This window comes from Microlunatus aurantiacus, assembly GCF_039536605.1.
Lineage (GTDB): Bacteria > Actinomycetota > Actinomycetes > Propionibacteriales > Propionibacteriaceae > Microlunatus > Microlunatus aurantiacus.
Genome location: NZ_BAAAYX010000004.1, coordinates 285938 through 341293, shown reverse-complemented (window position 1 = coordinate 341293; position 55356 = coordinate 285938). Strand labels below are relative to the sequence as shown.

54 protein-coding genes (1 of these 54 running past the window's edge) are annotated in these 55356 nt (G+C 72.5%); 31 read left to right on the top strand and 23 right to left on the bottom strand.

Annotation, left to right across the window (positions count from 1 at the left end; all coding sequences use genetic code 11):
• A protein-coding gene (locus ABD714_RS09370; protein WP_344812049.1) for a Gfo/Idh/MocA family protein crosses the window boundary here: on the bottom strand, positions 1–710 show its 5' portion. Its footprint begins 415 nt before the window's first position; 710 of the gene's 1125 nt are visible here — the first part of the coding sequence; its start codon is at positions 708–710; its stop codon lies off the left edge, out of view.
• An 83-nt stretch (positions 711–793) separates the two neighbouring features.
• Here ABD714_RS09370 and ABD714_RS09365 point away from each other — a divergent pair, with 83 nt between their 5' ends.
• Together ABD714_RS09365 and ABD714_RS09360 are read left to right on the top strand one after the other, a co-directional pair.
• Positions 794–1678: a cupin domain-containing protein gene (locus ABD714_RS09365; protein ID WP_344812048.1), complete on the top strand. Its 885-nt coding sequence runs from the start codon at positions 794–796 to the stop codon at positions 1676–1678.
• A gap of 22 nt (positions 1679–1700) precedes the next feature.
• Entirely contained in the window at positions 1701–2567 is an 867-nt protein-coding gene (locus ABD714_RS09360; protein ID WP_344812047.1) for an ROK family protein, read from the top strand.
• Between the two features lie 112 nt (positions 2568–2679).
• Here the strand turns inward: ABD714_RS09360 and ABD714_RS09355 are convergent, their stop codons facing one another.
• On the bottom strand, positions 2680–3399 hold the full coding sequence (locus tag ABD714_RS09355) for a GntR family transcriptional regulator (protein ID WP_344812046.1): 720 nt from the start codon (positions 3397–3399) through the stop codon (positions 2680–2682).
• 104 nt (positions 3400–3503) lie between these two features.
• Between ABD714_RS09355 and ABD714_RS09350 the strand changes: the two genes are divergently transcribed.
• Genes ABD714_RS09350 through ABD714_RS09340 form a run of 3 tightly spaced genes read left to right on the top strand, consistent with a single transcriptional unit; the run spans position 3504 to position 6633 of the window.
• Entirely contained in the window at positions 3504–4313 is an 810-nt protein-coding gene (locus ABD714_RS09350) for a 6-phosphogluconolactonase (protein ID WP_344812045.1), read from the top strand.
• Between the two features lie 20 nt (positions 4314–4333).
• Positions 4334–5635: a family 4 glycosyl hydrolase gene (locus ABD714_RS09345; RefSeq protein ID WP_344812044.1), complete on the top strand. Its 1302-nt coding sequence runs from the start codon at positions 4334–4336 to the stop codon at positions 5633–5635.
• Positions 5632–6633 carry an N-acetylglucosamine kinase gene (locus ABD714_RS09340; protein ID WP_344812043.1) on the top strand — a complete coding sequence of 334 codons (1002 nt, stop codon included), beginning with the start codon at positions 5632–5634 and terminating at the stop codon, positions 6631–6633. The genes ABD714_RS09345 and ABD714_RS09340 overlap by 4 nt, the downstream gene beginning before the upstream one ends.
• A gap of 145 nt (positions 6634–6778) precedes the next feature.
• Here the strand turns inward: ABD714_RS09340 and ABD714_RS09335 are convergent, their stop codons facing one another.
• The 6 genes from ABD714_RS09335 to ABD714_RS09310 all read right to left on the bottom strand — a co-directional run bounded on the left by ABD714_RS09335 (position 6779) and on the right by ABD714_RS09310 (position 12605).
• Positions 6779–7705: a type IV toxin-antitoxin system AbiEi family antitoxin domain-containing protein gene (locus ABD714_RS09335; RefSeq protein ID WP_344812042.1), complete on the bottom strand. Its 927-nt coding sequence runs from the start codon at positions 7703–7705 to the stop codon at positions 6779–6781.
• Positions 7706–7967: 262 nt separating this feature from the next.
• Positions 7968–8156, bottom strand: coding sequence for a DUF5302 domain-containing protein (locus tag ABD714_RS09330; protein ID WP_344812041.1), 189 nt, complete (start codon positions 8154–8156; stop codon positions 7968–7970).
• A gap of 53 nt (positions 8157–8209) precedes the next feature.
• On the bottom strand, positions 8210–9016 hold the full coding sequence (locus tag ABD714_RS09325; RefSeq protein ID WP_344812040.1) for a YbjQ family protein: 807 nt from the start codon (positions 9014–9016) through the stop codon (positions 8210–8212).
• A gap of 45 nt (positions 9017–9061) precedes the next feature.
• On the bottom strand, positions 9062–9916 hold the full coding sequence (locus ABD714_RS09320) for a transglutaminase family protein (RefSeq protein ID WP_344812039.1): 855 nt from the start codon (positions 9914–9916) through the stop codon (positions 9062–9064).
• A complete protein-coding gene (locus ABD714_RS09315) occupies positions 9916–10851 on the bottom strand; it encodes an alpha-E domain-containing protein (RefSeq protein WP_344812038.1) in 936 nt (311 codons plus the stop codon). The genes ABD714_RS09320 and ABD714_RS09315 overlap by 1 nt, the downstream gene beginning before the upstream one ends.
• On the bottom strand, positions 10845–12605 hold the full coding sequence (locus ABD714_RS09310; RefSeq protein WP_425562366.1) for a circularly permuted type 2 ATP-grasp protein: 1761 nt from the start codon (positions 12603–12605) through the stop codon (positions 10845–10847). Before ABD714_RS09310 ends, ABD714_RS09315 begins: the two co-directional genes overlap by 7 nt.
• A gap of 135 nt (positions 12606–12740) precedes the next feature.
• On the opposite strand from ABD714_RS09310, the gene lysS reads away from it, so the two are divergent.
• The gene (lysS, locus tag ABD714_RS09305) at positions 12741–14207 is read left to right on the top strand and encodes a lysine--tRNA ligase (protein WP_344812260.1); all 1467 of its coding nucleotides are present in this window, start codon (positions 12741–12743) and stop codon (positions 14205–14207) included.
• 199 nt (positions 14208–14406) lie between these two features.
• Here lysS and ABD714_RS09300 read toward each other — a convergent pair whose 3' ends face one another.
• Together ABD714_RS09300 and ABD714_RS09295 are read right to left on the bottom strand one after the other, a co-directional pair.
• Positions 14407–15444, bottom strand: a complete 1038-nt coding sequence (locus ABD714_RS09300; RefSeq protein WP_344812037.1) for a zinc-dependent alcohol dehydrogenase family protein — start codon at positions 15442–15444, stop codon at positions 14407–14409.
• A 3-nt stretch (positions 15445–15447) separates the two neighbouring features.
• A complete protein-coding gene (locus ABD714_RS09295) occupies positions 15448–16974 on the bottom strand; it encodes a YibE/F family protein (RefSeq protein WP_344812036.1) in 1527 nt (508 codons plus the stop codon).
• Between the two features lie 22 nt (positions 16975–16996).
• Here ABD714_RS09295 and ABD714_RS09290 point away from each other — a divergent pair, with 22 nt between their 5' ends.
• Genes ABD714_RS09290 through ABD714_RS09275 form a run of 4 tightly spaced genes read left to right on the top strand, consistent with a single transcriptional unit; the run spans position 16997 to position 20023 of the window.
• Complete coding sequence (locus tag ABD714_RS09290) at positions 16997–17962, top strand: DUF3152 domain-containing protein (protein ID WP_344812035.1); 966 nt, start codon at positions 16997–16999, stop codon at positions 17960–17962.
• A 13-nt stretch (positions 17963–17975) separates the two neighbouring features.
• On the top strand, positions 17976–18935 hold the full coding sequence (locus ABD714_RS09285; RefSeq protein ID WP_344812034.1) for a DNA-3-methyladenine glycosylase family protein: 960 nt from the start codon (positions 17976–17978) through the stop codon (positions 18933–18935).
• Positions 18936–18980: 45 nt separating this feature from the next.
• Positions 18981–19190: a hypothetical protein gene (locus ABD714_RS09280; RefSeq protein WP_344812033.1), complete on the top strand. Its 210-nt coding sequence runs from the start codon at positions 18981–18983 to the stop codon at positions 19188–19190.
• On the top strand, positions 19187–20023 hold the full coding sequence (locus ABD714_RS09275) for a 2-keto-4-pentenoate hydratase (RefSeq protein ID WP_344812032.1): 837 nt from the start codon (positions 19187–19189) through the stop codon (positions 20021–20023). Before ABD714_RS09280 ends, ABD714_RS09275 begins: the two co-directional genes overlap by 4 nt.
• An 81-nt stretch (positions 20024–20104) precedes the next feature.
• Here ABD714_RS09275 and ABD714_RS09270 read toward each other — a convergent pair whose 3' ends face one another.
• Both ABD714_RS09270 and ABD714_RS09265 read right to left on the bottom strand, forming a co-directional pair.
• Entirely contained in the window at positions 20105–20797 is a 693-nt protein-coding gene (locus ABD714_RS09270; protein ID WP_344812031.1) for a DUF6994 family protein, read from the bottom strand.
• Between the two features lie 40 nt (positions 20798–20837).
• Positions 20838–21212, bottom strand: coding sequence for an ASCH domain-containing protein (locus ABD714_RS09265; protein ID WP_344812030.1), 375 nt, complete (start codon positions 21210–21212; stop codon positions 20838–20840).
• Between the two features lie 121 nt (positions 21213–21333).
• Between ABD714_RS09265 and ABD714_RS09260 the strand changes: the two genes are divergently transcribed.
• Both ABD714_RS09260 and ABD714_RS09255 read left to right on the top strand, forming a co-directional pair.
• The gene (locus ABD714_RS09260; protein ID WP_344812029.1) at positions 21334–22470 is read left to right on the top strand and encodes a winged helix DNA-binding domain-containing protein; all 1137 of its coding nucleotides are present in this window, start codon (positions 21334–21336) and stop codon (positions 22468–22470) included.
• Complete coding sequence (locus tag ABD714_RS09255) at positions 22467–23465, top strand: prenyltransferase/squalene oxidase repeat-containing protein (RefSeq protein WP_344812028.1); 999 nt, start codon at positions 22467–22469, stop codon at positions 23463–23465. Before ABD714_RS09260 ends, ABD714_RS09255 begins: the two co-directional genes overlap by 4 nt.
• 88 nt (positions 23466–23553) lie before the next feature.
• On the opposite strand, the gene ABD714_RS09250 is transcribed toward ABD714_RS09255, so the two are convergent.
• Positions 23554–24534 (bottom strand): NADPH:quinone reductase, encoded by a 981-nt coding sequence (locus ABD714_RS09250; protein WP_344812027.1) that lies wholly within the window; start codon positions 24532–24534, stop codon positions 23554–23556.
• Between the two features lie 152 nt (positions 24535–24686).
• Between ABD714_RS09250 and ABD714_RS09245 the strand changes: the two genes are divergently transcribed.
• Positions 24687–25235 carry a GNAT family N-acetyltransferase gene (locus tag ABD714_RS09245; protein ID WP_344812259.1) on the top strand — a complete coding sequence of 183 codons (549 nt, stop codon included), beginning with the start codon at positions 24687–24689 and terminating at the stop codon, positions 25233–25235.
• Positions 25236–25315: 80 nt separating this feature from the next.
• Here ABD714_RS09245 and ABD714_RS09240 read toward each other — a convergent pair whose 3' ends face one another.
• The 3 genes from ABD714_RS09240 to ABD714_RS09230 all read right to left on the bottom strand — a co-directional run bounded on the left by ABD714_RS09240 (position 25316) and on the right by ABD714_RS09230 (position 28117).
• Positions 25316–26746: a sensor histidine kinase gene (locus ABD714_RS09240; protein ID WP_425562376.1), complete on the bottom strand. Its 1431-nt coding sequence runs from the start codon at positions 26744–26746 to the stop codon at positions 25316–25318.
• 67 nt (positions 26747–26813) lie between these two features.
• On the bottom strand, positions 26814–27509 hold the full coding sequence (locus tag ABD714_RS09235; RefSeq protein ID WP_344812026.1) for a response regulator transcription factor: 696 nt from the start codon (positions 27507–27509) through the stop codon (positions 26814–26816).
• A gap of 5 nt (positions 27510–27514) precedes the next feature.
• On the bottom strand, positions 27515–28117 hold the full coding sequence (locus ABD714_RS09230) for a TetR family transcriptional regulator (protein ID WP_425562375.1): 603 nt from the start codon (positions 28115–28117) through the stop codon (positions 27515–27517).
• Between the two features lie 184 nt (positions 28118–28301).
• Between ABD714_RS09230 and ABD714_RS09225 the strand changes: the two genes are divergently transcribed.
• From ABD714_RS09225 to ABD714_RS09155, 15 genes are all read left to right on the top strand, one after another.
• Positions 28302–31079 (top strand): MMPL family transporter, encoded by a 2778-nt coding sequence (locus tag ABD714_RS09225; protein WP_344812024.1) that lies wholly within the window; start codon positions 28302–28304, stop codon positions 31077–31079.
• A 28-nt stretch (positions 31080–31107) separates the two neighbouring features.
• Complete coding sequence (locus ABD714_RS09220) at positions 31108–33354, top strand: YhgE/Pip family protein (protein ID WP_344812023.1); 2247 nt, start codon at positions 31108–31110, stop codon at positions 33352–33354.
• Positions 33355–33574: 220 nt separating this feature from the next.
• Positions 33575–34024 (top strand): NUDIX domain-containing protein, encoded by a 450-nt coding sequence (locus tag ABD714_RS09215; RefSeq protein ID WP_344812257.1) that lies wholly within the window; start codon positions 33575–33577, stop codon positions 34022–34024.
• Positions 34021–34566 carry a DinB family protein gene (locus tag ABD714_RS09210; RefSeq protein WP_344812022.1) on the top strand — a complete coding sequence of 182 codons (546 nt, stop codon included), beginning with the start codon at positions 34021–34023 and terminating at the stop codon, positions 34564–34566. The genes ABD714_RS09215 and ABD714_RS09210 overlap by 4 nt, the downstream gene beginning before the upstream one ends.
• A 65-nt stretch (positions 34567–34631) precedes the next feature.
• Positions 34632–35711 (top strand): ABC transporter substrate-binding protein, encoded by a 1080-nt coding sequence (locus tag ABD714_RS09205; RefSeq protein WP_344812021.1) that lies wholly within the window; start codon positions 34632–34634, stop codon positions 35709–35711.
• Positions 35712–35748: 37 nt separating this feature from the next.
• A complete protein-coding gene (locus ABD714_RS09200) occupies positions 35749–36669 on the top strand; it encodes a phosphotransferase family protein (RefSeq protein WP_344812020.1) in 921 nt (306 codons plus the stop codon).
• 60 nt (positions 36670–36729) lie between these two features.
• Positions 36730–37200, top strand: a complete 471-nt coding sequence (locus ABD714_RS09195) for a VanZ family protein (protein ID WP_344812019.1) — start codon at positions 36730–36732, stop codon at positions 37198–37200.
• A gap of 20 nt (positions 37201–37220) precedes the next feature.
• Complete coding sequence (locus ABD714_RS09190; protein ID WP_344812018.1) at positions 37221–37721, top strand: DUF3995 domain-containing protein; 501 nt, start codon at positions 37221–37223, stop codon at positions 37719–37721.
• Between the two features lie 61 nt (positions 37722–37782).
• Complete coding sequence (locus ABD714_RS09185) at positions 37783–38493, top strand: alpha/beta fold hydrolase (RefSeq protein ID WP_344812017.1); 711 nt, start codon at positions 37783–37785, stop codon at positions 38491–38493.
• A 202-nt stretch (positions 38494–38695) separates the two neighbouring features.
• Positions 38696–40018, top strand: a complete 1323-nt coding sequence (locus tag ABD714_RS09180; protein WP_344812016.1) for an NAD(P)/FAD-dependent oxidoreductase — start codon at positions 38696–38698, stop codon at positions 40016–40018.
• A gap of 3 nt (positions 40019–40021) precedes the next feature.
• Entirely contained in the window at positions 40022–41434 is a 1413-nt protein-coding gene (locus tag ABD714_RS09175; RefSeq protein ID WP_344812015.1) for a cytochrome b, read from the top strand.
• Between the two features lie 76 nt (positions 41435–41510).
• Positions 41511–42413 carry an RNA polymerase sigma-70 factor gene (locus ABD714_RS09170; RefSeq protein WP_344812014.1) on the top strand — a complete coding sequence of 301 codons (903 nt, stop codon included), beginning with the start codon at positions 41511–41513 and terminating at the stop codon, positions 42411–42413.
• 84 nt (positions 42414–42497) lie between these two features.
• Positions 42498–43259: an SDR family oxidoreductase gene (locus ABD714_RS09165; RefSeq protein WP_344812013.1), complete on the top strand. Its 762-nt coding sequence runs from the start codon at positions 42498–42500 to the stop codon at positions 43257–43259.
• 141 nt (positions 43260–43400) lie between these two features.
• Positions 43401–43721, top strand: coding sequence for a putative quinol monooxygenase (locus ABD714_RS09160; RefSeq protein ID WP_344812012.1), 321 nt, complete (start codon positions 43401–43403; stop codon positions 43719–43721).
• 31 nt (positions 43722–43752) lie between these two features.
• Positions 43753–44040: a DUF1905 domain-containing protein gene (locus ABD714_RS09155; RefSeq protein ID WP_344812011.1), complete on the top strand. Its 288-nt coding sequence runs from the start codon at positions 43753–43755 to the stop codon at positions 44038–44040.
• A 34-nt stretch (positions 44041–44074) separates the two neighbouring features.
• On the opposite strand, the gene ABD714_RS09150 is transcribed toward ABD714_RS09155, so the two are convergent.
• Positions 44075–45637 carry an amidohydrolase gene (locus ABD714_RS09150; protein WP_344812010.1) on the bottom strand — a complete coding sequence of 521 codons (1563 nt, stop codon included), beginning with the start codon at positions 45635–45637 and terminating at the stop codon, positions 44075–44077.
• A 173-nt stretch (positions 45638–45810) separates the two neighbouring features.
• Between ABD714_RS09150 and ABD714_RS09145 the strand changes: the two genes are divergently transcribed.
• From ABD714_RS09145 to ABD714_RS09135, 3 genes are all read left to right on the top strand, one after another.
• Positions 45811–47067 (top strand): arginine deiminase, encoded by a 1257-nt coding sequence (locus ABD714_RS09145; RefSeq protein WP_344812009.1) that lies wholly within the window; start codon positions 45811–45813, stop codon positions 47065–47067.
• 172 nt (positions 47068–47239) lie between these two features.
• Entirely contained in the window at positions 47240–47914 is a 675-nt protein-coding gene (locus tag ABD714_RS09140) for a response regulator transcription factor (RefSeq protein WP_344812008.1), read from the top strand.
• Positions 47911–49302 carry a HAMP domain-containing sensor histidine kinase gene (locus tag ABD714_RS09135; RefSeq protein ID WP_344812007.1) on the top strand — a complete coding sequence of 464 codons (1392 nt, stop codon included), beginning with the start codon at positions 47911–47913 and terminating at the stop codon, positions 49300–49302. The genes ABD714_RS09140 and ABD714_RS09135 overlap by 4 nt, the downstream gene beginning before the upstream one ends.
• A 75-nt stretch (positions 49303–49377) precedes the next feature.
• Here ABD714_RS09135 and ABD714_RS09130 read toward each other — a convergent pair whose 3' ends face one another.
• From ABD714_RS09130 to ABD714_RS09105, 6 genes are all read right to left on the bottom strand, one after another.
• A complete protein-coding gene (locus ABD714_RS09130; RefSeq protein WP_344812006.1) occupies positions 49378–50679 on the bottom strand; it encodes a DUF1501 domain-containing protein in 1302 nt (433 codons plus the stop codon).
• A 13-nt stretch (positions 50680–50692) separates the two neighbouring features.
• The gene (locus ABD714_RS09125) at positions 50693–52153 is read right to left on the bottom strand and encodes a DUF1800 domain-containing protein (RefSeq protein WP_344812005.1); all 1461 of its coding nucleotides are present in this window, start codon (positions 52151–52153) and stop codon (positions 50693–50695) included.
• A gap of 239 nt (positions 52154–52392) precedes the next feature.
• Positions 52393–52869 (bottom strand): low molecular weight protein-tyrosine-phosphatase, encoded by a 477-nt coding sequence (locus ABD714_RS09120; RefSeq protein ID WP_344812004.1) that lies wholly within the window; start codon positions 52867–52869, stop codon positions 52393–52395.
• The gene (locus tag ABD714_RS09115) at positions 52862–53248 is read right to left on the bottom strand and encodes a phage holin family protein (protein WP_344812003.1); all 387 of its coding nucleotides are present in this window, start codon (positions 53246–53248) and stop codon (positions 52862–52864) included. Before ABD714_RS09115 ends, ABD714_RS09120 begins: the two co-directional genes overlap by 8 nt.
• Before the next feature lie 125 nt (positions 53249–53373).
• Positions 53374–54039 (bottom strand): MBL fold metallo-hydrolase, encoded by a 666-nt coding sequence (locus ABD714_RS09110; RefSeq protein ID WP_425562365.1) that lies wholly within the window; start codon positions 54037–54039, stop codon positions 53374–53376.
• Positions 54036–55121, bottom strand: a complete 1086-nt coding sequence (locus ABD714_RS09105) for an S-(hydroxymethyl)mycothiol dehydrogenase (protein ID WP_344812002.1) — start codon at positions 55119–55121, stop codon at positions 54036–54038. Before ABD714_RS09105 ends, ABD714_RS09110 begins: the two co-directional genes overlap by 4 nt.
• Positions 55122–55356: the final 235 nt, after the last annotated feature.

Genomic DNA, 55356 nt, shown 5'->3' with positions numbered 1-55356 from the left:
ACGCTGCCCCGCTCGTCCCCGAGCTCGAGCAGCAGCTGGAACGTGTCGTCGGTCTGCACCTCGATCTCCTCGCCGTCGACCACCCGGCGGGATCGGGTCAGCGTGGTCATCGCCGTCACCGAGCGGCAGGGGCCGAGCAGACCGGTCAGGGTGGTGACGTTGTAGACCCCGAGATCGAAGAGCGGGCCGCCGCCCGGACCGTAGAACCACTGACCCCAGTCAGGACCGTTCCAGCCGTAGCGGGCGCGCGCCAGCAGCGGTCGACCGATCCGACCGTCGAGCATCATCCGGACCATCCGCTGGTAGTCCGGGCTGAGCAGTACGTGCGGGGCGCACAGCAGGTTCGCCGGCCCGGTGCGGTCCAGCTCGACCAGCCGGGCCGCCTGCTCCAGCGACAGCGACATCGGCTTCTCCACCAGCACGTGGTGGCCGGCGGCCAGTGCCTGCTCGGCGAGGTCGCCGTGCTCGGGCATCGAGGTCAGCACCACCACGAGGTCGATGGTGGGGTCGTCGATGACGTCCTGCGGGTCGAGGGTGCTACCCGAGGTCGGGAACGTCGCCTGCACCTCGGCGACCCGGTCCGCGCGGAGGTCGCAGACGATGGGGGCCGACGCGTGCCCGCGGGCCATCTCGTTGACCAGGAGCGGCATGTAGGCGTGCTGCATCACGCTGCCGCAACCGATGATGCCGACCGAGACCGTCTCCGCCATGACGCTCCTCGAGCTCCGGGAAAGTGGGTGAATCTGCTCGCTCAACGTACCGCTGGCAGACCAGTTATGCCAGATTTGACCACATGACCTCCTCAGTGGTTCGCCGCGCCACTCCGCGGCCCCATTTCCACGAGCCGCACCTGATTCGGCGGGCCGATGCGGCCCACCACGTCTGGGGCGACGCCGAGGGTGGCTACGTGACCGACCGGGTGATCTCGTCGTCGGACCAGCTGCACGTGCTGGAGTTCGAGCTGCCGCCCGGCGGGAGGTTCGGCCACACGGCGAGCAACCCGACGCTGTTCGCCGCCGACGTGGCGTATCTCTGCGTGGCCGGCACCTTGTGCCTCGCGGACCCGGAGTCCGGGGAGGTGGCGCTGGTGCCGGAGGGCAGCGGGGTCTACTTCGGCCGGGACACCTGGCACCACGGTTTCGCCGTCGGTCCGCACACCGCCCGGGTGGTGGAGTTCATGTCCCCGCCCCCGGTGCTCGGCACGGCGTCCACGTACGGGCGGACCCGCCCGCTGCTGGCCGAGACCTGCTACGCCGACGAGCGCTGGCGGGGGCGGTGGCCGCAGGCGCTGACCGAGCAGCGCAGCGGACGTCGGCTGGTGCCGCTGGGAACCGACGACGGTCTGCTGGCCTTCCGGGACGCCTCCCCCGCTCACCTGGTCTGGACGCTGCTGGACACCCCGCTGCTGACCGTCGTCCGCGGGGAGGTCCAGCCGGGCACGGTCGACGCCTTCGCGGTGCAGCAGAAGGAGACGGTGCTCCGCGTGGTGGCGGGGGAGCTGTGGGTGGACGTCCGGGATCCCGCCGCGACCGATGCCGCGTACACCGTCGGGTGCCTGCAGCCCGGCGACGCCTGCTTCGTGCCCGCCGGGCACGAGCTCCGGACCCTGGTGCGGGCGGACCGGCCCGCGTCCTACCTGCAGGGCTCGGCCCGGGTGCCCGACGGATGGCAGCCGTGAGCCGGGACGGCGGGGTGCCCGCGTGCCGGGTCTGACCGTCGCCATCGACGTCGGCGGCACCAAGCTGGTCGGCGCGCTGCTGGACGGCGACGGGATCCGGCACCGGGTCGAGCGGGCGACTCCCGGCTCGCCGGGAGCGGCCGACCCCGGCTCCGCGGCCCTGCGGGATCTCGCGAACGAGCTGGCCGGGTCGGCCGGGACGGGAGAGCCGGTGGCCGCGGTGGGGGTGGGCTGCTGTGAGTACGTGAGCGACGACCGACTCACCAGCCGGGAGGTGCTGGCCTGGACCGAGCAGCCCGCCGCTTGGCTGCCGGCGGTCTTCTCGGGGGCGCGCGTCGTGGTCGAGTCCGACGTCCGCTGCGGGCTGCTGGCCGAGTGCCGGCTCGGGGCGGCCCGCGAGCTGGGTTCGGCGGTGTTCGTCTCCTGGGGCACCGGACTGTCGTCGGCGCTGCTGCTGGACGGTGCGATCTGGTCGGGGTCGCGGGGCCGGGCGATCGCGCTGGGGGAGCTGCCCGGACCGCTGGGGCTCAACCTGGAGCAGTTCGCCTCCGGCGCCGGGATGGCCGCCCGCTGGGGCGCTGCCTCCGGCCGGCCCGGTCGTGGCACCCGGGCCCTGGTGGCCGCCGCCGACCACGGGGAGAGCACCGCCCTGGCCATCGCCGCCACCGCCGGTCAGGCGCTGGCCGATGCGCTCGCCGCCTTGGTGCACCTGCTCGACCCGGAGCGGCTCGTGCTGGGTGGGGGGATGGGCTGCGCGGACACCGCCGCCCGGCGGGCGCTGCTGCGTCACTGGGAGCGGCTGGGGAACCCGGCGGAGCTGGTGGTGGCCGAGCTCGGTCCTGACGGCCCGCTGCTGGGTGCCGGTCTGGCCGCCGGGTGGCGCGGCTGACGGGAGCGGAGCGGGCCAGCGGACGCCGGGACCGGCGGGCGGTCGGCGGTGGGCGGGCGTCGGCGGTGGGCGTGGTCCCGTGGACGTGGTCCCGGAGTCCGGGCCCACCGGTTCAGACGGCGCTGCGGAACAGGTCGGCGGTGAACCGGTAGGCGTCGCCGCGGTAGCGGTTGACCGTGATGATGATCGGGATCCGGTCGACGGTGAAGGTGACGTCCCGGGCCACCAGCACAGCCGCGCCGGCCGGGAGGTCGAGGAGCTCGGACTCCCACTCGCCCGCGTTCATGGCCTGCACCGTGTAGGTGGAGCGGTGCACCCGGATGTCGTGCTGCTCGAGCGCGCCGTAGAGCGACCGGTCGGTCAGGTCCTCCTCGGCCAGCCACTCCACCCGCCGCAACGGCAGCACGGCGCTCTCCACGGTGATCGGCACCCCGTCCATGCCCCGCAACCGGACGATCTCGACCAGCGGGGCCGCCGCGGCGATCTGCAGGTCGGCGGCCTCGTCGAAGGTCGCCGGTCGGGTCTGCCGGGAGAGCACCCGCGACGTCGCCCGGAGACCCCGCTGGGCGGCCAGCTCGGTGAAGGAGACGAGCTGGCTGGGCGGCTCGCCCAGCACCAGCTGGGGGACGAACCAGCCGCGCTGGGCCGACGGCACCAGCCGACCGTCCTCGGCCAGCTGGAGCAGGGCCAGGCGTAGCGTCGAGCGGCTGACCTTGAGCTCGTCGGCCAGGGCGCGCTCGCCCGGCAGCCGCGAGCCCGGGGGGTAGACGCCCCGGTCGAGCAGGGCCACCAGCTGCTGGTGCGCCTGCTCGCGCGCCGGACCTCCCACCATGCCCAGACCATACCAGTTGCCCACACTGGCCCAGTCCTCTCGCGGCAGCTTCTCCAGGTACCGGCGACGCTTGACACTCTGGTCTGACTGGTATCGTCGCCGACGTGCCCGCCATTCCCCGCGTGCTGCCCGGTCCCGACGAGATCGGCGCGGAGGTCGCCGCCCTGATCGTCCACCGTTACCGCCGCCGCGCCCCGGGCCGTCAGTTCCTCCTCGGCTGCCCCGGTGGCCGGAGCCTGGCCAGCACGTACGCGCACCTGGCCCGGCTGTCGGCGGCGGCGGAGCTCGACCTCAGCGACCTGGTCGTGGTGATGATGGACGAGTACGTGGAGCCGACGGACGCCGGGTTCCGGGCCGTCGACCCCATGCTGGCGCACTCCTGTCGACGCTTCGGCCGGAAGGAGATCGTCGAGCCCCTGAACGAGGGTCGCCCTGCGGACCGGCGGATCGGTCCCGACCGGCTCTGGCTGCCCGACCCGGCCGACCCGTCGGCGTACGAGGACCGGATCGCGGCCGCGGGTGGGGTGGACCTGTTCCTGCTCGCCTCCGGGGCCGGGGACGGCCACGTGGCGTTCAACCCGCCCGGCACCGACGCCGCCGCCCGCACCCGGGTGGTCGCGCTGCCGGACTCGACCCGGCGCGACAACCTGGCCACCTTCCCCACCTTCGACGGCCGGCTCGACGCCGTCCCGCGGCACGGGGTGACCGTCGGGGTGGCCACCATCCGCGAGCGCTCCGCCGAGGTGGTCATGGTGCTGCACGGCGTGGACAAGAGGCGCGCGGCCGAGCGTGTGACCGGTGCCACCGCGTACGACCCGGAGTGGCCGGCGACGGTGGTGGTCGAGTGCCGGAAGCCGCACCTGTACCTCGATCGTGCCGCGGCGGCTTGCCCCGCGTCCGCGGTCTCCTCCTGACCAACCCAGAAAGGCAACCCATGGCCTCGATCAAGATCGCGTACGTCGGCGGCGGCTCCTCCCGGGCCGCCGGCACGATGGCTTCCCTGCTGGCGCACGGCAAGGAGTTCGACGGCTCGCACGTGGTGCTCATCGACCAGCGTCAGGACCGGCTGGACCTGGTCGAGCGGATCGCCACCAAGCTGGCCCGCGCGCAGGGTCTGGACATCACGGTGGAGACGACGACCGACCAGCGCGCTGGGCTGACCGACGTCGACGCCGTGCTGTCGAGCTTCCGGCCGGGCGGCTTCGAGCTGCGCCAAGCCGACGAGCTGATCCCGATGCGGCACGGCGTGATCGGCCAGGAGACCCAGGGGCCCGGCGGCATGATGATGTCGTTCCGGTCCATCCAGGTGATCCAGACCATCCTGGACGACCTGGCGGCGGTGGCCCCGCAGGCCGTGATCTTCAACTACACCAACCCGGTCAACATCGTGTCCCAGGCCGTCACCGCTCACAGCGACCGGCTGATCTACTCGATGTGCGAAGGGCCGATGACGTTCTGGCAGCCGGTCCTCACGACCGCCGGCCTCGATCCCGAGCGGGCCGAGGTGATGATGGCCGGGGTCAACCACAACTGCTGGTCGACGGTGCACACCTACGACGGCGAGGACCTGATCCCGCACCTGGCCGCGGGGTACGAGAAGATCGCCGACGACCCGACCGTGCCGGTCTGGGACAAGCGGATGCTGCACCTGGCGGTCGCCATGGGCTCGGTCCCGGCCGACTACTTCCGCTACTACTACTTCGGCGAGGAGTACTTCCGGGAGGCGCAGGCGCACCGGCTCACCCGGGCGGGGGTGCTGCTGGACGCGCTGCCGGGCTACTGGGACCACTACGCCGAGCAGGCCGACGCCGAGGTGCCCGAGCTGGACCCGAACCGGTCGCGCGGCGGCATCCACGAGCTCGAGCTGGCCATCGACGTGATGTCGGCGTACTACAACGACGCTCCTGCGCGGCTGCCGGTGAACCTGCCGAACACCGGCGGCGCCCTGCCCGGCTTCGACTCCGACACCGTCGTCGAGGTGTGGTGCGACGTGGACGCCTCCGGGGCCCGACCGGTGCCGCAGCAGCCCTTGCCGCACGCGGTCCGGGGGATCACCCAGACCCTCGCCGAGTTCCAGCGGCTGGCGGCCGAGGCGGCGTGGGGCGGCACCCGCGCCGACGCCGTACGGGCGCTGACCGCGCACCCGTTCGTGCGCAACCTGCACGTGGCCGAGGAGCTCTACGACGACCTGGCGTACGCCAACCGGGACCATCTGCCGGAGCGTCTGCTGCGATGAGCGACACCCCGGCGCTGGTGCTCGGGGTCGACGCCGGCAACTCCAAGACCGTGGCCGTGGTCGCCGACACCGACGGCCGGGTGCTCGGCTTCGGCCGCTCCGGCAACGGCGACATCTACGGGGCGGTGAGCGAGCAGGCCGCGGTGTCCGCCGTGGTCGCGGCGGCCGAGGCGGCGATGACGGCCGCGTACGGCGCCGCCGACCACACCCGTCTGGGCCACGCCGCCTTCTGCCTGGCCGGGCTGGACTGGGTCTCCGACCACGAGTTCTGGGAGGCGCAGCTCGACCGGCACTGGCCGGGGCTGTCCCGGACCCTGCACAACGACGGCTTCGCGCTGCTGCGGGCGGGGGAGCCCACCGGTCTCGGGGTGGCACTGTCGGTGGGCACCGGCGGCGCCGTGGTCGCGCGCGGCCCGGAGCGCGAGTGGACCGCCTCGTTCTGGCTGACCGACCCGCTGGGCGGTGGCGAGCTGGGCAAGGCCGCCTTCGCCGCCGTCATCCGGGCCGATCTCGGGATCGAACCGGCCACCTGCCTGACCTCGATGCTGCTGGCCCACCTCGGGTACGACGACGTGGCCGCGATGCTGGAGGACGGCACCCGCCGCGGAGGCCGACCGCCGACGTACGCGGCGTTGGCCCGCGACGTGCTGGACGCCGCCCGCCGGGGCGACGCCGTCGCCCAGCGGATCGTCGCCGGTCAGGGTCGCTCCCTGGCCCGCTACGCCCGGGCGGCGTGTGCGCGGGTCGGACTGACGGGCGGCGCCACCTCCGTGGTGCTGGGTGGCTCGGTGCTCAGCAGCGAGAACCCGGCCCTGCGGGACGCCACCGTCGCCGCCCTGGCCGACGAGCTGCCCGACGCGCACGCCGTGCTGAGTCCGCGCTCCCCGGTGGTCGGCGCCGTCGCGGAGGCCATCGCCGAGATCCGCGGGTCCGTGCCCCCGGAGGTGGCGACCCGGTTGGCCGACCACCGCTTCCCGCCGGAGTTCCTGCTCACCTGAACCTACGGCCGGCGCCTGCACCCCCGGCGCGTCCGTGCACCCGCCGGCCGTGCCTGCACCGTCAGCTGGCGGTGCAGCTGCCGCGCAAGGGTGCGGCTGCGAGGAGGGGGTGCAGCGGTGCCGCCGCGAGAGCCGGACGTCACCGTCACCGTGCCAGGGCGAAGGACCGGTTCAGGGTGGCGGCGAACACGGCCGGCCGACGCAGGTCCGACCAGACCCAGCGGGCGACCTGCCAGCCGTACAAGCGGATGGCGTCCTCCCGCCGCTTCTCGGCGATGAGGACCTCGCTGGTGTTCGCCCCGAACTGACCGGTGTACTTCACCAGGCCGTCGAACTCGCCGACCGTCCGCAGCTCCGGCCAGGCGAAGTCACAGCGGGCCACCAGCAGACCGAAGTCGTCGACGATCTCGTGCTGGAGCTGGGGTGGCGGGAGCCCCCGCTCGTGCATGACGACCCGGCTGTACGACTCCCCGGGACTCTCGCTCCGGGGATCGAAGAAGGCCACGGCCCGGCGGGCGGTCGGCACGCCGGGGCGGCGTGTCGCGCGGTCCAGCACCTCCGCCAGCTCGGACCGCAGATCGCGCTCTGGTGCGGTCCGCGCGGTCATCCGGAGCGCGGCGTCGCCGACCGGCACGGACTGGCGCATCGGCAGCTGGCAGGCCAGGTCGACCACCGTGCGGGCGAGCGTGGTGGTCGGCAGCCCGTCCACCACCTCGACGTCTCCGGCGGTGAGCGGCATCCCTCGCACCACGACGTGTCGCCGAGATCGACCGCCGCCGGCGCGATCACGGATCACCTGCACCCGGTCGAGCTGATCGGAGCAGATCGGCAGGCCGTGCAGCACCCCCGCCGACATGTGCGACACGACGTTTCCGTCGCCACTCTGCCCCAGCGTGGCGTGGATCAGCCGACGATGCTGCTCGCGCAGGTCGACCGGTGTCGACGGGGCCGGCCCGGGAAGGTAGGCGCCACGGCGCAACCGTACGAGGTCGCCGTGGCGCACCATCGCCGCGATCTCGGTGCCGTGATAGCCCTGCCGACCCAGATCGTCGGTGAGCAGAATCCGATCCATGACCGGCAACCCACCACAAGCCCGACGGTGACGTCCATCGTCCGGTCTGAGATCTGTGGACAGCTGTGGAGAACTGTGGGCACCGGTCGACGGGCGTGGTCGGGCAGACCGCTCCCGCCGGGGTCCCAGCACCCTTCCAGCACCCTCTATCCGGCCGTGCACCCGCTACTGAGGGTGCAGCTGCCGCGAGAGGGTGCAGCTGCGAGATGAGGTGCAGCTGCGGCGAGAAGGGTGCAGCTGCGAGGGACCCGACCCGGCCGGATCAGCCGCCGCTCTTGCGTCGGAAGACGCGCTTGGTCTCGATCGGACCGTGCGCGTGCACGGGACCGGTGCCGGCGTCGAGGTGGTCCTCGCCCTTGCGGCCCTTCTTGGCCTCCAGCGCCTCCCGGAACTTCCGCTTGGTCGCGTCCTCCGGAGTCTCGGCCTGGTCGGGCGTGTTGTCAGCGGTCATGGCGTCATTCTGCCCGGCAGGCCCGCGGCTGCGCGAGGGGGTTGTGCCGGCGGTCAGCCGTTCGACTGCGTGGGCCAGCGGGTCGTCGAGGGCTCACCCTGCGGCGGGCCCCACTCCGGCCGGGGCGCCGACGCCTCCGGCGGGCCCGGATCGGCCGGTCGGTCGGTGGCGGACGCGGCGCTCACCGGGGTGGCGGCGGACGCGGCCGCGGCCTCGGAGCCCTGCCCCGGCAGCGGAACCAGCTTCACCGCGGTGCCGTACGCGACGACCTCGCTCATGTTCTGGGTGATCTCGCTGCAGTCGAACCGCAGACCCAGGACGGCGTCGGCGCCGGCCGACTCCGCCATCTCCACGGCTCGGGCGATGGCGTCCTGGCGGGACCGGGTCAGCATGCTGACGTAGCCGGCCTCCAACCCGCCCGCGCGCAGCTCCGGTGGGAGGTCGCGGCCGCGGGCCACCACACCGACCACGTCGCCGACGATCTCGGCGATCTCCCGGCCGGGCAGCGCATCCAGCGTCACCACCGGGATGGAGCGCGGCGCCACGGTCGGCCGGGGTGGGGTCTGCGCGACCCACTGCCCCTGGCCCTGGGGGGGCGGCTGCCGGTACTCGCGCTCACCGTACGGGTTCGGCGGTGGCTGCTGCCCGTACGGCTGGCTGGGCTGCTGCTCGTACGGGTTGGGCTGACCCGGCTGCGGCGGCTGACCGTACTGCGGTCGCTGACCGTACTGGACCGGCTGCCCGTACGGGCCCTGCTGGGGCTGGCCCTGACCCGGCTGCGGCTGACCCTGCTGGTAGGGGTTCGGCTGGCCGTAGGGCTGCTGGTACGGGTTGGGCGGCTGCTGCCCGTAGTTGCTCATGGGAGCAAGATACTCAGCCCAGCGCGCTACCGGACCCCCGGCCGATCAGCCGAGCTGGGTCATCTCCACGGTGACGAACATGTCCGAGGCGCCGCCGGAGTAGGTGCCCCGGAGCGGGGCCACGTCGCCGTAGTCACGGCCGTGGCCGACGCGGACGTAGTGCTCCGACAGGCGCTGCCGCTGGGTCGGGTCGTAGCCCACCCAGCTGCCGCACCACCACTCCACCCACGAGTGCGACTCGCCCTCGACTGTCGCGTTCGGGGTGGTCCCCTCGGACGGGAAGAGGTAGCCGGACACGTACCGGGCGGGCAACCCGATCGAGCGGAGCGCACCCAGGGCCACGTGGCTGTAGTCCTGGCAGACCCCGCTGCCCCCCGCCCAGACCTCGCGCGCGGTGCTGGTCACCTCGGTCGAGCCGCGCCGGTAGCGCAGCCGGTCGGCCACCAGCCGGCAGACGTCCAACCCGGCCAGCCGCGGGGCCTGGTTCGAGACGCCCTGCGCCAGCTCGAGCAGCTCGTCGGGGGCGGTGGTCCGCTCGTTGACGGTGAGGAACTCCGACATCGAGTCCGTCACCCCCCGGTCCTGCAGCGCGGCCCAACCCAGGTCGCTGGCCGGCACCCGCCGGTCGGTGTCCCAGGCCAGCCCGTCGCCGCGGGTCTCGACCACGGCCTGCGACCGCACGGTCAGTCGCGAGTGCCGCTCGTGCACCTCGAAGGTGGTCACGGCGGTGCCCCAGTAGTCGGTGTAGTTGATGCTCCAGGCGGCCGGCTCGATGCTCAGCCGGCTGCTCCACACGGTCTGGGTGGAGGTGGCCGAGGGGGTCATCCGCGCCTCGTTGTAGGAGGCGCGCACCGGGGAGGCGTACCGGAAGCCGGTCTTGTGGACGATGTTGAGGCGCATCAGCGGGTCCCCTCCGTGATCCAGGCGGTCGGGTCGGCGGCGGCGAAGAAGGTCCTCGCCACGACCTCGCTGACCACCGCGCACACCCCCTGGACCCCGGTCATCTCGTCGTCCAGGGCGCCGAGGATCTCCTGCATCGGGGTGTACTCCAGCCGCGCGCGGAGCTGACCCAGCAGCCGGGTCGCCTCCCGGGAGTGCTCGATCCCGCTCGGGTTGAGCAGGGTGACCTTCTCCAGGCACTCCTGCGCGGCCTTCAGCCCGTGCATCACCGACCGCGGGAAGCGGGCGTCGACCAGCAGGAACTCGGCGGCTTCGGCGTCGGTGTGCAGACCCTTGTACGTCCGCAGGAAGGCGTCGTGACCGCCCACCCCGCGCAGCACCGAGGGCCAGTTGGCGCTGCCGGTGGTCGGCGAGGCCGAGGCGACCATCCGCGAGGTCATGTCCACCTGCTCCAGGCACCGCCCGAGCAGGAAGAACTGCCAGCCGTCGTCGCGGACCATGGTGCTGCGGGCCAGACCGCTGACCAGGGCGCTGCGGTCCCGGGCCCAGTCCAGGAAGGAGTACGCCCGGACGGTGCTGAACCGGCCGGTGGGCAGCTTCTGCCAGGTGGTGTTGATGCACTCCCACACCTCGAGCGGGATCACCTCGCGCGCCCGGCGGGCGTTGTCCCGGGCCGCGGCCCAGGCGTAGAAGATCGACGTCGGCTCCCGGGCGTCCCAGCAGAGCAGCCGGAGCAGGTCGGCCGCCGTCGGGTCGGGGTGGTCCTCGGAGTCCACGCTCATCAGCGCCAGCAGGTTCCGACAGGAGTCGGCCTCGCCGCGGGAGGTGTCCTCGGCGATCAGCCGGAGCTGGGTCTGCACCATCCGCGCCGTGTTGTCGCCGCGCTCGACGTAGCGGCCGATCCAGAACATCGACTCCGCGATCCGGCTCAGCATCGCCGACCTCCCTGCGCCCGCGCACCGTGCTGCTGCTGCTGCTCGGACTGCTGCTGGACGGACTCCGGTCGACCGCCGATGGTGCCCGGGGCGCCGCCGACCAGCAGGGGGACGGCCGACGGACCGACCCGCGGTCCGTTCGACCGCGCGACGGCCGCCACGGCCGGGGTGGTCACCGGCGCCGGGACCGTGGGGGCGGCCCCCGGGGGTGCGGCCGGTGGGGGCGGCGGGCTCGGCGTGCCCGGTGTGGTGTCCACCTCGGTCTCGGACTCCTCGTCCTCCTCGTCGGAGTCGAGCACCTCCTCGGGGGCGTGCAGCCGGAGCGGCTGACTGAGCACCCAGGTGTCCTTGCTGCCGCCGCCCTGGCTGCTGTTGACCACGATCTCGCCCTTGGGCAGGGCCACCCGGGTCAGCCCGCCGGGCAGCACCCAGACGTCGTCGCCGCTGTTGACAGCGAACGGGCGCAGGTCGACGTGCCGCGGCTCCAGCCCGGAGCCGATCAGAGTGGGCACGGTGGACAGCTGCACCAGCGGCTGGGCGATCCAGCCGCGCGGGTCGGCCAGGACCCGTTTGCGCAGGGCGTCCAGCTCGTCGGCGGTCGCCACCGGTCCGATCACGATGCCCTTGCCGCCGGAGCCGTCGACCGGCTTGACCACCAGCTCGTGCAACCGGTCCATCACCTCCTCGCGGGCCGCGTCCTCCTCCAGCCGCCAGGTGTCGACGTTGCGGATGATCGGCTCCTCGCGGAGGTAGTAGCGGATCAGGTCCGGCACGTAGGTGTAGATCAGCTTGTCGTCGGCCACCCCGTTGCCGATCGCGTTGGCCAGGGCCACCCCGCCGCTGCGGACGGCGTTGACCAGGCCGGGGACGCCCAGCATCGAGTCCTGGCGGAAGTGCACGGGGTCGATGAAGTCGTCGTCGATCCGACGGTAGATGACGTCGACCCGGCGCAGCCCGGAGGTGGTGCGCATGAACACCCGGCCCCGGCGGCACTCCAGGTCGCGGCCCTCGACCAGCTCGACGCCCATGGTCCGGGCCAGCAGGCTGTGCTCGAAGTACGCGGAGTTGTAGACACCGGGGGTGAGCACGACCACTGTCGGGTCGTCCATGCCGCCCGGGGCCGCCTTGCGCAGGGCGGCCAGCAGCCGCTGCGGGTAGCCGTTGACCGGCCGGATCCGCTGGGTGCCGAACGCCTCCGGCATCGCGGTCACCATGGCACTGCGGTTGGTCATCACGTACGAGACCCCGCTCGGCACCCGGACGTTGTCCTCCAGCACCCGGACATCGCCCTCGGGCGTACGGATCAGGTCGATGCCGCCGACGTGCACCCGGACGCCGTTCGGCGGCTCGATGCCCCAGACGGCGCGGTGGTAGTGGCTGGAGGAGGTGATCAGCTGACGCGGGATGACCCCGTCGGTGATCACCCGGCCGTCGGCGTAGACGTCGGCCAGGAACGCCTCCAGGGCGCGGATCCGCTGGGCGACGCCGGAGGCGATGGTGTCCCAGTCGTCGGCCGGGATGACCCGGGGGACGAGGTCCAGGGGGAACGGTCGCTCGACCCCGCCCACGTCGAAGGTGACTCCGGCCTGGGAGTAGTTGTTCGCGAGCGACTCGGCGATCGACCGCAGCTCGTCGGGGGCCGCGCGCCGGAGAGTCTCGTACACCGCGGCGTACGACGGGCGGACGGAACCGTCGGAGTCGATCATCTCGTCGAACGCGGCACCCGTTTCGTAACTCGCGAGGACGTCCTCCATGGGTGGAGCGTACTGAACGCCTCGTTACCGCGCCGTTAACGCCCCGGGCGCCGCTCGCGGCCGGCTCGGGCGCACCTCCACTACCCTTGGCCGGTGCCCAACCAGCCCGCAGCAGACGACGACCTCCCCGAGCAGATCCGGGTCCGTCGGGACAAGCGCGCCCAGCTGCTGGCGGCCGAGCGGGAGCCGTACCCGGTGTCGGTGCCCCGGACGCACGCCCTCCGCGACGTACGGGCGGGGTGGGCGCAGCTGGCCACCGGCGAGGAGACCGAGGACGTGGTCTCGGTAGCGGGCCGGGTCGTGTTCATCCGCAACACCGGCAAGCTCTGCTTCGCCACCCTGCAGGAGGGCCTGTCACTCGGCGACTCGGGCACCCGGCTGCAGGTGATGCTGTCGCTGGCCGAGGTCGGTGAGGAGGCCCTGGCGGGCTGGAAGGCCGACGTCGACCTCGGCGACTTCGTCAGCGTCACCGGCCGCGTCGTCTCGTCCCGCCGCGGCGAGCTGTCGGTGCTCGCCGGCGCGTGGACGCTGGCGTCCAAGGCGCTGCGGCCGCTGCCGACCCTGCACAACGAGCTCTCCGACGAGAACCGCGTCCGGCAGCGCTACGCCGACCTGGTCGTCCGCGAGACCGCCCGGGACATGGTCCGGACCCGGGCCGCGATCACCCGCAGCATCCGCGAGACGCTGCACCGCGACGACTACGTGGAGATCGAGACCCCGGTGCTCCAGCTGGTGCACGGAGGCGCCAACGCCCGGCCGTTCCGCACGCACCTGAACGCCTTCGACACCCCGATGACGCTGCGGATCGCGCTCGAGCTGTTCCTCAAGCGCGCGGTCGTCGGCGGCGTGGAGCGGGTGTACGAGATGGGTCGGATCTTCCGCAACGAGGGCATCGACTCCACCCACAGCGCGGAGTTCACGATGCTCGAGGTCTACCAGGCCTGGGGCGACCAGCGGACCATCGCGGCCCTGATGCAGCAGGTCATCGTGGACGCGGCCGACGCCCTGGGCTCGCGCCGGATCGAGACGTCCGCCGGCGTGATCGACCTGGACGGCGAGTGGGCCTGGCTGGGGGTCTACCCGGGGCTGTCCGCCCGGGTCGAGCAGGAGATCACGCCGGACACGTCGGTGGGGGTGCTGCGGAAGCTGGCCGAGCGGCACGGGGTCGAGATCGATCCGGGCTGGGGCGCGGAGAAGCTGGTGCTCGAGCTCTTCGGCGAGCTGGTGGAGCCGGAGCTGATCCAGCCCACCTTCGTCTGCGACTACCCGCCGTCGGCGCAGCCGCTGGCCCGCCCGCACCGGAGCGACCCCCAGCTGATCGAGGCGTGGGACCTGATCATCGGCGGGATGGAGCGGGGGACCGGGTTCTCCGAGCTGGTCGACCCGGTGATCCAGCGGGACCGGTTGGTCGCACAGTCGCTGGCCGCGGCGGCCGGTGACCCGGAGGCGATGCAGTTGGACGAGGACTTCCTCACCGCGCTGGAGTTCGGGGCGCCGCCGATGGGCGGGCTCGGGATGGGGGTCGACCGGTTGGTGATGCTGTTCACCGACGCGGGCATCCGGGAGACGATCCTCTTCCCGCTGCTCAAGCCCCTCGGCTGAGCTCCGGCGTGGCCGGCGGTTCCTGCACCCGCCGGCGGCACGCGCACCCGAAATAGAGGGTGCAGCTGCCGGCACCCGGTGCAGCTGTGCGGAAAGGGTGCAGCTGTGCGGAGAGGGTGCAGCTGTGCGGCGAGTGCGGCTGCGTCAGGGGCCGCCGCTGCGGACGGGGCGGGTGCTGGAGCGGGCGGACGAGCCCCGCTCAGTGGCGTGTCAGGTCGATGACCGTCATCCCGGCGCCGGCCGCGGTGGGGGAGTCCATCGCCATCAGGGCCGCGGGCGCCTCGGCCAGGGTGATCACGCGGCCGACCAGCTCGTCCGGACGCAGCACCCCGGAGCCCACCAGCTCCAGCATGGCCGGGTAGTCGCGGGCCGCCATGCCGTGGGAGCCGTAGACCTCCAGCTCGTAGGCCACCACGAGATCCCAGGGCAACGGGGCCCGGGAGTCCTCCCCCAGCATCAGACCGACCTGCACGTGCCGACCCCGGCGGCGCAGGCTCCGTACGCCGGCCGCCGCGGTGGCCGCCGAGCCGAGGGCGTCGATCACCAAGTGGGCACCCCCGCCGGTGAGCTCGAGGATCCGCTCCGAGGCCCCGTCGGACTCCAGACCGACGGCGCCGAGGTCGCCGGCGCGCCGCCGGGCCGGCTCGGCCGGATCGACGGCGATCACCCGCGCCCCCAACGCCACGGCGATCTGGATGGCCGACAGCCCGACCCCGCCGCAGCCGTACACCGCGACCCAGTCGTCCGCGCCCACCCGGCCGTGGGCGGTGACCGCACGGTAGGCGGTGGCGAACCGGCAGCCCAGCGAGGCCGCGACCACCGGGTCCAGGCTCGCGGGCAGCCGGACCAGGTTGGTGTCGGCGGCGAACAGCGCGACCTGCTCGGCGAAGGAGCCGTGGTGGGTGAAGCCGGGCTGGGTCTGCGCCGGGCACACCTGCGCGTCGCCGCCGCGGCAGAGCGCGCACACACCGCAGCCGTTCACGAAGGGCGTGGTGACGAGGTCGCCGATCCCGAACCCGGTCACCTCCGGTCCGACCTGGCTGATCACCCCGGCGAGCTCGTGGCCGGGCACGTGGGGCAGTGAGACCGGGTCGTGGCCGCGCCAGGCGTGCCAGTCCGACCGGCACACACCGGTGGCCAGGACGTCGACGACGACACCGTCGACCGGACAGACGGGGGAGGGCAGCTCGACCAGCTCGGGCGAGGACCCGTACGCGGTGTAGCGGACGGCGAGCATCGATCAGTCCGGGTCGCGCAGGTCGGAGAAGCCGAAGTCGTCGTCGGGCTTGGCTCCGCGCCGGCGCAACCGGGTCCGCTGGCGGGGCAGCACAGTGGTGGCGTCGTCGTCGCCACCACCGGTGGATCCGTCCGTGGCGCGAGGCCCGACGGCCGCGTCGGCGGCCGGCGGATCGTCATCCGGGGACGACGGACCGCGCTCGGCGGCGGCAGACTGAGCGCCACCGCGGTCAGGGGCGGGCACCGGGCCGGGGTCGGGTGTCGCTTCCGGGCCCGTCGGCAGTCGCGCGAGCTTCCCCGTCCGCGACGCCCGCACCACCGCGACCCCGATCGCGGTGGTCAGCGGCACCGCCATGATCAGCCCGATCGACCCGACCATCGTCCGGATCAGCTCGGCGGCGAACTGCTCGGTCTGCAGCACCTGGAACAGCGGCCGGTTGTAGATCGCGATGAGCAGCAGCACCGGCAACGACGCACCCGCGGTGGCGAAGGCGATGGTGTAGACGGTGGAGGCGATGTGGTCGCGGCCGATGCGCATGGCCTTGGAGAACAGCCGCTTCTGGTCCGGGTCGGAGTCGGCGAGCTCCCAGACCGCCGAGGCCTGGGTGATGGTGACGTCGTTCAGCACCCCGAGGCCGGCGACGATGATGCCGCAGATCACCACCGAGGTCAGGGACAGATCGGGGGCGGCGGCCGAGAGGACGTAGTCGTCCTCCGCGGTGACCCCGGTCAGGTGCGCCCAGCGGGTGGCTCCCCACCCCAGCAGCGCGGCCGTCACCAGCCCGAACAGGGTGCCGACCAGCGCGGTGGACGTGCGCGCGGAGAACCCGTGGGCGGCGTACAGGACGACGAACATGATGGCGGAGCTGCCGACCAGACCGACCAGCAGCGGGTTCGCCCCGGTGACCAGGGCGGGGAACATGAACTTCACCAGGATGAAGCCGGCGAAGCCGAGCCCCAGCAGCGCGGCGAACCCGCGCCAGCGGGCCACGAAGATGACGGCCGCCGCGAAGACGAGGGTGATGACCAGCAGCGGGACGCGGCGCTCGAAGTCGGAGAACTGGTACTGCGCCGGCTGACCGTCCACCGGCGGGATGCGGACCAGGGTGACGCGTTGACCGATGCTGGTGCCGCTGCTGTAGAGAGCGTCGGTGAGCGGGATCCCGGTGACCTCGCGGCCGGTGTCGTCGCCGTCGAGCACCCGGACGGCGATGGTCGCGCAGGTCTGCGACTCCATCCCCGGGGTGGACCCGGCCATGCCCTCGCAGGAGACCGGCTGGATGGCGGTGATCTCGGCCGTCGGGTAGGTGACGCCGGCGATGCTGTACCCGGCGACGTCGGCGTTGATGTGGCTCGCGACGTCCTTGGGCCAGAGCGCGATCAGCCCGGCGAACGTCCAGATGCCGAGCGGGATGAGCACCACGACCAGGATCCGCAGCGCCCGCTGGTGCCGCGCCGCCTCGTCCCGACCGCTCCGGCCGGGGGCAACACGTCGCCGCCCGGAGGTGTCGATCGAGTGTGAGTGGGTCATTCTCCGCCTAGGGTTGGTCACCGTGACTCCACGGCTGCGTCGCCGCCTGCGGGGACGCGGCCCGCAGAGCGGCACTCAATCTACCTTCCGCCCGAGCGCGCCCGGTCCGCGTCGGCTGCGGCGCTCGGTCCGCCGCGCCGGGAGTCCCCCGGCGACCGGCTTCGGTCTGCCCCGTCATCACTGGCCCACAGCGGTGGTCGGGGCGCTCGGTGCGGGTGCGCTGGTGCTGGCCCTCGCCGTGTCGGGGGGATCCGGGGCCGGCGCCCAACCTGCCCCGGCCGGATCCGTCTCGGTGGTCCCGCCCGCGACGGCCACCGCCGACGGCGCCGGGGCCGTGACCGCTTCCGGCGCGACGCCCTCGACGGAGGAGGACGCCGCGCCGGCGGGGAAGAAGGAGAAGAAGGAGAAGAAGGAGAAGAAGGAGAAGAAGGAGAAGAAGGTCAGGATCCCCGAGCGTGGTCCGGGGACCTTCGTCCGCGCCGACGTCGACGGACCGAAGGTGGGCGACGGCGGGCGACTGCTGCGCTACGCGGTCAAGGTCGAGAAGGGCCTCCCGTACGACGCGGACGAGACCGCCCGGGAGATCCAGACCACGCTGAGCGACCCCCGCAGCTGGGTCGGTGGTGAGGACTGGCGGCTCGAGCTGGTCAGCCAGCCGGCCCGGGCCGACTTCACCGTCTTCCTGGCCACCCCCGGCACGGTGGACCGCTACTGCTGGCCGTTGCGGACCTACGGGCGGGTGTCGTGCCAGGCCGGCAACCGCGTGATGCTGAACGCCTGGCGCTGGGCCCACGCGGCGGACGCGTACGGTGCGGATGTCGGTGCCTACCGGCAGTATCTGGTCAACCACGAGGTCGGGCACCGGCTCGGTCACAACCACGTGGGTTGTCCGGGCAAGGGGAAGCGGGCGCCGGTGATGATGCAGCAGACGAAGAGCGTGGGGGCGTGCCAGGCGAACCCGTGGCCGTCGCCGAAACGCCGGAGCTGACCGGTCGGTGGGCGTGACCGGGCCGGACGTTCGTGAGCGGCGGATCACCTTCGACCAGCCGGTGCTGGTCGATGCGCTGATCCGGGCTCATCGACGCGGTCCCGGCGACCCCACCCACCGGCGGCTCGGTCCCGGTCACTGGCTGCGCGCCTCCCGGACCCCGCAGGGACCGGTGCTGTTGCGCCTGGCCGCCGTCGGCGCCAGCGTGTCGGCCCGGGCCTGGGGCGAGGGTGCGGATTGGGCCCTGGACCAGCTGCCGCAGCTGCTGGGGACCGACGACGACCCGGCGGGCTTCGAGCCGCGCCCCGAGCACGCCGCCCTGGTGCTCGCGCAGCGTCGCTACCCCGAGATCAGGATCGGCCGGTCCGCCCTGGTCTGGGAGGCGCTGGCGCCCGCCTGCCTGGAGCAGGTGGTGACCGGCAAGGAGGCGTTCCGCGCCTTCCGGCTGCTGGTCACCGAGTTCGGCGAGCCCGCTCCGGGACCGGCCGGGGATCCGGCGTCGGCGGCGTACGGGATGCGGGTGCCGCCGACGGCCGCTGTTTGGGCGCGGATCCCGACCTGGCGGTTCCTGGCCGCTGGGGTCGAGCAGCGCCGGAGCGCGACCCTGGTGCGGGCGGCGGGCCGGGCGAGTGCCCTGGAACGCACCCTCGACGGGGAGAACCGGGCGGCGGACCGCGCCCTGCGCAGCCTGCCGGGCATCGGGCCGTGGACGTCGGCGGAGGTCCGGCAGCGGGCGCACGGTGATGCTGACGCGTGGAGCATCCACGACTACCACGTGGCCAAGGACATCACGTACGCCCTGGTGGGGGAGCCCCTCGACGACGCCGCCTGCCTGGAGATCCTGGAGCCCTACCGCGGTCACCGCTACCGGGTGCAGCTGCTGCTCTCGCTGTCCGCCGCCCGACGACCGCGCCGCGCCCCGCGGATGACGCTGCCCACCCATACCCCGTACGCGACGAAGGGCCGGTCGTAGTCTGCAGGCGTCGACCGTGACCGCCACGGGGACAGAGGGGTGCTGATGAGCTCGCGCGCGGGACGGATCGTGGCGGTGGTGGTGGGGGTGATCGCCCTCGTCACCGGTGGCGTCTGGATCGGGCAGGGTCTGAACCTGATCCCGGGCAGCTTCATGACCGGCGACAAGACCTGGTTCTACGTCGGCATCGTGGTCCTGGCCGTCGGTGTGGTCCTGCTGCTGGCCGGGCTGCGGCGTCCACGCCAGGCGCGGTGAACGGCTCGGAGACGCCCGGGAGGATCGCCGCCACCCTGGTGGCGGCGCGACAGGCGGGGCGGGCGCTGGACGGGTTCCCCGGGGAGACGCCCGCCGACATGACGGCGGCCTACCGGATCCAGGACGCGGCGATCGCCCGGTGGCCGGACACCGTGGCCGGCTGGAAGATCGGCTTCATCGCCGCCGACAGGCGATCCGTGGGCGAGTCCGACCGACTGGTCGGGCCCATCTGGAGCCGGGGGCTGCTCGCCGGTGACGCCGACGGTGCCGCAGCAGCCGGGTCGCGGGTCGAGGCGGAAGGGCCGGTGGTCGAGGCCGGGATCTTCGGCGACGGCTTCGCGGCCGTGGAGGCCGAGTTCGTCGTCCGGCTGGACGAGGACGTGCCGGTCCGGTCCGAGGCCTGGACCGCCGAGGAGGCGGCCCGCCTGGCCCAGCAGCTGCGGGTCGGCATCGAGGTGGCCAGCAGCCCGATCCCGGACATCAACGCGCTCGGTCCGACGGTGATCGCCGCCGACTTCGGCAACAACAACGGGCTGCTGGTCGGTCCCGAGCTCGACGACCCCGACGGGGCCGTCCTGCGCTGCTTCGTCGACGACGAGCTCCTCGGGGAGGGGACGTCGGCGAACCTCCCGGGCGGCCTGCACCAGGGACTCGCCACCGCTCTCACGGTGCTCACCGCCCGTGGCCACACGGTGCCAGCGGGCACCCTCTTCGCCACCGGAGCGATCACCGGCATCCACCCGATCCGTCCCGGACAGCGCTGCCGGGTCGAGGTCCGCGGGGGGCCGTCGCTGGAGCTGCGCACGGTGGACGTCCGGTCGACGCTGGGCTGACTTCCCGGTCTCGGAGCCGCCCTGCGCCGTCACCGACTGGTGCGTCCGGGCTGCTCGACCGGCGTCCGAAGCAGCCCGGAGTCACCGGTGGAGGCGCGAGACGCGGGTGTTGCGGGCTTCGACGAATCGGACACTCGCGTCCCGGTAGCGTCGGTAGGCGCCGAGGTCACCGGGAAGGGCCGAGAGCTCGAAGTCGTCGTACGGCAGGAACGGGTCCACCGACAGGTCGTCCCTGAGGAGATCTTGGAGCAGGAAGAAGTCGCAGTAGCCGCGGAAGTCCTCGAACAGCGCGAAGAAGTCGCCATACCGATCCAGCGTGACCCCCAGCGGGCTCGGCTGATCGAGGTAGTGCCGCCGAATGCACTCCAGGGTCAGGTCCATCCGATCGGCGATGCGGCGGAGGAACCCCCGAGCCCCGTTGATCGTCATCTTCCCGTCCACCCGGTGGCCGGGGAAGACCATCATCCCGCCGACGGTGTAACCGGCGTGGGTGAACGCCTCGAGCTCTCCGGGATCGAGCTGGCGGAGGATCGGCTCGACGTCTCTCCAGCCGCTGAACGTCGGGATGACCGAGTCGCTGGACAGCCAGAACTCCCCCAGATCGGAGCGGTGGTGCAGGTACGAGGACTGCGTCGAGGTGTCGAGGTCGAAGAGTGTCCCGCCGGGCAAGGGCTTGCTCCACAGCAGCTGGTGGTAGCGACGCAACGTCGGGCTGGACTTGTCAGGATCGCGGCCGCCGGCATCGCTTCTGACGTCGAACGACGTGTCGATCACGACACCCGCCGGACCGGTCTGATTCCCGACGCGCCTCGGCTCACCGGGTCCATTCCCACAGGTTGAGCTTGCCCTTGGCCGCCACCTTGCGCGCGTACGGGCGTGGATCACGCAGGATCCAGTGCCAGTAGCCGTCGATCGCCCACGGTGACCGGCTGCCCTCGATGCAGTCCACCAGTTCCACAGTTCCCAGCACCTTGCCGGCATCGGCATGGCGCTGCCAGGCGTTCTCGATCGGCCGTCGGTACTTCTTCGGCATGGCGTCGAGGGCGAGATCGTCGAAGTCGGCGCGGCGGAGCCCGGCATGCACCGCAAGGCGACCGCGGTACGCCGTCCGCCAGCTGCGGTTCTCGACGTCCTTCAGACCTTCCACGATCAACTCGGCCCAGGGCTGCTTGATGGTCAGAGCTCGCACGCGGGTCAGTCTCGCAGGGCTGCGCCGCTGCACTGGCTGCACGGCGCGCGAGCCCCATGGCGCCACGTGCGGGGCGCACGGTCGACCGCCCCCTGTCGGAGGCGGGCGGCATGATCGGGTCATGCAGCTCACCGCGAGGCAGCTGAACCGGACCCTGCTGCACCGCCAGCTCCTGACCGAGCGCGCGCCGCTCGGGGTGGTCGAGACGGTCCGGCGGCTGGTCGGGCTGCAGGCTCAGCAACCCGCCGGCCCCTACCTGGCGCTGTGGAACAGGATCGTCGACTTCGATCCGGCCGAGCTGGACGCCGCCTTCGCCAGCCACCGGATCGTCAAGGCGACGCTGCTGCGGATCACCCTGCACGCCGTCGCCGCCGAGGACCGCGCCGTCTTCCACGCCGCCGTGGTGGCGACCCTGCGGGCCGCCCGGCTGAACGACGCGCGCTTCCTGCGGACGGGTCTGACCAGCGACGACGCCGACGGCAGCGTGGCCGCTCTGCTGGCTTACCTGGCCGAGCCGCGCGGCAACACCGAGCTCGACGCGTTCTTCGCCGAGCGGTTCCCCGACCTGCCCGAGACCGGCATCTGGTGGGCGCTGCGGTCGTACGCCCCGCTCATCCACGGGCCCGGGCCGCACCCGTGGACGTACGGCCACCGCCCCTCCTACCTGGCTGCTCCGACGCAGGCGCAGGCGCAGGAGCCGATCGGGGAGGGTGAGGCGATGGTCGAGCTGGCCCGCCGCTACCTGGCGGCGTACGGACCGGCCACCCCCGCCGACCTGGCCCAGTTCGCCACGCTCCGTCGGCCGCCGGCGAAGCAGGCCTTCGCCGACCTGGCCGATGAGCTCGTGACGCACACGGGTCCGGACGGGAAGCCTGTCTCGGACCTGGCGGTGGCCGAGCTGGTGACCGACGACCGACCGGTGCCCCCGCGACTGCTGGGGATGTGGGACAACGTCCTGCTGGCGCACGCCGACCGCAGCCGGCTGATCCCGGCCGAGCACCGGGCCACCGTGATCCGGCGCAACGGTGACGTCCTGCCGACCCTGTTGGTCGACGGCTACGTGGCCGGGGTGTGGCGGCCGGTCGAGGGCGGGGTCGAGGCCACCGCCTTCCGGTCACTGCCGGACGAGGTCTGGGAGGGCCTGGCCGCCGAGGCCCGGGCGTTGCGAGCGCTGGTGGCCGACCGGGAGCCGCTCGTGTTCGGCCGCTACGCCCACTGGTGGCGGTCGATCGAGGGAGTGCAGGTGCGGGTGCTGTGAGCGACGAGGGAGAGACCATGACGTACGAGATCGAGCCGGCCCTGCGCGACTGGCTGCTGGACACCGACCCCGCGCTGCGCTGGCAGGTGCAGCGCGACCTGCTGGATGCGCCCGACGAGGTCTGGACGTCGACCCGGGCGCAGGTGGCCACCGAGGGGTTCGGGGCGGCCCTGCTGGCTCTGCAGGACCCTGACGGACAGTGGGCGGGTGGCGCCTTCTTCCCCTCCGGTTTCGACTTCGAGGGTCCCGAGGCGGCGCCCGGAGCCGGACAGCCGTGGACCGCGACCAGCTGGAGCCTGACCAGCCTCCGCGAGTGGGGCGTCGACGCGTCCGTGCTGGCCGGGACGGCCGAGAAGATCGCGGCGAACAGCCGCTGGGAGTACGACGGCCTGCCCTACTGGGGCGGTGAGGTCGACTGCTGCATCAACGCGTTCACCCTGGCCAACGGGGCCTGGCTGGGGGCGGACGTGGACGCGCTGTCCCGCTGGTTCCCCGAGCACCGGCTGCCCGACGGCGGGTGGAACTGCGAGTGGGTGGAGGGATCGACCCGCTCGTCGGTCATGTCCACGCTGAACACGATCAAGGGGCTGCTCGCATACGAGCAGCTCGTGGGCGGCGACGAGAGCCTGCGCGCGGCCCGCCAGGCGGGCCAGGAGTACCTGCTGGAGCGGCGCCTGATGTTCCGCCGGTCCACCGGTGAGCTGATCCAGCCCTGGGTGGTCCGGTTCGCGTACCCGTTCCGGTCGTTCTACAGCGTGCTGAACGCCGCGGACCACTTCCGCGCGGCGGACCTCCACGAGGGCAGCGGTCGCGACGAGCGGATCGGCGACGCCATCGCCGTGATCCGCGAAGCCCGGCAACCCGACGGCACCTGGCAGCAGGAGCGGCGTCATCCGGGGCGGGTCTGGTTCGAGGTCGACGTGCCCGCCGGGGAGTCGTCGCCCTGGCTCACCTTCCACGCCCTCCGGGTGCTCCGCTGGTGGGACGGCGGCTAGGGACGGGAGCGGCAGTCCCGTCCGCGTGTCAGCCGCAGCCGGCACGCGCGCAGCCGGCACCCGCGCACGCGGCCGAGGCCTGGCGACGTCAGTCGTCGAGTCGGAGCAGGATCCGCCGACGGTTGTCGGCGTCGACCTGGTCGTGGGCGGCGGCGACCTGCTCCAGCGGGTACGGCTCGGCGACGGGGATGGTGAGGTGTCCCTCCCGCGCGGCCTGGGTGAGGTCGGCGGCGGCCGCGGTCCTGGCGTCGGTCGGGAAGTCGTCGCTGCCGAGGAGGCGGATGGTGATGTTGTCGAACAGCATCGGCCAGAAGTCGATCTGGGGTCGGGGATCGCGGGTCGCGTACGCGGCGATCACCGCGCCGTTGCCGGCCACCGCGGCGTCGAGGGCGATGTTGTCGGAGAAGGCGACCTCGATGATCCGGTCGACCCCAGCGGGGGCGAGGTCCCGGATGGTCGTCTCGACCTCCGGGTCGTCCAGGGCGACAGCCCGCTCGGCGGCCACGCCGGTCAGGGCGGCGAGGTCGGCGCCCCGGCGGACGCTGGTCAGCAGGGTGGCCCCACCCCAGGCCGCGAGCTGAGTCGCCAGCGAGCCCACCGCGCCGAGGGCGCCGTGGACCAGGACGGTCCGGCCCCGCACCGGGCCATCCCCGAAGACGGCCCGGTGGGCGGTGATGCCGGGGATGCCGAGGCAGGCACCGAGTCGGTCGTCGACGTCGTCGGGCAGGGGGACGGCGGTGCCGGCGGGGACGACCGTGTAGTCGGCCGCGGTCCCGAAGGCACGGTAGGACTGGGCGTTGTAGACCCAGACGCGCTGACCGATCCGCCCGGCGCCGACACCGGGACCCACCCGGTCGATCGTCCCGGAGCCGTCGCTGTGCGGCACGACCCGCGGGTAGGGCATCACGGAGGCGAAGTACCCCTCCCGCTTCTTGGTGTCGCCCGGGCTGATCCCGGAGTAGCGCAACCACACCCTGACCTCGCCGGGTCCGGGCTCGGGATCGGGCAGCTCGCCGACCTGCAGCACCTCCTCGGCTGGTCCCTGTCGGTCGTAGTAGACAGCTCTCATCGGGCGCACTCCTTCGTCCGGCGTCGTGGGGTCAGCGTCCCACCTGCTGGTGGACAGGTGCTTCCGAGTGGACCCGATCGCCGGCGACGCCGTCCGGGGCCCAGCGGTTCGCCGGGTCGGTGGATCTCCCGCCGAGGCGCTTGACTGTGGCGATGCTCCTCCCCCGGGCGACGGATCCGGTCCCCACCGAGCGCCTGCTGCTGACACCCATCGGGCTCGGTGACGTCGACGACCTCTGGCGGCTGTACAGCGATCCTCTGGTGGCCCGCTGGACCGGGCCGTGGTCGTACGACGGTGTCGAGGCCTGGGCGCGGGACATGGCGTCACGCTGGCTCACCGACGGCGTCGGGAAGTGGCTGGCCCGCGATCGATCCGACGGCGCCCTCGTCGGGCGCGGCGGGTTGAGCCGGATGGATCTGGCTGGTGAGGCGGTGCTCGAGGTGGGCTGGGTCGTCCGCGACGCCCTGGCCGGCCGCGGCTTCGGCACCGAGATCGGCCGGGCGGCGCTCGACTGGGCGTCGACGTTCTTCCCGGCTCTCCCGGTGATCGCCTTCACCGAGGTGCACAACCGAGCCTCCAGGGCGGTGATGCACCATCTTGACCTCCGCTTCGAGGGGATCATCCACCGCGAGGGTCTGGTCGAAGGACGCGACGGCCTGCACCCGGACGCGGCCTTCGCGCTGTACCGCCGCGTGCCCTGAGCTCGGGTTGGGGTGGCTCCCGATGGTGCTGTCCGAAGGATCGGTGGGGTCCGGCCCTCGACCGCCGGCGGAGCGGTCGCTCAGAAGATCGGTTGGGTCAGCTCGTCCAGGTCCTCGCGGGTGGTCGCCCCGGGGAGCTGGACGGTGAACTCGGCGCCACCCTGGGCCGAGCGGCCGGCCGTGATCCAACCGCCGTGGCGGTGCACGGTCTGGGCCACGATGGACAGGCCCAACCCGGTGCCGGGGGTGTTGCGCGCGGTGTCGGCGCGGTAGAAGCGGTCGAAGATGTGCGGCAGGTCGGCGTCGGCGATGCCCGGTCCCTGGTCGGCCACCCGAAACCGGTCGCCCTCCAGGTAGATGCGGACGACGCCGTCCGGAGGGCTCCACTTCACCGCGTTGTCGAGCAGGTTGGTGATCGCCCGCTCCAGGTCGTCGGACTCGCCCATGACGTAGAGCGGACTCAGCTCGACGTCGAACTCCACGCCCTTGGGGGCCCGGCGGCGGGCCCGCTCCAGAGCGGCGGTGATCACGTCCCGCAGGTCGATCGGCTCGGGGGCGGCCGCGACCTGGTCGTCGCGGGCCAAGGAGACCAGGTCCTTGATCAACGAGGTGAACTCGGCCAGCTGGGCGTTGACGTCGCCGAAGATCTCTCGCCGGTCGGTCTCGGACAGCATCTGGGAGGTGGCGTCCAGCGACAGCAGCTCGATGTTGGTCCGCAGGCTGGTCAACGGCGTCCGCAGCTCGTGGCCGGCGTCGGCGATCAGTCGCTGCTGCCGCTCGCGGGAGGATCCGAGCGAGGACAGCATCCGGTTGAACGAGTCGGCCAACCGCGCGACGTCCCCGCTGCCGGTCACCGAGATCGGCGTCAGGTCGTCGGTCTGCGCGACGTACTCCACGGCGGCGGTCAGCTGGCGCACGGGCCGCAGACCGGAGCGGGCGACAGCGGTGCCGGCCGCCCCGGCGAGCACCACGCTCGTGGCGCCGAACAGCAGCAGGACGATCCACAACGAGCTGAGGGTGTCGTTGGTGACGTTGAGGGGCCGTCCCAGCACCAGGGCGTAGTTGTCGAGCCCCTCCAGCGGCACGGCCACCATCCGGTAGGGCCGGCCGTCGGTGGCCACCCCGGACCGGGCCGACACGCCGTTGTGCAGTCGCGCGACCGCGAGCTCCTCGTCACCGACCTCCAGGTGCACCTGCTCGCCCTGGACGAAGAACACCTGCCCGTCCGCCCGGACCACGGCGACGCTGAAGTTGCCCGCCTCGAGGGTGAACTCGGTCAACCCGCCGATGTTGCGGATGTTCCGGGCGACCGGGCTGGCCAACGCTTCGGCGACCTCGGTGAGCTCGCTGTCGAGGCTGCGGTAGAGGGCGAGTCGCAGCGTGAAGTAGCCGGCCATGCCGGTGACCGCCACGGCGACGGCGACGGCGAAGCTGGTGAGCAGCGCCACCCGTCGTTGCAGCGGGAAGCTCCGGAGCTTCTCCCGCAGCCGGATCCGCCACGCCTGCAGCACAGCCGCCGGCTGGATCACCAGCCGACCCCGACCGGCGGGACCTCGTCGGCCGTCGGCCGGGCAGAGGTCACGGCGGCGTCTCGCGGAGCACGTAACCCACGCCGCGCACGGTGTGCAGCAGGCGCGGCTCGCCATCGGCCTCGGTCTTGCGCCGCAGGTAGCCGATGTAGACCTCGAGCGAGTTCGCCGTGGTGGGGAAGTCGAAGCCCCACACCTCGTTCAGCAGCCACGACCGCTCCAGCACGCGCCGGGGGTGGTGCATGAACGCCTCGAGCAACGCGAACTCGGTCCGGGTCAGGTTGATCGCGCGGGTGCCGCGCAGCACCTCGCGGGTCTGCGTGTTGAGCACCAGGTCGGAGAACGTGAGGGCCTGGGTGGAGGGGTCGTTGGAGTCCGCCGTGGTCCCCGCCCGGCGCACCAGGGCACGGAGTCGGGCCAGCAGCTCGTCCAGCGCGAACGGCTTGGCCATGTAGTCGTCGCCGCCGGCATCCAGGCCGTCCACCCGGTCGTTGACGGCGTCGCGCGCGGTGAGCACCAGGATCGGTACGTCGTTGCCCGCCGCTCGCAGCATCCGGGTCGCCTCCAGCCCGTCGAGCCGCGGCATCATCACGTCCATGATCACCGCGTCGGGGCGGTTGGCGGCCAGCCGGGCGAGCGCCTGCAGGCCGTCCTCGGCGGTGCTGACCTCGTACCCGTTGTACTGCAGCGAACGCTGCAACGAGTCGCGTACGGCTTGATCATCGTCGACGACCAGGATCTGCATGCCCCTCAGCCTAGTCGGGCCGGCGGAGGATCAGCCTGGTCGACCGGCCGGCTGATCGCCGCCAGCAGGGCCCCGATCAGGGAGGGGTCGGCCCGGGTCTCGTCGAACAGGCCGAGCGTCTGCAGGTGGTCGTGGGTGGCGACCAGCAGCTGGACCGCGACCTCGAGCGGCACGGTCAGCGTGATCCGCGCGTGGTCGAGGGCGTCACGGATGAGCGCGGCGACCTGCTCGTTGCAGACGTCGACGAACCCCAGGTACGCCTGCCGGAGCTCGGGGTCACGTGCCGCGTGCAGCATCAGGGCGTGATCGGTGATGACGTCGTGCCGGTCGGTGCCGAGAGCGGCGCCGGAGCCGGTCAACGCGGACAGGGCGATGGCGACCAGCTCCTCCGGCGCGCGGTCGCCGGCGCTCTTCATGGTGGCGATGGCGCTCTGGGCGGCGGCGAACTGGAACGCGATGCCCTGCTCGATGATCGCCAGCACCAGGTCGGAGCGGTCGGCGAAGTTGGAGTAGAAGGCGCCGCGGGTGAACCCGGCGCGCTCGCAGATCACCTCGACGCTCGCGCCCTCCACCCCGTGCTCGGCGAAGACGACGCGCGCGGCGGTCATCAGTCTCTGCCGGGTCTGGGCGCGGCGGGCGGTGATGGGCGCCTCGGGGCCGGCGTCGGTGCTCACGTGATCCTGCTCTCAGGCTCTGGGGTCGTCGTTTAGATACAGTACTGTATCGGATACAGGTCTGTATCCGTCGGACCGTGTCGTCGTCAGCAGCTCATCGTCAGAGGCGGTTCCTCTCGTGTCCACGTACCTGTACGCGCTCGGCCGTGCCGCCTACCGGCACCGCCGGCGGGTGCTGCTCCTCTGGCTCGCCGTCCTCGTCCTGACCGTCGGCGCGGCGGCCGGCATCGGCGGCAAGTTCGACGAGAACTTCTCCGTGCCCGGCACCGAGTCCCAGCTCGCGCTGGACTCGCTCAACCGCACGTTCCCCCAGGCCGGCGGGACCACCGCCCAGGTGGTGGTGGCCGTGCCCGAGGGAGAGAGCGTGCGGGACACCGACGTCCGCCGTCAGATCGAGCGGGGCGTCGACGCGCTCGCGAAGGTCGACCACGTCGACACCGTCACCTCACCGTTCGACAGGTACGCCAAGGGCGTCATCTCGGGCGACGACCGGGCCGCGATCATCCAGGTGCAGCTGCTCACCGTCGACGGGGCTGTCGCCCCGGCCACCTTCAACGGTCTCGACCAGGCGACCGCGGCACTCCAGGCCGACATCCCCGGATCGCAGGTCTCGCCCGGCGGCTCGGCCTACAGCAACAACACCCCTGGCTTCAGCATCGTCGAGGCCCTCGGGGTGCTGATCGCCCTGGTCGTGCTCTGGTTGACCCTCGGCTCGCTACGGGCCGCCGGCATGCCGCTGCTGACGGCGATCCTCGGCGTGGCGATCACCGTGCTGTTGATCGTGGCGGTGACCGGGCTGACCACCGTGTCGGCCACCACCCCGTTGCTGGCGGTGATGCTCGGCCTGGCCGTGGGCATCGACTACGCGCTGTTCATCACCTCACGCCACCGGGACCAGCTGCTGACCGGGATGGACCCGGAGGAGTCGGTGGCCCAGGCCGTCGCCACGGCCGGCTCGGCCGTGGTCTTCGCCGGGCTGACCGTGATGATCGCCCTGTCCGGGCTGGCCGTGGCCGGCATCCCCTTCCTGACCACGATGGGTGTCGCCGCGGCGGCCGGCGTCGGCATCGCCGTCATGATCGCTCTGACCCTGCTGCCGGCTCTGCTCGGCGTCGCCGGCGAGCGGCTGCGGCCCAAGCCGAAGAAGGTCCGGGCGGTGCGCGCCACCGGCGAGCCGAAGCCGAAGAAGACCCGGACGCCGCTGCCCCGGCTCTGGGTGCGCGCGGTGACCAAGGTCCCGCTGCTGACGGTGCTGGTCGTGGTGGTCGGGCTCGGCGTGATGGCGTACCCGGCCAAGGATCTCAAGATCGCCCTGCCCAGCAACGGGATGGCCGACCCCGGCACCCCCGCGCGGACCACCTTCGACCTGATCGACGAGCACTTCGGAGTCGGCTACAACGGCCCGCTGATCGTCAGCGCTACCATCGTCGGCAGCGACGACCCGCTCGGGGTGATGGACGGCATCGCCGACGACCTGCGAGCACTGCCCGGCGTGGCCAGCGTGCCGCTGTCGACCCCCAACGAGAACGCCGAGGTCGGCATCGTCCAGGTGATCCCGACCGGGGCGCCGGACTCCGACGAGACCAAGGACCTGGTGCTGCGGATCAGGGCGATGCACGACGAGTTCCAGGAGAGGTACGGCGTCCCGGTCTACGTCACCGGCTTCACCGCCGTCGCCATCGACGTCTCCGACCGGCTGGGCAACGCGTTGCTGCCGTTCGGGGTGCTGGTCGTCGGTCTGTCGATCATCTTGTTGATGATGGTGTTCCGCTCGGTCGCGGTGCCGATCAAGGCCACCGTCGGCTACCTGCTCAGCGTGCTCGCGGCCTTCGGGGCGACGGCCATGGTCTTCGAGTACGGCTGGCTGGGCGACGTGTTCAACGTGCACCAGACCGGGCCGGTGATCAGCTTCCTGCCGATCCTGCTGATGGGCATCCTCTTCGGTCTGGCCATGGACTACGAGGTGTTCCTGGTCTCGCGGATGCGGGAGGAGTACGTGCACGCCGTGGCCAGGAACGGTTCCCGCGACGGCGTCGACCCGCGGGAGGCCATCGAGGACGGGTTCAACGCCTCGGCCCGGGTGGTGGTCGCCGCCGCGGTGATCATGTTCGCGGTCTTTGCCGCCTTCGTCCCGGAGGGTGAGGGCCCGATCAAGACGATCGCCTTCGGTCTGGCGGTCGGCGTGTTCGTGGATGCGTTCGTCGTCCGGATGACCTTGGTGCCCGCGGTGATGACGCTGCTGGGTCACCGGGCCTGGTGGCTGCCCCGGTGGATCGACGAGCGCCTGCCCTCCTTCGACGTGGAGGGGGAGGGCCTCGCCCACCAGCTCTCACTGCGCGACTGGCCGTCGGTCGACGACGACCACCTGCTGTACGCCGAGGGCGTCCGGGTGAACGGCGACGACACCCCGCTGGGGATGGCGCTGCGGCCTGGTGACGTGGTGGTGGTCGACGGGCAGGTCGACTCCGGCAAGACCGCCCTGCTGCTCACCCTGTCCGGCCGGATGCGACTCACCACCGGCCGGGCCAAGATCGCCGGACTGGTGCTTCCCGAGCAGGCCGCCGCGGTCCGTCGTCGTACGGCGCTGGTCGACTGTCGCCGACTGACGGCCACCGATCCGGGGACCGCGCGGGGCGGCCGTGGGCTGCGCGCCGAGCTGCGGCAGGTGGAGCGTGAGCAGCCGGCAGTGATCGTGGTCGACCACGCCGACGTGCTCGCCGACGCCGACGACCGGGCCGCCCTGACCGCCCTGGTGCAGGAGACCGCCGGCTCCGACCAGCGGGCCATGATCATCGCGGTCCGCGACCGGGCGTTGATCGACGACCTCCTTCCCGTGCCCTATCGGCACCTCACCCTCGGCCCGGTCCCCGACCTGGTCGACAGCGCACGACTGTGACGAACGAACTGATCCGAGGAACTCACTGATGTTGACGCTGGAACGCGCCCGGGCCGCCAAGGTCACCTGGGTGTCACTGGTCGGCCTGGTCCTGGTGCCGCTGCTGGTGGCCGCCGGGTTCCTGTGGGCCACCTGGGACTCGACCTCCCGGCTCGACCGGGTGCAGGCCGCGATCGTGAACGACGACGAGGGCACCACCATCGACGGGCAGACCGTGCCGCTGGGCCGCCAGCTCGCCGGCGGACTGGTCAACGGAGCCGAGGACGTGAGCAACTTCGACTGGGTGCTGACCGACACCGAGGACGGCTCGGCCGGGCTGGCCTCCGGCACGTACGCGGCCGTGGTCACCATCCCGGCGGACTTCTCCCGGCGGGCGACCTCGTTCTCCAAGACCGACGTCGCCGACATCCAGCCGGCCACCATCGAGGTGCAGACCTCGCAGGTGAAGGGCATCGCCGACGGTGTGATCGCCCAGGCGATCACCGGCGCGGCACGGGAGGCCATGAACACCGAGCTGACCAAGAACTACCTGGACAACGTCTACCTGGGCTTCAACAGCACCAAGAAGCAGTTCGACACCATCGCGGGCGCCTCGCGCAAGCTGGCGGACGGCGCCGGTGATCTGGCCGACGGGCTGGACCAGACCTCCACCGGGACGAAGAGCCTGGCGGACGGGTTGGACCAGCTGGACGACGGAACCCAGCAGCTGGCCACCGGTATGCAGAAGCTGGCCAAGGGCGGCGAGCAGCTGCCCACCGGTGCGAAGAAACTGGCCGACGGGATGCAGAAGTCAGCCGACGGCGCCGACGAGCTGGCCGACGGGGTGAAGCAGTACACGGGTGGCGTTTCCCAGCTGGACAAGCAGTTCCCGGCGTTCGCCAAGGGCGTGGGTGACACCGCTGACGGCAGCAAGGACCTGGCCAGCGGGACGAAGCAGCTGGCCGGTGGGCTGAAGACCTACGCGTCCGGGGCTGGTGACTTCTCCGGCGGGCTGCAGCAGTACTCCTCCTCGATGAACGGCTTCAAGGACCTGGTCAAGACCCCGAGCAAGCTGCCCGCTGAGCTTCGGTGCCCCGTCGACGACGAGGACGCCTGCGCGCTCTACTACGGCGGCCTGGTGGCCGGCACCCAAGTGGCCTATCAGGGACTGCAGGACCGGGGCGGCCAGCCCGGTCTGCTCACCGGCGCGAAGGGTCTCGCCAGCGGCGCGGACACCCTGTCCACCAACCTGACCAAGGTCTCGTCCGGCGTCACCGCACTCAGCGGCGGCCTGGCGAAGCTCTCCGGCGGTGCCGACAAGATCGAGGGAGGTCTCGACAAGCTGGCCGACAACGGTCCGAAGCTGGCCAAGGGCACCAAGAGCCTGGCCACCGGGCTCGGCAAGCTCGCCGACGGCACCGACCAGTTCGCCACCGGGCTGTCCACCTTCAGCGACGGGGTGACCAAGACCGCCAACGGCACCACCGAGCTCGCGGTCGGCACCTCGCAGTCGGCCGACGGCGCGCAGAAGCTGAGCGACGGCGTGGTCAAGCTGGCCGATGGCCAGCGCACGCTCGCCGACGGGGCTGACGAGCTGGCCACCGGACTGGAGAAGGGCGCGAAGCAGGTGCCCACCTACGACAAGGCCCAGCGCACCGCCCTGTCCAGCGTGGTGGCCACCCCGGTGACCGCGGAGCGTCCGTCGACGCTCTTCTCCAACATCGCCAACACCACCTTCCTGGCCGTGCTCGCGCTCTGGCTGGGGGGTCTGGCCAGCTTCGTGGTGCTGCGGGCGATCCCGTCGCGGGTCCTGACCTCGATGAAGCCGTCCTGGCGGCTGGCGGCTGTGGCCCTGCTGCCGGCGGTCGGGATCGCCGTGGTGCAAGGGGTCGCGCTCACCGTGGTGCTGCAGAACCTGCTCGATCTGACGCTGAGTCAGGTGGGCCAGCTGCTGCCGTTCACACTGCTGGCCGGGCTGGCCTTCGTGGCCGTCAACCACGCACTCGTGGCCTGGTTCGGGGGCATCGGGCGCTTCGTCTCGGTCGCTGCCGTCGTGCTGTCCACCGGCGCCGCGATCACCGACGCCATCCCCTCGTCCCTGCAGCAGGTGATCGGCTTCCTGCCGATGACCCCGGCCCTGGAGGGGGCCCGGGCCATCGCCAGCGGGGGCACCGGCGTGGGCGGCTCCACCGGACTGCTGCTGGCCTGGCTGGTGGCCGGTCTCGCGGCCGGCGTGCTGGCGGTCGCCCGACACCGGATGGCCAAGGTGCCCGACCTCGTTCCGGTTCGCGCCTGACCCTGCTGACGCAGGCCACGCACGCGGCCCGTTGCTCCGCGTGCGTGAGGCTCCGAAGGGGTGCGCCAACGGGGGTGGGTGGCCGCAGGACCGCACGCTCGGGCGCGCGGGGCTCTGCCAGGATGACCCGGGAAGCGGCAGCGGTCCGACGCGCCAGGCGGCTCCGCGCCGGCGCCGGCGCTTCCGACCCGACCGCCCGAGGGAGCCACCCGTGGACCGGATGATCAAGGTGAAGGCGTTCGCCGTGCTGGCGGACGCGTCCCGGTCCCGTCACCTGGTGTGGGTGTCGCAGGACGAGACCAAAGAGCCGCCCACCTTCCACCGCCTGCTGGGCGGCCACGTGGAGTTCGGTGAGGGCTCGGCCGAGGCCGTGGTGCGGGAGATCGCCGACGAGCTCCACCACGAGCTCGGGGAGGTCACGCTGCTGGGGGTCCTCGAGAACGTCTTCACCTACGCCGGGGCGCCCGGGCACGAGATCGTCTTCGTCTACGCGGCCGTGGTGGCTGACGGGACGGTGCCGGACGAGGGGGGCTGGTACGACGACGGCGGGCCGATCCGGGTCGAGTGGCGGCCCGTCGACGGACAGCAGGAGATCCCGCTCTACCCGGACGGCACCCAGGCGCTCCTCGACCGGTGGGTCGCCGTCCCGTCGGCGAGAGTCCGGTCATGATCGACAGCGGTGGTCCCGTCGTCCCGGAACGGGAGGACGCCCGGACCGACGGTCCGATGCTCGGCGACGAGCGGGCGGTTCTCGAGCACTGGCTGGACCTCTACCGCGACACCCTGCTACTGAAGATCGCCGGCCTCGACGCCGTCCAGCTGTCCCGGCGGGCCCTGCCGCCGTCGACGATGAGCCTGCTCGGTCTCGTTCGGCACCTGACCGAGGTCGAGGCCTACTGGCTGCGGGTCGTGCTGCTGGACGAGCAGGACGTGCCGGACTACTACTGCACGCCCACCAGTCCCGACGGCGACTTCGACGACGCCGGTCCCGAGTCGGCCCGGGCCGACGTCGACGCCTACCACCGCGAGGTCGACCGCTCCCGCGCCAGCACCGCCACCTGGACCGATCTCGGCACCCCGGTGGCCGGCCGACGCCGGGACCAGCCGGTGAGTCTCCGCTGGATCCTGGTCCACCTGATCGAGGAGTACGCGCGCCATCTCGGTCACGCCGACCTGCTGCGCGAGGCGGTGGACGGGCGCACCGGCTACTGAGCATAATTGGATAGGCTTGCCTTACCAATCGCGCGGACCGCCCGCGTCACGTTCTCAGGGGATCCATGAACCTCACCCGTCGTCGCCTGCTCGTCACCGCCGCGGGACTCGCGGCCGCCGCCACCGGGGCGGTCGGTCTCAGCGGCTGCAACGCCTCCGCCGGCTCGGCTCCCGCCGTGGGAGCGCCGAGCGCCGCCGCCGGGTCAGCCGAGGAGGGAGCCTTCCCGGTCGCCCTCACCCACCGGTTCGGCGAGACCACCATCGCCGCCGAACCGAAACGCGTCGTCTGCGTGGGGCTGAAGGAGCAGGACGACCTGCTGGCCGTCGGTGTCGTGCCGGTCGGAGCGAGCCCCTGGTTGGACTTCCCCGACGGCAGCAAGATCCTCGGTCCGTGGACCGACGAGGCGCTGGGGTCGGCACCGGTGCCCGAGACGTTGGACAACACCAACGGCATCCCGTTCGAGGCCGTCGCCGCGCTGCAGCCCGATCTCATCCTCGCGCTCTACGCCGGGCCGACCCAAGCGGACTACACCAAGCTGAGTGCCATCGCCCCGACCGTGACCTTCCCGAAGGAGTACGTCGACTACGGCATCCCCTGGGACGTGCAGGCCGAGATTGTCGGCCGGGCCGTCGGGCGTCCGCAGGCGATGGCCGCGCGGATCGCAGCCAGCAAGGAGGCGGTCGCTGACGCTGCCGCCGCCAACCCCGGGTTCCGCGACCAGACGACGATGGTGATCACCCCGTACGAGGGCCTGTACGTCTACGGTTCCCAGGACCCACGGACTCGGCTGATGTACGAGCTGGGGCTGGTCAAACCGCCCGGCTTCGACGAGCTGTTCGCCGCCGACACCAACACCTTCGGGGGCAACATCAGCCCGGAGAAGGCGGAGATCCTCGACGTCGGCGTCCTGGTCTGCTTCGCCGACGAGGGAGAGCAGCAGAAGCAGATCGAGACCACCCTGTTCAAGAGCCAGGCGGTCTCCACCGAGGGTCGGACGATCTGGCTGCGGACCGGCGACGACGCGACGCTGCCGTTCTCGTTCCTCACGGCGCTGTCGCTGCCCTACCTGCTGAAGGCGTTCGTGCCCCGGGTGGTCGCGGCCGCCGACGGCGACCCGGCGACCAGCACGGAGCAGACGGCCTGAGCGGGCTCGCCGCTCGTAGGGGGGCCACACTGACCTGGTGGTCGACAGCGGCTCTGGGCTCGGCGCACTGACGGAGGTCGTCCGGACCCGGGTGGCGCAGCTCCTGGGTCCGCGCGCCGCGCGGGACCTCGAGGTCCTGCAGACCTCGGCCGCCGGGGCCGTGGTGCGCGTGCGGACCCACGGCACCGCCGAGGGAGCCGTCCTCAAGGTGGCGCCGCGGCCGGGGGCCGCCGACGGTAGGGACGTCGACTTCCGGCGGACGGCGGCCGTGATCGGCCTGGCCCGCGGGGCGGGTGTGCCGGCGCCCAGGGTGCTGAGCGTGGACACGTCGGGCGGCGACGAAGCGTGGCAGTCCCTGCTGCTGGAGCACGTGCCCGGCCGGCCGTGGCGCCAGGTCCGGCCGGAGCTCGACGCGGGGGGCGTGGACACCGCCCAGCGGGAGATCGCGGAGGTGTTGTCGGCCATCCAGGCGATCACGTTCGACGGCTTCGGCGAGCTCGACGGGGGCGCCCGGCCGACGGGCGTGTCGTTGCTGGCGGCCCTGACCCGCCGGGCCGATCGGATCCTGCTTCCCGGTGACCGAGAGTCCTTCCTCGCGGCGCTCGCCTCCCGCGAGCACCTCTTCGCCGCTGCTCCGGGGCTCCCCGTGCTGGTCCACGACGACCTGCATCACGCGAACATCCTGTTCGACCGCCGCGGAGACCGCTGCAAGCTGTCCGGCGTCATCGACTGGGACAAGGCCTGGGCCGGTCCCGCCGAGTCCGACCCCGCACGGATGGCGTTCTGGGACGGCATGACCGGACGCGGTTTCTGGGAGGTCTACCGCCGTGCCGCCTCGGTGCCGGCCGGGTGGCAGGAGCGCGCCCGACTCCTCCAGCTGCTGTGGTGCCTGGAGTACGACGACGGCAGCGCCCGCCACGCCCACGACACCGCCCGTGCGTGGGATCGCCTGACCTGACCCCGGTCGTCGGCGACCCGATCGCGGCCACGACCTCGGCGCAGCGGTGATACTGGAACGATGCTCCACCGCCATCCCGTGCTCAGCCTGCTGACCGGGGGGTACCTGGCGATCGTCGCCTGGCTCACCCTCACCCCGCAGGCGTACGCCGCCGAGCGCATCGCGATCATCTACCGCCTGCTCGACGCGTTCCACCGGCGCGGCTACCTGCTGAGCATCGACGACCACCGGTTGGAGTTCGCAGCCAACATCGCCTTGTTCGTCCCGGTCGGGGTCTTCCTGCTGCTGCTGTTCGGCCACCGGCTGTGGTGGTTGGCGCTGGCCGCGTCGTTCGCGATGACCACGGCCATCGAGACGGTTCAACGGTTCATCCCCGGCCGGGTCTCCGACGAGCGCGACCTGGTGGCGAACGGGACCGGGGCGGTGATCGGGGTCCTGGTCGCCCTGGTCCTCACCGCTCCCGCGGCGCTCCGCCGCCGACGCCGTCGCAAGGCCCGGGCCGGGCGGACCGCCCGGGTGGCGGCCGGTTGACGTCGTCGCCGGACCACCGGGTGCGACCGGCGATCGACCCGGGTCGGGCCAGGCTCAGCCTGCTGGCGGTGGGGGCCGCGGCCGCCTTCGGCCTGGTCCATGCGGCTTTCAGCGCGTACTGGGCGATCGGCGGCGACTGGCTCCTGCGCACCGTCGGCGCCTGGGCGGTCGGTCTGCGGGACGACTCGCCGACCGCCGCGGCCCTCGGGCTCGGCGCCGTCGCCCTGGTCAAGGCGGTGGCGGCCGTCGTGCCCGTCCTGGTGGCGTACGGACGACTGCCCTGGCGCCCGCTCTTGCGGGCGGTGAGCTGGGTCGGTGGCGGCTTCCTGATCCTGTACGGCGGCGTGAACGTCGTGGTCAGTGGGGCGGTGCTGGCGGGTCTGATCACCCCCGACGGCGGCTTCGACCGGCCGGCCATGATCGGTCACGCCTTCCTGTGGGACCCGCTGTTCGCCCTGTGGGGGGCGGCCCTGGTCGTCTCCCTGGCCCTCAGCCGGACGGGCGAGCCGCGGGATCGCTGACCCCGAGCTCCTCGGGTCGCTGACCCCGCCCGTGCGCCCGGGCGGGTGGTTACGCTCAGGCGTGCGCTCGCTGATGATCACCGTCGCCGACGGCACCCGGCTCCACGTCGGCGCGACCGGCGAGGGTCCCGACGTCCTCGTGCTGACCGGCGGACCGGGTTGCGTGCAGTACCTGGAGGACGACGCCCTCGCGCCCGACGGCTTCCGGGTCTGGTATCCCGAGCCGCGGGGTGTCGGGCGCTCCGGCGGCGGGGCCCACACGATGGAGCAGGCCCTTGCGGACCTCGAGGCGATCCGACGGCACCTGGGTGTCCGGCGCTGGGTCGTGCTGGGGCACTCGTGGGGTTCCGACCTGGCCGTCCGGTACGCCGTCGAGCACCCCGACGCCGTCGCGGCCGTCGTCGGCATCGCCGGCAGGGGACCGCAGCGGGACCGCTCCTGGTCGGAGGTCTACGAAGCCGGCAAGGAGTCCGAGCCGGCGGTCGAGATCGCCTGGAGCCGGGAGGTCCACGGCTCGCTGGGTGCCTCCTTCCGGGAGTGGATCCAGCACCCCGACCTGTGGCGCGGTCTGGCGGACTGCCGTACGCCGATGCACTTCATCGCGGCCGGCGACGACATCCGGCCCAGCTGGCCCCTCCGGCAGCTCGCCGCCCTGGTGCCGGGCGGGAGCTTCTCGACGGTGCCCGGGGTGCCGCACGACTTCTGGTCGACCCACCCGCCGACCTGGACCGCTACGGTCACCCGGGCCTGCGTGGAGGCTGCCCGGGGGTGACGCCGGAGGCGGCCTCTCGATCGTCCGTGCGTCATCCGCAGCTCGACCTGCGCACTTGACCGGCGTGTCGGGGCGGATCCGGCCAGGTCGAGCTGCGTTCGACGCACCGTCGGCCGGGTCGTGGCCGGGGTCACAGCGTCTGCCTGTCACAGATCCCGTGCTCGGACGGTCCTGTGGGTGAGAGGCAACAGGAGGAGGATCCATGGTCAAGGTGCTGGTGGTCGGTGGCGGGTACGCGGGGTTCTACACGGCGTGGGGGCTGGAACGCCGGCTGAAGCCGGGCGAAGCCGAGGTGACGGTGATCGACCCGCGGCCGTACATGACCTATCAGCCGTTCCTCCCCGAGGTGGCGGCCGGCTCGGTCGAGGCCCGGTTCGCGGCGGTCTCGCTCCGCAGCCACCTGCACCGGACCACGATCATCGCCGGCTCGGTGACGTCGATCGACCACGCCGCGCGGACGGCGTACGTGAGGACCCCTGACGACGAGCTCACCGTGACCTACGACGTGATCGTGGTGACGGCCGGAGCGGTGACCCGCACCCTGCCCATTGCGGGCGTCGCCGGCCACGGCATCGGGTTGAAGCACGTCGAGGAGGCGGTGGCCGTCCGGGACCGGTTGCTGGTCGCCTTCGACCGGGCGTCCGGGCTGCCGGCCGGTCCCGAGCGTCAGCGGCTGCTCACCGTGACGGTGGTGGGCGGCGGGTTCACGGGCGTGGAGGGCTTCGGCGAGCTGCTGTCCCTGGCCACGTCGCTGCTGGACCGCTATCCCGGGCTCGGCTTCGAGGACCTGCGGTTCCACCTGGTCGAGGCCAGCGGCCGGATCCTGCCGGAGGTGTCGCAGCAACCGGGGGAGTGGGTGGTCCGCTCCCTGCAGCGACGCGGCGGGCGGGTCCACCTGAACACCTTCCTGCTGTCCGCCGAGGACGGTCACGTGGTGCTGTCGGACGGGGACGAGTTCGACTCCGGGTTGATCGTCTGGACGGCCGGCAACGCGGCCAACCCGGTGGTGGCCACCCACACCGACCTGCCGGTGAACGCGCGCGGTCAGGTCGTGGTCCGTCCCGATCTGCGGATCGGGACCGCCGAGGAGCCGGTGGCCGACGCCTGGGCCGCCGGTGACAACGCCGCCGTGCCCGACCTCAGCGTCAACCGGCCGGGAGCGCTGACGGTGCCGAACGCCCAGCACGCCGTCCGGCAGGGTCGGCTGCTGGCTCGCAACATCGTGGCCACCCTGCGCGGCCGGGACCCGAAGCCGTACGTGCACCACAACCTGGGCGTCGTCGCCACCCTCGGTCTGGGACGGGGGATCTTCCAGTCCGGCCCGGTGGTCGTCAAGGGCTTCCCGGCCTGGGTGATGCACCGCGGCTACCACGCCCTGGCCGTGCCCACCTGGGAGCGCAAGATCCGCGTGCTGCTCGGCTGGCTGCCGCCGCTGGTCTTCGGTCGCGACATCGTCTCGTTGCAGTCGGTCCAGCACCCCCGCGACGCCTTCGTCGCCGCCCAGGCCGCGCAGTCGGAGCGGTGACCCGTGGTCACCCGGCGGACGGCCCGGTGGCGGCGTCGGGTCCAGCCGACCACCTGGTCGCTGCTGTGGGGGACCGTGTCGGCCGGCTGCTTCGTCGCGCTGCTGATCACCGGCGTGATCTTGATGGTGTTCTACGACGCCTCCGGTGACCTGATCACCTACGGCGGCAGCTATGCCCTGCTGCGGGGGACGGCGATGTCGCGCGCGTTCGCGTCGACGCTGTGGCTGTCCTTCGACGTGCCCGGGGGCCTGCTCCTCCGGCAGGCCCACCACTGGGCCGCCCTGCTGCTGCCGGCCTCGTTGCTGCTGCAGCTGGCCGGCGCGTTCTTCACCGCCGCCTTCCGCCGCCCGCGGCGGGGGATCTGGGTGCTCACCGTCGGCGCCTTCCTGGTCGTCCTGGTCTGCGGCTGGAGCGGGTACGGCCTGCCCGACGACGACCTGTCCGGCACCGGTCTGCGGATCGTGCAGGGGACGACCCTGGCCGTGCCGTTCGTCGGAACCTGGCTGACCTCGGTCCTGTTCGGTGGGGAGTTCCCGGGCCGGATCATCGAGCACCTCTACCTCGTCCACCTGCTGGCGTCGGCCGTGGCCCTCGGTCTGGTGGTGCTCCGGCTGCGCGCGGCCTGGCGGCTCGGCCCGGTGCAGCTGCCGGGTCCCGGGCGCACCGCCGACCGGGTGGTCGGACTCCCGGTCTGGCCGCAGGCCGTAGTGCGGGTCGCCGGCCTGTTCTCCGTCACCCTCGGGGTGATCACGCTGATGGCCGGGACACTGACCATCAGCCCGGTCTGGCGCTACGGCCCGTCGTCGCCGGGCAACGCGTACGCCGGCAGCCAGCCGGACTGGTACACCGCCTTCCTCGACGGCGCGCTCCGGCTGGTACCCCCGGGCTGGGAGGTGGTCGTCGCCGGCCGCACCTGGACCCTCGCCCTCCTCGTTCCCCTGGCCGCCATCGGCCTGTTCTTCACCCTGCTCCTGCTGTGGCCGTACGCGGAGGAACGGCTGACAGACGACCGGACCGACCACCAGCTGCTCGAGCGACCCCGGGACAACCCGGTCCGCACCGGCCTGGGGGCGGCCGGAATCAGCTTCTACGGCGCCCTGTGGGCGGCGGGGAGCGCCGACATTCTCGCCACCGAGTTCGCGGTGTCCTTCGAGAGCGTCCTCTGGGTCCTGCGGGCCGTGGTGCTGGCGGGGCCGGTGGTCGCCTACCTGCTCGCCGTGGGGGTCTGCCGCGCCCTCCGCACCACCGAGACGGAGCGGGAGCGTCACGGGATCGAGACCGGCGCGATCGTCCGACTCCCCAGCGGCGGCTACGTCGAGCTGTCCGAACCACGCGGGAACACACCGCCCGGTCTCGGTGAGGTGGCACCGGCGGCCACCGAGCCGCGGGCTCTGGTCGGCTCGCCGCCACCATGACACCGCTCGTGATGCGACACCGGTGATCGTCCCCGATCGGGCGGGGAAGCCACGGGAATGGCCTAGCATCGCCATCGTGTCGGACCCGGCTGCCGAGAGCTCGCTCGTCGACGCCGCGGAGGTGTTCGGCTCCGTCCGGCCCCGCCTGTTCGGCATCGCCTACCGGATGCTGGGCAGCTGGACCGAGGCCGAGGACGTGGTCCAGGACGCCTGGCTGCGGTGGCAGAACACCGACCGCACGGTCGTCCAGAACCCGGGCGCCTTCCTCGCCACCACGACCACCCGACTGGCCCTCAACGTCGCCCAGTCCGCCCGGGCCCGCCGGGAGACCTACATCGGCCCGTGGCTGCCCGAACCCGTCGACACCAGCGCCGACCCCACCATCGGGGCCGAGCGCGACCAGGCGGTCGAGCTCGCCGTGCTGTTCCTGCTGGAGAAGCTGACCCCGACGGAGCGGGCCGCCTACATCCTGCGCGAGTCGTTCGGCTACGCGTACGCCGAGATCGCCGACATCCTGCAGACCGGGCAGGCGAACGCGCGGCAGCTGGTCAGCCGCGCCCGCAAGCACCTCGACGACGACCACCGCGAGCCGGTCGACCCGGCCACCCACCGGCAGCTGCTCGAGGCGTTCCTGCGGGCCGCCCAGAGCGGTGACCTGGAAGCCCTGGAGCGACTGCTCGCCGCGGACGTGGTCAGCTACACCGACGGCAACGGCGCCCGCCAGGCCGCCCGGGTGCCGGTGGTCGGACGCCGTCGCGTCGCCGCCCTGCTGGTGGCCTTCCAGCCGCGCTTCTGGCCGGGCGCCCGCACCGAGTGGGTCGACGCCAACGGCCAGGTCGGTGTCCTCATCCTCTCCGGCGACACGCCCCTGGGTCTGCTCACGCTGAGGGCCTCCGCGGAGGGCATCGACCAGCTGCAGTGGCAGCTGAACCCGACCAAGATCGCCGCCTTCCTGAGGTCCGCGAACCGCTTCGGCTGAACGCCTCGGGCCCGGCGGCCGGGGGTGTCACAACCGCGTCGCCTGTCCGGTCCTGGTAGTGAACCCACCACCGGAGGAGCACCCATGAAGATCGTGATCATCGGCAACGGACTGATCGGCAGCCAGCTCGCCACCCGTCTCGCTGACGCCGGTCACGACGTGTCCGCGCTCGGTCGAGGGGACGGGATCGACACCACCACCGGTGAGGGTCTGGACCGCGTCCTGGTCGGCGCCGAGGTCGTGGTCGATCTCACCAACTCCCCGTCCTGGGCCGACGACGACGTCCTCGCCTTCTTCCGCGACTCCAGCACGCATCTGCTGGCCGCCGGACGCGCCGCCGGGGTCGGCCACCACGTGATCTTGTCCATCGTCGGCGCCGACCTGCTGCCCGACGCCGGCTACCTGCGGGCCAAGGTCGCCCAGGAGCAGCTGGTGCAGTCCGGTCCGCTTCCCTTCACGATCGTCCGGTCCACCCAGTTCTTCGAGTTCGTCCCCGGCATCGCCGACGCGGCCACCGTCGGGGACACGGTCCACGCCACCCCCGGCCGGCTGCAGCCGATCGCCTCCAGCGACGTGGTGACCCACCTGGCCGAGGTCGTCGCCGGACCGGCGCAGAACGCCACCGTGGAGATCGCCGGTCCCGAGCCGCTCGGCATCGACGAGCTCGTCCGCCGGCTCTTCGCCACCACCGGTGACGGGAGGGCGGTGCTCACCGATCCGCACGCCACCTACTTCGGCGCCGAGATCGACGACCAGCTGATCCCCGCCCCGGGGGCCGACGCCTGGATCGCGCCCGCCGCGTACGGCACCTGGCTCGGTTCGACGGGCAGCCGCCGGGCGAGCTGACCGCCGACCGGAACTGCCTACCGACGGGCGACTTCCCGGCGGCTGGCACGCGCCGGACCGTCTGCGGGTCGCCGGTCGGTGGGCTCTACGATCGCGGAGCGAGCGGCGCCCACCGCCGGGGTCCGCAGAGAGGATCGGTCGATGTACTTCATCGTGGTCAAGTTCCCGGTCAAGCCGGAGCACGCCGACACCTGGATGGAGCGGGTCACGCCGTTCACCGAAGCCACCCGGGCCGAGCCCGGCAACCTGTGGTTCGAGTGGTCGCGCAGCGTCGAGGACCCGAACGAGTTCATCCTGGTCGAGGCCTTCACCGACGACGGAGCCGGTCCGCACGTCACCAGCGAGCACTTCCGACAGGCCGTGATCGACCTCCCGCCGGGGCTGGCCCACACCCCGAAGATCGTCAGCCGCCAGGTCGACGGCGACGGCTGGGACGCGATGGGGGAGATGCAGGTCGACTGAGGCTGTGCCCAGCGCGGGAAGGGAGAACGGGATGGAGTGGACCTTCGAGGGGCCGGTGATCTACTGGCGTGGCCCGGCGCCGTTCTACTTCGTGGCCCTGACCGAGGAGGTGCTGGACGACCTCACTCCGGTGGCCAACGAGCTGACGTACGGCTGGGGCTGCATCCCGGCCACCGCGACGATCGGCGACACCGAGTTCACCACCTCGCTGTTCCCGAAGGACGGCGGCTTCCTGCTGCCGGTCAAGGTCGCCGTCCGCCGGGCCGAGGGCGTCGACGAGGGAGACGTGGTCTCGGTCGAGCTGGCGGTCGCCGGCTGACCCGGTCGGGGCACCGGCCCCAGGGCCCGGCCGGTCAGAGGGCGAGATGCGTCGGCCGACCGGCCACCAGCGTCGCGGCCACGGTGCGCGAGCGCAGGTGTCGGGCCACCGCCGCGCTGTCGCCCACCTGCCGGCACGGGTCGTCGTCGAGCAGCACCAGATCGCCACGACCACCGAGCGCCAGGGTCGTCTGCCCGTCGGTGCTGGCCGCCAGTGCCTCGCCGACACTCAGCGACTCCGCCGCGTTCCAGGGTTCCCGGCCGTCGGCGCTGCGGTGCACCGCGGCGGCCAGGGCGAGCCAGGGGTCGAGCGGTGCGACGGGCGCGTCGGAGCCCAGGGCGAGGTCCACTCCGGCGTCGCGTAGCGACCGGAACGGGAAGCAGCGGTCGGACCGGTCGGGCCAGCACACCGCTGTGACATCCCGGTCGTCCCAGAGGTGCGCGGGCTGCACGCTGGCCCGGAGCCCCAGTGCCGCCAGCCGGGGGACGTCGGCAGCCCGGATCAGCTGGGCGTGCTCGATCCCGCCCCGGGCCGAGGCCTGCTCGAAGGCGGTCAGCGCGGTGGCGACGGCGGCATCCCCGATGGCGTGCAGGGCCACCTCCAGCCCGTGGTCGTGCGCCCGGGTCAGCAGCGCGACCAGCTCGGCCAGGTCGTAGTTGGGGAGACCGGCGGCCTGCGTGTCGTCGGGGGCGGCGTCGGCGTACGGCTGGCAGCAGTGAGCGGTGCGGGTGTTGAGGGAACCGTCGGAGATGATCTTCAGCGGCCCCATGGTGACCAGGCCCCCGGTGCCGGCCAGAGGGTCACCGGTCCGCAGACCGGCCGCGATGACGGCGTCCAGGCCGTCGGGATAGACCGCCGGGCGCACGCGCAGCTGGTCGACCCCCCGGGCGAACCGCTCCGGCCAGTCGCGGTACCCGTACGCCAGCTCGAAGTCGGTGATGCCGACCACGCCGTGGGCGGCCGCGTCGGCCACCGCCCGCGCGATGGCTGCGGCGTCGTCGGTCAGCCGACCGGCCAGCTCGGTGACCGCCGGCATCAGCGCGAACCACGGGTTCTCCGCCAGCGCCCCCTCGGCCGGCGCCACGCCGAGCAGCCGGAACGCGGCCGAGCTCAGCCAGCCGTTGTGTGCGTCGCCGCTGGTCAGGATCACCGGGTGGTCGCCGGCCGCCGCGTCGAGCAGGGCGACCGTCGGCGGCTCGGGCCAGACGGCCGAGCGGTAGCCGTAGCCGAAGATCACCGTGTCCGGGGCGGGCAGGGTCGCGGCGTGGGCCCGCACCAGCGCGGCGACGTCCGCCGCCGAGCGAGCCGCCCCGACGTCCAGCCGGGTGCGGGTCTGGGCCCACTGGCGCAGGTGCACGTGCGCGTCCCACAGCCCCGGGATGGCCCAGCGACCGGCCGCGTCGATCACCCGGACGTCGCCGTCGCCGTCGGCGAAGGCGTCTCCGGGGTCCAGGTGCGGGGCGACGGCGGACACGCGGCCGCCGGTGATGAGCAGGTCGACCGGCTCGGCCCCGGAGGGGACCGACACACCGCCGACCTCGACCAGCCGCGCTCGACGGACCAGGGTGCCGGCTGAAGGGGCCGAGGTTCCGGTCACTCTCTCTCCTCTGCGTGCTGCTCTCGAGAACCGACAGCCGTTCTGCCCACCAGGGAACGATCCTCACCGATGACGGTGACGATTCCACACCCGGGCTTCGGCAAGGGCTCCTCGACGACGCCGACCTCAGGTCGGTGAGCGGCGCCGAGGGGGGCTGAGGCAGGATCGGCGGCATGACCGAGACGCCGCAGACCGCTTCCGCCCACCGGGTCGACTCCGAGGTCGGGAAGCTCCGCAAGGTGCTGGTCTGCGCACCCGGGCTGGCCCACGAGCGGCTGACGCCCACCAACTGTGACGACCTGCTGTTCGACGACGTCCTGTGGGTCGACAAGGCCACCCGTGACCACGCGGACTTCATGACCTCGATGACCGAGCGCGGCGTCGAGGTGCTCGAGCTGCACGACGTGCTGGCCGAGACGCTGGCGCTGCCCACCGGGCGCGCCTGGCTGCTGGACCGGAGGATCACGGCCAACCAGGTCGGGATCGGGCTGGTCACCGACACCCGGGCCTTCCTCGACGCGCTCAGCCCGCAGGAGCTGGCCCGCTACCTGATCGGCGGCATGTCCACCCACGACCTGCCTGCCGACCTCCGTCCCGGCTACCTCGCCCTGGCCCGGGAGTCGGGTGGCGTGACCGAGTACCTGCTGCCGCCGCTGCCCAACACGCTGTACACCCGCGACACCAGCTGCTGGATCTACGGCGGCGTGACCCTGAACCCGCTGTTCTGGCCGGCCCGCCAGAACGAGACGCTGCTGATGAAGGCGATCTACGGGTTCCACCCCGATTTCGTCGGCGCGCAGGTCTGGTGGGGCGACCCGGAGGTCGACTGGGGCCTGGCCACGCTGGAGGGCGGGGACGTGCTGGTGCCCGGCAACGGGGTGGTGCTGATCGGGATGAGCGAGCGCACGTCCCGGCAGGCGATCACCCAGGTCGCCGTACGGCTCTTCGAGCAGGGCGCGGCGGACAAGGTGATCGTGGCCGGGATGCCGAAGCTGCGGGCCGCCATGCACCTGGACACTGTCTTCACCTTCGCCGACGTCGATTGCGTGACCAGCTACCCCGACATCGTCGACGGCATCCACACCTTCACGCTCTACCCCTCCGACACCGATCCGGGCGTCGAGGTGGTCGAGGAGCCCAAGCCGTTCACCGACGTCGTCGCCCAGGCCCTCGGGCTGCCGAAGCTGCGGGTGGTGGAGACCGGTGGCAGCCGCTACGACGTCCAGCGTCAGCAGTGGGACAGCGGGAACAACCTGGTCGCCATCGAGCCGGGCGTCGTCTACGCGTACGACCGGAACACCTACACCAACACGCTCCTCCGGCAGGCCGGCGTCGAGGTGATCACCATCGACGGCGCCGAGCTCGGTCGCGGTCGTGGCGGCGGCCACTGCATGACCTGCCCGCTGATCCGCGACGCCGTCTCGTACTGACCCGCCCTCCGCCGCACGCCCCACCGCCGGATCTGCTCGGGTTTGTCGGGTCTGCTCGATCTATAGACCGAGCAGACCCGACGAACCCGAGCAGCGCTGGGGTGGGCCTGCTGCCTGTGGGTTGGCTGAAGAGCTCGGGCACGGGTCGGCGCCGCGAGGCACAATGACGCGCATGGCGGCGTCCCGGATCCTGGTGGTGGAGGACTCCGACGCCATCCGCCTGTCGGTCGCCGCGGTGCTGCGCGGGCAGGGGTACGAGGTCACCGAGCGTCCCGACGGCCGTGATCTGGAGGCGGTGCTCGGGCAGACCGCACCCGATGTGGTGGTGCTCGACGTGATGCTGCCCGGCCGTGACGGCTTCGAGCTGCTGGAGGTCATCGGCCGGACGGGCGACGCCGCGGTGATCATGCTGACCGCCCGCGACACGACGGCGGACCGGGTCCGCGGTCTGGGGTCGGGGGCCGACGACTACCTGGTCAAGCCGTTCGCCATGGTCGAGCTGGTGGCGCGGGTCGCAGCGGTGCTGCGCCGCAGCCGACCGGCCGGTGGCACGGTCCGGGTGGGTGCGCTGGAGCTGGACGACGACCTGGTCCGGGTGTCATCGGCTGACCACCCCGTCCAGCTGACCGAGACGGAGCGGCGGGTGCTCGCGTACCTCGTCGGTCACCGGGAGCAGGTCGTCAGCAAGACCCAGATCCTCACCGCCGTGTGGGGGTACGACGGGTTCGCCGACAACCTGGTCGAGGTCAACGTCTCGACCCTGCGTCGCAAGCTCGAGGCCCAGGGACAGGACCGGGTCCTGCACACCGTCCGCGGACGCGGCTACCGGCTCTCGGCGACCGGGTGAGGACCGGTCCGATCTCCCTGCGCGCCAGGGTGACCCTGGCGGTGATCGCCGTGCTGGCAGTCGTGCTGACGGCGCTGGGGATCGCCGTCCAGACGGTCTTCGTCGGACAGTCCGAACGTGCGCTGGAGTCGACCCTGGCCGGCCGGGTCCAGCTCGGTCGCCAGCTCGCCCGGGCCGGCGTGGGACCCCAGCAGATCGTCAACCGGGTCAGCACCGAGGGTGTGACGGCGACCCTGCAGACCCGGAACGGGATGCTGTACGGCACCGGGGTCACCGCCGGGCCGCGGACCCGGACCGTCTCGGCCACCCTGAACGGCACCGGTCGCGTCGCGGGCGCCACGCTGACCGTCGCCGTCGACACCACTCTGGTCGATCAGGCCCGGGATCGGCTGCGCCGCGTGCTGGTGACGGCGTCGCTGGCTGCTCTGCTGATCAGTGCCGCGCTGCTCACGGTCATCGTGCGCTGGTCGCTCCGACCGCTGGCCGGGGTGTCCGGGCTGGCCCGCCGGATCACCGCGGGGCAGCGCGGAGAGAGGTTGCGGCCCGACCGGACCGACACCGAGATCGGCCAGACCGCGGCGGCGCTGGACGAGATGCTCGACGAGCTGGAGGGCGCCGAGGCGCGGGCCAGGCTGGCCGACGAACGCAGCCGCCGGTTCCTGGCCGACGCCGCCCACGAGCTGCGGACCCCGGTGACCGGGATGCGCGCCGCGGCCGAGTCGTTGCTGCACGCCGGGCCCTCGCTGACGCCGGAGGACCGGCAGCAGCTGGAGGCGCTGGTCGTCCGGGAGGCGAGCCGTACGGGTCGGTTGGTCGCCGACCTGCTGGCCGTCGCCCGGCTCGACGCGGGGGACCCGGTCCGGCCACGGGTGCCGACGGACCTGGCTGTGGTGGCGGCGGAGGAGCTGGCTCGCCTCGCCGTGACCCACCCGGCCGTACGAGGGACGTTGGCCGGTTCGGGCGCCGGGACCGGGGTCACGGTGCTGGCAGATCCCGAGCAGGTGGCCGGCACCATCGGCAACCTGCTGGACAACGCCGTCCGGGCCGCCGGTCCGACCGGGGAGGTCACCCTCACGGTGCACGCACGGGCTGACGGCGTCTGCGTCGACGTGCTCGATTCGGGGCCGGGCGTGCCCGAGGCCGACCGCGAACGCGTCTTCGAGCGGCTGGTCCGGCTCGACGCCGATCGCTCCCAGCCGGCGGGCGGCTCCGGGCTCGGGCTGGCCATCGCCCGCGGCTACGCCCGTGCCCACGGTGGAGATGTTCGCTGCCTGGAACCGCCGCCCGGTGGGGGCGCCCTGTTCCGACTGACCCTGCCCGCCCTCGGGCCGGGCACCGCCGAGCCGGATGCCACCCAGACCCTTCCACCCCACCCCACCAACCGCTGACGCCCTCTTTCACTGCGCGACGCCCCCGTTGCGGAGGGTGCGTGGGTGAGTGAAAGGGGGCGTCAGCGGGGTGGGTCAGGCGAACAGGCCGTCCACCCGCTGCTCCCAGCCGTCCAGCACCGGCCCTGGCTCGGCCCCCAGCACCGAGCCGAGCAGGCTGGCGTACACGGACCGGAAGTCCAGTCCCGCCCGGAGATCGCCGTCATCGAGGTCGGTCAGACTCGGCTCGGTGCCGTGGAAGCCACCGGTGACCCCGCGGCCGAGGACGAACACCGGTCCGGCCGTGCCGTGGTCGGTGCCGTCGCTGGCGTTCGCGGTGACCCGCCGGCCGAACTCGGAGTAGACGGTGGTGACGACCTGACGGCCGCGGTCGGTGGTGGCCAACCGGGCCTGGAAGGTGGACAGGGCGCGGTCGAGCTCGGTGAGCAGCCGCTGCTGGGTGCCGCGCTCGTCGGAGTGCGTGTCGAACCCGCCCAGCGACACCGAGTAGACCCGGGTCGGCACCCCCAGCTCGATCAGGGAGGCGACCAGGTCGAGCTGGCGGCCGAGCTCGCTCTGCCCTCCGGCCGAGGCGCCCTGGGCGTTCTCGTCCTCGTCCGGGTCCGGGGTCTGGTCGGGTGGCCTGACCGCCGGTTCGAGGGTCCTCTGGACCGCGCCGAGGTCGGCGATCGACGTCGCGGCCCGGGCCTGCCACACCCCGTCCGCCGGATCCGAGCGGCCGAGCAGACCCAGGGAGCGGCCCAGGGCGGTCCGCGGCAGCTTGATCCCGCCGATCGGCAGGGAGGCGCCGGCGATCGTCGCGCCGGCCAGCATCGGCGGGATCAGGGTGTCGAGCGAGACCGCCAGCAGGGGGTCGGTGGTGGTGGCGTCCAGCCAGCGGCCGAGCCACCCGGTGGTGGCGGCCTCGGTCGGCGCGGCGGTCTGCCAGATCGCCATCGACCGGAAGTGGCTGCGGTCCGGCTTCGGGTAGCCGACGCCGCGCAGGACGGCCAGCTCCTGGCTGCCCCACAGCTTGTGCAGCCCGGTCATCCCCGGGTTGAGCCCGAGCCCCTCGCCCAGGTCCAGGACCTCGTCGGGCCGGTACGCCAGCCCGGACCGCGCCGACGAGTAGACAGCGTCGCTGGCCGGCACGACCGTGTTGAGCCCGTCGTTGCCGCCGTACAAGGTGACCATCACGAGCACGCCCGCAGCCGGATCCAAGGGCGTACGCTCCGCCGCCGCGACCAGGTCGGTCCAGTGGATCCGGGTGGCGCCGACGGCCAGGGCGCCAGCGGCCGCCACCCCGGAGAAGGCCAGGAAACGGCGGCGGGTGACGGGGCTGACCCGGGTGCTGATCGGGCCCGCGGGCCGGTTCTCGGTCATCCTGATCTTGGTCATAAGAGGGTGTCCTTCAGCGGGAGACGACGTACTCGGGGGAGACGGCCGCCAGGGCGACGGCGTCGGCGGGGCGGTCGGCGACCGCGGCGATCGCGTCGGCGGTCCGGGCCGAGAAGGCGTCGACGCCGAGCAGGCGCCGGATCGCCTCCGTACGGTTGCGGGTCGAGGTGGAGTCGACCTCCGTGAGATCGGCCGCGCCGGCCAGGAGCCGGGCCAGGCTGAGCCGGCTCGCCGCGGCGGCGGTGGTGAGCCAGGCCCCGCCGGCGGGCCAGCCGCCCACGCTCGGCGGTCGGAACGGGACCTGACCGAGGCCGCGCAGACCGGCGATCAGGCGGGTTGTCCCGGTCTTCTCGGCCCCGGTCTCGTCGGTTCCGTCCGGCTTCTTCGACGCCTTCTTCCGGGCCGGGGCGGGCAGGCTCGACGGGACCACCCCGAGGGCGCGGGCCGTGCCGACCACCCACTCGACCGGCTGCTTGACCAGCGACGTCGCCGGGTCCCGCAGCTCAGGGGCGGCCGCGATCGCCCGCAGCGTGGCGGTCAGATCGCGCTCGGTCCCGTACGCGGCGAGGAGCCGGTCGCGGGTGGCGTCCGACGGCGGCTGGGGCCCGACCAGCCGGAACCACAGTCGGCCGATCACGAAGGTCGCGGAGGCGGGCTGGCCGAGCAGGGCGTCGACCAGCTGCTCGGCGGTGAGATCACCGGTGCGACCGAGAACTGTCTTGCTGCCGTCGTCGTGCTGCTTCGGCCGCAGCTGGGCCGCGCCGGTCTGCCGGTTCACCTTCCACCCGGTCAGGGCGCGGGCGGCCTCCTTGACGTCGGCCTCGGAGAACTGGCCGTGGCCGAGAGCGAACAGCTCCATGAACTCCCGGGCCAGGTTCTCGTTCGGGGCCTTGGCGGTGTTGTCGTTGCCGTCCAGCCAGATCAGCATCGCCGGGTCGACGATCATCGCCTGGGCCAGCGGCCCGAACGTCTCGAGAGCGTGGCTGCGGAGGGTCTCGTTCTGGTTCAGCATCAGGCCGGCCACCCGCACCTTCTGCGCGCTGGTGGCGAAGTGACGGTGCCAGAACCAGGTCAGCTTCTCCCGGGTCGGCTGCTGGACGCGCACCATCCGGTCGAGCCACCACCGGGTCGCGGTGAGCTGCTGCGCCTTGAGCGCCTGCCGGTAGACCTTCCGCTCGGCTCGGTCCGCGGTCGTCCCGGACTCCTGGTCCGCTTCGGTCGGGTCGTCCGACGGTGCGGTCTCGCCCGTTCTTCCGGCTTTGCGCTTCTTCGTCCGCTCGGGGCGGTCCGGTGGCGTCAGCCGGGGGATCGGGGTGGCCGCGGCGCCGGCGTCGGGACCGTTCGGCGCCAGCAGGGCGTCGACGGCGGCTGCGTACCCGGCCGCCTGCAGGTCGGCCAGGGCATCGCCGCCCGCCCCGAAACCGAAGCGGTCGACCAGTCGGCGTACGGATTCCGCCTCGGTGAGCTCTGCCATGACCTCAGGGTCGACCGCGGGCGTACGGACGGAAAGCGAATCGGAGCTTCCCACAGGAACCCGACAGGTCACCCGTCGCGCCGGCGCCCACCCCGAAGCATCGTCCGCAATCGGAGCTGCTCGGGTTTGTCGGTTCTGCTCGATCTATAGCCCGAGCAAGACCGACAAACCCGAGCAGACGTACGGGATGGGGGAGCGGGATCGGGGGGAGGAGGCCAGGGGCCGGGGAGCGCTGAGGCCTACCGGCCGTCGAGGTGGTCGAGCAGGCCCGGGATGGCGGCCTCGACCGAGGCGAGGGTCCGCTCGAAACCCGCTTCGGGGCCGTACCAGGGGTCGTCGATGCCCTGTCCGGGCGTGGCGTCGGGGTCGAACTCGGTCAGCAGCCGGAGGTTGTCCGCGCCCGGGGCGACGGCCCGCATCTTGGTCAGGTGGATGTCTTCCATAGCCAGCACCAGGTCGGCGTCCTCGATCTCGGAGCGGGTGATCTGGTGGGCGGCGTGACCGTCGGTCCGGTAGCCGTGCCGCCGCAGCACCTCGACAGCTCGGTCGTCGATCGGGGCGCCGATCTCCTCCCGGCTGGTCGCGGCGCTGGTGAACACGACGTCGTCCAGTCCGCGTTCGGCGGCCAGCCTCTCGGCGACCCGCTCCGCCATGGGGGAGCGGCAGATGTTGCCCCAGCAGACGAAGACGACGCTCCGGGCGCCGCCGTCAGGCATTCTCGCGCTTCTTCGTGCCGAGGATGCCGTTGACGATGAAGCTGACGATCGACACCACGATGGCGCCACCGACGGCCGTCCAGAACCCGTCGACCTGCCACCCGACGTTCAGCAGACCGGCGAGCCAGGACGTCAGCAGGAGCATCAACGCGTTGATGACGATCAGGAACAGGCCGAGGGTCAGCAGCACGAGGGGGATGGTGACGATCTGGAAGATCGGCTTCAGGATCGCGTTGACGACCCCGAAGATCAGCGCGACCACCAGCAGGGTCAGCACCTTGGAGGTCGTGTCCGACCCGCTCAGGCTGATGCCGCTGAAGATCCAGGTGGCGACGGCGAGAGCGGCCATGTTGGCCCCCAGCCGGAGAAGGAAACCCATGTCGGAGATCCTTCCACGCAGCCGCCGCCGAGCCGGTCAGGTGTCACCCGGGGATCACCCGGGTGACCCGCCGTCGGCTGCGAGCCAGCCCACCACGGCCGTTCGGGCGAGCCCGCCGAGTCAGGTCAGTCCAGGTGGCCGCGTTCGGCGTCGATGGTGGTGTCGTCCCCGTGGCCGGTCTTGACCACCGTGTCGCCGGGCAGGCTCATCAGCCGGTCCTTGATCGAGGCGACGATCAGGTCGTGGTCGCTGAAGGACCGTCCGGTGGCTCCGGGTCCGCCGTTGAACAAGGTGTCGCCGGTGAAGACCACGCCGAGGTCGGGGGAGTAGAAGCAGACCGCCCCGGGAGCGTGCCCGGGGGTGTGCAGGACCTCCAGCGCGATGTCGGCGATCGGGATCTGCTGCCCGTCGGCCAGGTCGCCGTCCGGCGGGTCGGCGTGGGTCAGTCGCCACACCGGGAGATCGGCCGGGTGCAGCAGCACCGGCGCCTCCACCGCGTGGCCCAGCTCGGGCGCGAACCGTACGTGGTCGTCGTGCGCGTGGGTGCAGAGGACCGCGATGACCCGGCGCTCGCCGACCAGCTCGAGGATCTCGCCCACGTCGTGCGGGGCGTCGATGACCACGCACTCCTCGTCGTCGCCGACCACCCATACGTTGTTGTCGACGTCGAAGGTCTGACCGTCCAGCGAGAAGGTGCCCGAGGTGATGGTGTGGTCGATCCGGGCGCGGCTCCGGTCGTCGTCGCCGTCGCTGCGGCCGTCGTCCCCGTCGCCGAGTTCTCTGGAGCTCACAGGACCACCACCGACCGGAGGACCTCGCCGCCGTGCATCTTCTCGAACGCGACGTCCACCTCGCCGATGCCGATGGTCTCGGTGACGAAGGCGTCCAGCGGCAGCCGGCCCTGCCGGTAGAGGTCGATCAGCAGCGGGAAGTCCCGGCTGGGCAGGCAGTCGCCGTACCAGGAAGACTTGAGGGAGCCGCCGCGGCCGAACACGTCCAGCAGCGGCAGCTCCAGCTGCATCTGCGGCGTCGGCACCCCGACCAGCACCACGGTGCCGGCCAGATCGCGGGCGTAGAAGGCCTGCTTGTAGGTCTCAGGCCGGCCCACCGCGTCGATCACCACGTCCGCGCCGTTGCCGTCGGTCAGGGCCTGGATGCCCTCGACGGCGTCGGTGTCCTTGGAGTTGATCGTGTGGGTGGCGCCCAGCTCGGTCGCCTTGGCCAGCTTCCGCTCGTCGATGTCGACGGCGATGATGGTCGCCGCTCCGGCCAGCCGGGCGCCGGCGATGGCGGCCACGCCGACCCCACCGCAGCCGATCACGGCCACCGAGTCGCCCCGGCCGACGTTGCCGGTGTTGATGGCCGCTCCGAGCCCGGCCATCACCCCGCAGCCGAGCAGCCCGGCCACCTCGGGTTCCGCCGCCGGGTCGACCTTGGTGCACTGGCCGGCCGCCACCAGCGTCTTGTCGATGAAGGCGCCGATGCCGAGCGCCGCCGAGAGCTCGGTGCCGTCCTCGAGCGTCATCTTCTGGGTCGCGTTGAACGTGTTGAAGCAGTACCAGGGGCGGCCGCGCTTGCAGGCCCGGCAGGTGCCGCAGACCGCCCGCCAGTTCAGGATGACGTAGTCGCCGGGCTCCAGGTCCGCCACGCCCTCGCCGACGGACTCGACGATCCCGGCGGCCTCGTGCCCGAGCAGGTACGGGTAGTCGTCGCCGATCCCGCCCTGGACGTAGTGCAGGTCGGTGTGGCACACCCCGCAGGCCTGGACCTTGACCACCGCCTCGCCGGGCCCGGGATCGGGGACGTTGATGGTCACCAGCTCGACGGGTGCGTCCTTGCTGCGCGAGATGACTCCCTGGACCTGCTGCGGCACGTTGTCCTCCTGGATGCGGGCCGTGAACGGTGTCGTCGGCCGGCGGCTGCGTGATCGGATCGTCTGTCGGGACGGTGTGGTTCGCCATCGTAGTGAGAGTCACCGACGGCTCCGTACGGGCTCGGCGCCCCGGATCGGCGGATCCGATCGACAATCGACTCGCGTTTAGCCTCGCTAACTAAGTACTCTGAAGCGGTACAACCAGCCACCTCTCAGGAATACCTGGGGACTGTCG

What these genes read in the sequence shown, in the direction of transcription:
- ABD714_RS09365 (WP_344812048.1), top strand. Translation starts at nt 794, where the DNA reads ATGACCTCCTCAGTGGTTCGCCGCGCCACTCCGCGGCCCCATTTCCAC.
- ABD714_RS09355 (WP_344812046.1), bottom strand. Translation starts at nt 3,399, where the DNA reads ATGGTGGGAGGTCCGGCGCGCGAGCAGGCGCACCAGCAGCTGGTGGCC.
- ABD714_RS09345 (WP_344812044.1), top strand. Translation starts at nt 4,334, where the DNA reads ATGGCCTCGATCAAGATCGCGTACGTCGGCGGCGGCTCCTCCCGGGCC.
- ABD714_RS09340 (WP_344812043.1), top strand. Translation starts at nt 5,632, where the DNA reads ATGAGCGACACCCCGGCGCTGGTGCTCGGGGTCGACGCCGGCAACTCC.
- ABD714_RS09335 (WP_344812042.1), bottom strand. Translation starts at nt 7,705, where the DNA reads ATGGATCGGATTCTGCTCACCGACGATCTGGGTCGGCAGGGCTATCAC.
- ABD714_RS09330 (WP_344812041.1), bottom strand. Translation starts at nt 8,156, where the DNA reads ATGACCGCTGACAACACGCCCGACCAGGCCGAGACTCCGGAGGACGCG.
- ABD714_RS09325 (WP_344812040.1), bottom strand. Translation starts at nt 9,016, where the DNA reads ATGAGCAACTACGGGCAGCAGCCGCCCAACCCGTACCAGCAGCCCTAC.
- ABD714_RS09320 (WP_344812039.1), bottom strand. Translation starts at nt 9,916, where the DNA reads ATGCGCCTCAACATCGTCCACAAGACCGGCTTCCGGTACGCCTCCCCG.
- ABD714_RS09315 (WP_344812038.1), bottom strand. Translation starts at nt 10,851, where the DNA reads ATGCTGAGCCGGATCGCGGAGTCGATGTTCTGGATCGGCCGCTACGTC.
- ABD714_RS09310 (WP_425562366.1), bottom strand. Translation starts at nt 12,605, where the DNA reads ATGGAGGACGTCCTCGCGAGTTACGAAACGGGTGCCGCGTTCGACGAG.
- ABD714_RS09300 (WP_344812037.1), bottom strand. Translation starts at nt 15,444, where the DNA reads ATGCTCGCCGTCCGCTACACCGCGTACGGGTCCTCGCCCGAGCTGGTC.
- ABD714_RS09295 (WP_344812036.1), bottom strand. Translation starts at nt 16,974, where the DNA reads ATGACCCACTCACACTCGATCGACACCTCCGGGCGGCGACGTGTTGCC.
- ABD714_RS09280 (WP_344812033.1), top strand. Translation starts at nt 18,981, where the DNA reads ATGAGCTCGCGCGCGGGACGGATCGTGGCGGTGGTGGTGGGGGTGATC.
- ABD714_RS09260 (WP_344812029.1), top strand. Translation starts at nt 21,334, where the DNA reads ATGCAGCTCACCGCGAGGCAGCTGAACCGGACCCTGCTGCACCGCCAG.
- ABD714_RS09250 (WP_344812027.1), bottom strand. Translation starts at nt 24,534, where the DNA reads ATGAGAGCTGTCTACTACGACCGACAGGGACCAGCCGAGGAGGTGCTG.
- ABD714_RS09245 (WP_344812259.1), top strand. Translation starts at nt 24,687, where the DNA reads ATGCTCCTCCCCCGGGCGACGGATCCGGTCCCCACCGAGCGCCTGCTG.
- ABD714_RS09235 (WP_344812026.1), bottom strand. Translation starts at nt 27,509, where the DNA reads ATGCAGATCCTGGTCGTCGACGATGATCAAGCCGTACGCGACTCGTTG.
- ABD714_RS09230 (WP_425562375.1), bottom strand. Translation starts at nt 28,117, where the DNA reads ATGACCGCCGCGCGCGTCGTCTTCGCCGAGCACGGGGTGGAGGGCGCG.
- ABD714_RS09220 (WP_344812023.1), top strand. Translation starts at nt 31,108, where the DNA reads ATGTTGACGCTGGAACGCGCCCGGGCCGCCAAGGTCACCTGGGTGTCA.
- ABD714_RS09215 (WP_344812257.1), top strand. Translation starts at nt 33,575, where the DNA reads ATGATCAAGGTGAAGGCGTTCGCCGTGCTGGCGGACGCGTCCCGGTCC.
- ABD714_RS09210 (WP_344812022.1), top strand. Translation starts at nt 34,021, where the DNA reads ATGATCGACAGCGGTGGTCCCGTCGTCCCGGAACGGGAGGACGCCCGG.
- ABD714_RS09205 (WP_344812021.1), top strand. Translation starts at nt 34,632, where the DNA reads ATGAACCTCACCCGTCGTCGCCTGCTCGTCACCGCCGCGGGACTCGCG.
- ABD714_RS09195 (WP_344812019.1), top strand. Translation starts at nt 36,730, where the DNA reads ATGCTCCACCGCCATCCCGTGCTCAGCCTGCTGACCGGGGGGTACCTG.
- ABD714_RS09180 (WP_344812016.1), top strand. Translation starts at nt 38,696, where the DNA reads ATGGTCAAGGTGCTGGTGGTCGGTGGCGGGTACGCGGGGTTCTACACG.
- ABD714_RS09165 (WP_344812013.1), top strand. Translation starts at nt 42,498, where the DNA reads ATGAAGATCGTGATCATCGGCAACGGACTGATCGGCAGCCAGCTCGCC.
- ABD714_RS09160 (WP_344812012.1), top strand. Translation starts at nt 43,401, where the DNA reads ATGTACTTCATCGTGGTCAAGTTCCCGGTCAAGCCGGAGCACGCCGAC.
- ABD714_RS09155 (WP_344812011.1), top strand. Translation starts at nt 43,753, where the DNA reads ATGGAGTGGACCTTCGAGGGGCCGGTGATCTACTGGCGTGGCCCGGCG.
- ABD714_RS09145 (WP_344812009.1), top strand. Translation starts at nt 45,811, where the DNA reads ATGACCGAGACGCCGCAGACCGCTTCCGCCCACCGGGTCGACTCCGAG.
- ABD714_RS09140 (WP_344812008.1), top strand. Translation starts at nt 47,240, where the DNA reads ATGGCGGCGTCCCGGATCCTGGTGGTGGAGGACTCCGACGCCATCCGC.
- ABD714_RS09130 (WP_344812006.1), bottom strand. Translation starts at nt 50,679, where the DNA reads ATGACCAAGATCAGGATGACCGAGAACCGGCCCGCGGGCCCGATCAGC.
- ABD714_RS09125 (WP_344812005.1), bottom strand. Translation starts at nt 52,153, where the DNA reads ATGGCAGAGCTCACCGAGGCGGAATCCGTACGCCGACTGGTCGACCGC.
- ABD714_RS09120 (WP_344812004.1), bottom strand. Translation starts at nt 52,869, where the DNA reads ATGCCTGACGGCGGCGCCCGGAGCGTCGTCTTCGTCTGCTGGGGCAAC.
- ABD714_RS09115 (WP_344812003.1), bottom strand. Translation starts at nt 53,248, where the DNA reads ATGGGTTTCCTTCTCCGGCTGGGGGCCAACATGGCCGCTCTCGCCGTC.